Source organism: Paenibacillus allorhizoplanae, from assembly GCF_927798215.1.
GTDB classification, from domain to species: domain Bacteria; phylum Bacillota; class Bacilli; order Paenibacillales; family NBRC-103111; genus Paenibacillus_E; species Paenibacillus_E allorhizoplanae.
The window spans coordinates 63,704-121,374 of record NZ_CAKMMW010000017.1 but is presented as its reverse complement, the minus strand read 5'-3'; the positions used below and the strand labels follow the sequence as shown (position 1 = coordinate 121,374).

The window sequence follows — 57,671 nt, the reverse complement described above, 5'->3', positions numbered from 1 at the left end:
AAATCAAAGTTCCTGAAAAACCATAAGCGTCGAACTGACGTTTACTTGGTAAGAACGATAGGTTTGCTTCTGTACAAACAAGGCTAGTTATACTAACTAGCCTTGTTCTTTAGTTTTAATGGGAAACAAAGAACAAAAAATTGATCATTAGGGTGATCTTATGAGTGAAGCAGTCCCAGTTGTTGAACTACGCAACATTACGAAACGTTTTCCAGGCATTGTTGCTAATGATGCTATTAGCCTGAAGTTGAGAAAAGGCGAAATTCATGCCTTGCTTGGTGAGAATGGTGCAGGAAAATCAACACTGATGAACATTGTTTTCGGTTTATATCAGCCGGACGAAGGTAGTATTCATGTACAAGGCAACGAGGTTTTTATCGACAGTCCGAATCGAGCGATTGAGCTTGGCATCGGGATGGTGCATCAACATTTCAAGTTGGTACAACCGTTTACAGTAACTGAAAATATCATTTTGGGGATGGAACCCAAACGTGGTATGAATGTGGATATTCGAACAGCGCAAGATAAAGTGCGCAAGCTATCTGAGCAATATGGTTTACGTGTGGATCCAAAAGCCAAAATTGAAGATATTTCAGTCGGTATGCAGCAGCGTGTCGAAATATTGAAAACGCTGTATCGTGGCGCCGATATTTTAATTTTTGATGAGCCTACAGCTGTACTAACGCCGCAAGAGATTAGTGAATTGATGGTCATAATGCGTAACCTTGTAAAAGAGGGCAAGTCCATTATTCTCATTACACATAAGTTGAAAGAAATTATGGAGATCGCCGATACAGTGACGATTATTCGTCGTGGTAAAGTGATTGATACCTTGGCATGCGCACAAGCGAATCCGCAAATACTGGCCGAGAAAATGGTTGGACGCGATGTCTCTTTTAAAGTGAACAAGGAAGCCGTAAAACTTGGGGAGCCTGTTCTCCAGGTGCAAGATTTAATGGTGCGTAATCAACAAGGATTAGCCTCGCTCAAAGGGCTTAATTTTGAAGTGAAGGCTGGGGAAATTCTTGGTATCGCGGGTGTAGATGGCAACGGTCAGAGTGAATTGATCGAAGCATTGACGGGCTTGCGTACCGTAGATGGCGGGAAAGTGCTGCTCATGGGCAGCGATATTACGAACCAGACGCCGAGAGAAATTTCGGAGGCTGGATTGTCACATATTCCTGAAGATCGGCATAAACACGGGTTGGTGCTTGATTTTACAATGAGTGAAAATATGGTGCTCGAAACATATTTCCACCCTGCGTATAACAAAGGCGGCTTCTTGAATTATGACGTCATCGATAAGCATGCGGAGGCGTTGATTAAGCAGTTCGATGTGCGCACACCGAGTATTTACAACAAGGCACGCTCCTTATCTGGGGGTAATCAGCAAAAGGCGATTATTGCAAGAGAGATACATAAGAATCCCAATTTGTTGATTGCGGCGCAGCCGACGCGTGGTTTGGATGTTGGTGCGATTGAATTCGTTCATCGGATGCTGATTGAGCAGCGGAACAAAGGGAAAGCCGTTCTGTTGATTTCTTTTGAGTTGGATGAAATTATGAATGTTTCCGATCGGATTGCCGTTATCTACGAAGGACAGATTGTGGGCGAAGTGATGCCGCAGGATACGAACGATCAGGAGATCGGTCTGCTGATGGCGGGCAGTAAGCGTACGGAGAAAGGAGCCCTTCATGAATAAAATTGTTCGCGTTTTTACAAGTGAATCAGCAGTCAATCCTCTTGTAGCGATCGTGCTGGGGCTGCTATTCGGAGCGCTTGTCATGCTGGCTGGCGGTTACAATCCGATTGCTGCGTATGGGTCACTGTTCTCTCGGATTTTGGGAAGTCCGTACGATATCGGGGAGTCGATTCGGGCGATTACGCCACTTATTTTAACCGGATTATCGGTTGCCTTCGCTTTCCGTACAGGGTTGTTCAATATTGGTGCGGAAGGGCAGTTCGTGATGGGGATGACGGGGGCTACCTTTATTGGTGTCAAAATCCATGGTCTGCCATGGATCATCCATGCTCCCCTTGCGGTAATTGTCGGCGCGTTGATCGGTGGACTATGGGGAGCTATTGCAGGTTATTTAAAAGCAAAGCGCGGTGTGAACGAGGTCATTACCACGATCATGTTGAACTGGATTTCCTTGTTCCTGTCCAACTATATCGTGAACACGTTCTTACTTGAGCCAAAGCAGCAGCGTTCTTATATGATTCAAGATTCAGCATCACTCAGTATAGGTTGGTTGTCAGATGCGATGAATCATGCGAGGCTTCACTGGGGAACCTTAATTGCCATTCTGGCCGCGGTCGTCTTCTACTTGATTCTTTGGAAAACGAAGCAAGGCTACGAACTGCGTGCCGTAGGACATAATATCGATGCCGCTAAGTATGCGGGCATGAACGTGAATAAGAACATCATCAAGGCGATGTTTATCTCTGGAGTATTTGCTGGACTTGCTGGCGTATTCGAGGTTCTCGGTGTATTCCATTATCAGGTCGTTGCGGCAGGCACGCCGGGGTATGGGTTTGACGGTATCGCGGTATCCTTGCTTGGGGCCAACAATCCGATAGGCGTTGTGCTGGGCGCTGTCCTTTTCGGCGGCTTATCTTATGGATCTGCGGGGATGAGCTTTGGTGCAGATGTACCACCAGAAATTATCCGTATTGTCATCGGATCGGTGATTTTCTTCGTTGCTACCCAAGGTATTGTCAAATGGGTACTGATCCCGTTCTACGGCAAACGCAAGAAAGAGAGGGCTTCGTAATATGGACCTGCTCAGTATGCTTAACGCGTTCTTCACGAAATTCAGTGAACTTATTAATACAACGCTGGTGTATTCCACAGCGCTAATCTTCGGGGCTTTAGGCGGTATTTACTCGGAGCGTTCCGGTATCGTCAATATCGGTATCGAGGGTCTAATGGTATCCGGCGCATTCGCTTCCGCGGTTGGCGCTTACTATGCGGAAGAGGCGAACATGGGCGTCTGGTCCCCGTGGATTGGACTCTTGTGCGCGCTGCTATTCGCTCTGATCTTCGCCTTGATTCATGCGGTTGCGACGATTTCGTTCAAAGCTAATCAAGTTATCAGTGGTGTTGTGATCAACTTCTTGGCAGCGGGCGTAACGTTGTACTTGGTGAAAGTATTGTTCAATGGCGCGGGTCAAACCGAAACCCTGAATGATGTATTCTCCAAATGGGAAATTCCGCTTCTCTCCAAGATTCCTTATATCGGGTATGCACTCTTTACAGCTTATCCGACAACGTATATTGCGTTAATTCTAGTTTTCGTGACGTGGTATGTGTTGTTCAAAACACCGTTCGGCCTACGCCTGCGTGCCGTGGGTGAGCATCCGAGTGCCGCGGATACGGTTGGGATTAAAGTAAAACGTATCCGTTATCTCGCTGTACTGATCAGCGGTCTGCTCGGCGGTCTCGGCGGGGCAACGATCACGCTAACGACAACGAGTGCGTTCTCGCATAACACGATCTCGGGTCAAGGCTTTATTGCGATGGCCGCGATGATTTTCGGCAAATGGCATCCATTTGGCGCATTGGGCGCCGCGGTATTCTTCGGAATGGCGCAAGCGCTCAACAATTTCATGCGGTTGTTCGATTTCTCCAAAAACATTCCGCAGGAATTCCTCTACATGCTGCCATACGTACTGACAATCCTGGTATTGGCAGGAGCCGTGGGCCGCGCGAAAGCACCGTCCGCACTGGGTGAGCCGTACGATCCAGGTAAGAGATAGATTGATGAAGAAGCACCATCATGGGAGTAATCCTGCGATGGTGCTTTTTTTTGCCAATTAAGTAGGTCGAGGAACCAGAACCAGAACCTCGTACAACCCGAATAGAATAACTGGATTTCATACAGCTAATTTATCGCTAATGCTCAATTTATTTCGATTAACTGTAAATAATACAGTTATTTCGGAGCTGAATTGTCAATTGGGGCGTTTCTGTAAGAATTAACTACCTATTTTCCATTTAGATTGAATTTGGGGCGATAAAAAGGAAATACAGATGGAGTTTTTCCAGTTATTTGGTAGGTAGAGCCTTAAAATTGTAGTGATAGCTGGATACGAAAAGTTAGGGAGAAGCAGTCAACCTGTTAATGTCGTATTTTGAAGGAAAATGTCGAAGGGAGTCTGAATTTCTTAAATACCAGTTTTTGATGGGGACAAATTTGGTGTGACCAAATAAAGAGAAGCAATTAGCACATAGGAGGAGTAAGAGAAAATGAATACGCAACGAGGAATAAATGTACAAGGGTGGGTGAAGGCAGTCTCCTTTACTTCGTTCAGAGCAAGAATGACGATTATGTTTCTAGTTATTGCGTTGGTACCGATGTTATTTAGTACCGTTTTTTCATCCTACTATTTAAAAAATGTGGTGAATGATGAAGTTCACTCCAAGGAAGAGAGTATTCTGAAAGCGAATGTTACAGCCATTGACTACTCCATTCAGCGTCAAATCTCCATTCTGAAAGAAATGCTGAAGTATGAGGAGATCAAAAGTGGGAATGAGAAGGAAATCATCAAAACACTCCTCAAATTCGAACAAGTCAACAAAGACGTCGAACAGTACGTTTATGTGAATAAAGATGAAATGGCGCTAACGTCAGCAGGACAGAAAATTTCTGTATCCGACCGTGATTACATCAAGCAAGCCAAACAAACGAAGCAGCCGGTGAGTACGGATCTCCTCGTCAGTAAGACAAGTGGGAATAACATCATTGTTTTATTTGTCCCGATGCTCGATGATAAGCAGAATTTTATTGGCGGGATTTTCACTCCTCTTACGACGAGTAACCTCAATGTATACACCGATACGATTCAGTTAGGCGAAACTGGCTATGGATATTTAATGTCCCCTAGTGGTGGACTGTTGACGTATCCGAGCAAAGAACTAGCTGGAAAAAATATAGCGGATGTGCTTCCGAAGTCGGAAGCAGCGAAATTACAAGAAACAGTTTTGAAAGAAAAAAGCGGGACGATCAATTTTACAGGTGATGATGGTGTGGCGAGAGAAATCAGCTTCGATACGATTCCATCAACTGGCTGGCGCTTAATTACAAATGTGGTGGACGATGAAGTATTCGGAGCCGTAACAACGGCAACGCATGTATCCATATGGCTGGCCGTGATCACGACGATTGTTGTAGCTGCTATTGCGCTGCTGGTATCCACGGCGACAACGAAACCAGTGCTGGCGATTACGGAAGCTGTGAAGAAGATGGCGGCGGGGGACTTGACCCCACGACTTACGATCAATCGCAGTGATGAACTTGGACAACTAGCTGAGAATATGAATCTGATGTTAGATTCCTTCTCGGATATCGTCAGTAAAGCCAGTTTTACCGCAGAGCAGCTAGGTGCATCATCGGAGGAGCTAACGGCTGCGGCGACGGAATCTGTTGGCATTTCCAATCGCATCGTCGAGTCTATGCAAGAGGTATTCAATGCGAGTGAGGGTCAACTGATGGGGGCCGAGCAAACGTCGATTGCGATGGGTGAAATGGCAGTAGGCGTTCAGCGGATTGCCGAATCTTCCTCAGTTGTGACGGAAGCCTCCCATACGTCGATGATGGAAGTGCAGCAAGGCCGTGTTGCTATCACGCAAGCCGTTGAACAGATGAAGTTCATTAATGAATCGGTTGGCAAATCGGCCGAAGATATGAGAGCACTTGAAGCCTATTCGCAAAAGATTGGGGAAATCGTTTCGGTCATTACCGAAATTACGAACCAAACCCAACTGCTATCGTTGAATGCCTCGATTGAGGCGGCGCGTGCAGGTGAGCAAGGTCGCGGTTTCGCGGTAGTAGCAAATGAAGTGAAGAAGCTTGCTGAGCAGTCTTCCTCGTCGGCGAAGGATATTTCTGAGCTGATTCGTGAGGTGCAGTCATCGACGTCGAGAGCGGTACAAGCGATGAACAATGGTGTGAAGGACGTGGAGAAAGGATCCGAGCTCATTGATGCAGCAGGTCAGGTCTTTAATCGCGTGACGGTTGCGTTCGAGGAAATTTCGGACCAAATCCAAGAGGTGTCCGCAGCTTCGCAGGAAATGTCGGCAGGAACAGAAGAAGTATCGGCATCCATGAGTGAAATTGTCTATATGACGAAAGCGTCTCATGAGCATGGTCAAGGCATCTCGAAAGGCTCTGAGAAGCAACTCGCGGCTATGGAAGAAATATCTGCCTCTGCGGAGGATTTAAGCCAAATGGCGCAAGAATTGCAAGAATCGCTTTCTAGATTTAAAACTCGCTAATTGTAGGTCTAATCAGATGAATTCACATAAATTGCTAGGTATTTAGGAGGTCAATCAGGGGATTCTGATTGGCCTTTTTCACTAGAAACATGGACATTATGTTATAATCGGCTAAGAGGGGTGGATACAAAATGAAAGCGATTACTTTGATGAAGTCAATGTGGACTTTTATCATCATCATTGCTTTATTAATAGCAGTTATTGGAACGAACTTCTATCAGATGTTTGCTCTGAAGGGGACCCTTGACCATGTCAAAACGAATTGGATGCCTAGTATTGCTAGAATTGTAGAGATGCAAGAGCTCATTACACAGGAAAGAGTTCTTTTGCATAAAATGTTGCTCGAAACGGATAAGAATGCTCTTCTTACCGTAATTACCTCTTATCAGAACATCCGTGGACAGTTTGATGAGAAGTATCACAGCTATGAATCTTTCATTAACTCGGAGAGTGAAAAACAGATTTATTTGGACGTGTCGGATAAAACCATAGCTTACTTGCAGAAGGGCCAGCTTATCATCGATGCCGTCCAATCTGGTGATTATATCAGGGGGAAGAGCTTGTTGGACATGCTCACACCGAGTCGAGAGCAAGCTGATGCAAGCTTACAGAAGTGGATTGATTACAATTTGATGGGGACCCAAAGGGATGTAGATCGCACATCCAATCAGCGTGAGTTAGTACTTTGGATGGCGAGCATTTTCACCATCGTGGCGATTGCCATTGGGGTTGCTCTTGCCTTGCAGACTCGATCCGTGCGGAGGAAAGGCGAACAGAAGTTGATGAAGGAGAAAGAGAAGGCCCAGAGCTATCTCGATCTCATTGATGTCATGATTGTCGTTTTGGACCGAGATGGCAGAATTGACATGTTGAACCGTAAGGGTTACTCAGTGCTAGGTTATGAGGAAAAGGATGCCTTAGGTAAGGATTGGTTTGAAGTATGTGGGCCTAAGCATCTTTTTGAAATGCGGAAAGAGCGCTACCAAGAATTCATGGATGGCGAAGCTTTGTCGGACTATTTTGAATCGCTCATCGTAGATAAATTAGGTGAAGAGCGCCTTTACGGGTGGAGCAATAACTTGATTTGGACAGAAACCGGCGAAGTGGGCGGCGTTATCTTTGCAGGTGTCGATATTACCGAACGTAAGCAGGCCGAAGAGACGCTGAATCAGTACAAAGACCATCTTGAAGTTTTGGTGGAGGAACGTACATCTGAGCTGGAAAACAAGAATCTGCTTCTTGCTGACGCTAAAGAGTCCGCTGAATCCGCTAACCGGGCAAAGAGTGAATTTCTGGCGAATATGAGCCATGAAATCCGCACACCGATGAATGCTATCCTCGGATTGAATTATTTGCTGCAGCAAACGGATCTCACGGAGCGGCAGAAGGATTACGTCGGGAAGACGGTTCTTTCGGCCAAAAGCTTGCTGACGATCATCAGTGACATTCTCGATTTCTCGAAAATTGAAGCAAAGAAGATTGTGCTGGAGTGTATCGATTTTGATTTGTATGAAATTATGAGCAATATATCGAATATCATTGGATTTTCACTGTATGAGAAGGGGTTAAAGCTGCATTTCTCCATCCACCATGAAGTTCCTCAAGTCTTGAATGGTGATCCGTTCCGATTGAATCAAGTTTTACTTAATTTGGTGAATAACGCTTTGAAATTTACGGATGCAGGTGAAATTACGATTGCGGTAAATGTTTCTTCACAAGATGACAGTGGGGTTTCACTTCGCTTCGAAGTAAGAGATACAGGCATTGGGATGACACCTGCGCAGCAAGCATTATTGTTCCACGGATTCACACAAGCTGATATGTCAACGACCCGCAAATATGGGGGAACAGGTCTTGGTCTAGTGATCAGCAAGAGTATCGTAGAGTTGATGCAAGGGGAGATTCATGTCGAGAGCGAGCTGGGGAGGGGGAGTTCCTTCATCTTCACCGTAAGGTTCGAAGTAGGCTCTGAGCACTTATTCAGTGCACCAGTAGCTTCCTATTTAAAATTCCTGCGTGTGCTTCTCATTTGCGATGACGAAGAAATGCGCCTTGTTCTGAAGAGTCAACTGGAACAGTTCCAATTCATTGTTAATGACGTAGATTCCGCTCAAAGCGCATTGGAACAAATTAGTTCCAGCGGCCGATATGATCTGGTTATGATTGATTGGAAGCTTCAGGGTGAGAAGGCGCACGCCTTGGCGGAGAAAATAAAGCTGGAATATGCGACACCTGTGCAAGTGATCGTACTGATCAGTTCGTATCATGAATCGGAGCTTCAGTTGAAATCCCAGTCGGCGTCCGTGAAGAAAGTGCTCTACTATCCAATGAGCCAGTCTCAATTATATAACCAAATAACGAACTTGTTCCAAGAGCAGCTACAGATGAAGATTACATCACCACAGGGTGAGAGTGAAATCAAGAAATTGCACATGCTCCGTAACACGGAGGTCTTGCTAGTGGAAGACAATGAAATTAACCAACAGGTGGCGCAGGCCATTCTTCAGGAGATGGACATTCATGTAGACGTAGCGGAGAATGGCATCGAAGCGTTGAAACGGGTAGCGACTAAGCGGTATGATGCCATTTTGATGGATTTGCAGATGCCGCTCATGGACGGCTTTGAGGCGACGAGAAATATTAGGGATTTTGATCAAGAGACGCCGATTATCGCGATGACTGCTGATGCTATGCAGGGAGTCAAGGAGCAGGTCGTAGAAGCGGGCATGGATGCGTATATTTCCAAGCCGTTTGAACCTATTCAGCTATTTAGCGTCTTACAACGAACCATTCAGAGCTCACGTGGGAGAGGGTATGCTGAAGTCGCAGCAGCGAAGCAAATCGAGGCGCTGCCTGCCTTGAACGCGGCGGAGGCACTAGGGCGCTTGGGACAAAATGCGAACCTCTACGAGCGGATTTTGCACAAGTTTACAGCGAATCACGCGAACGCCATAGATGAGATACGAGAGGCGATCATGAACATAGACTATCCCGAAGCGCTGATGCTTGCTCATACGCTGAAAGGCGTGGCTTCCAACATTGGAGCAACGCCGCTCAGTCATACGGCTGATGAGCTTCAAACAGCGATCCATCAAGGTTCAGTTGGGTTGCTAGAGACGCTTTTGGAAACTGCCGAGAGCAGGTTGGCGCAGGTTAATCAAGCTATTATCACGTATTTGGCAGCAAATGCTCAAGAGAAATAAAGTGGGTTAGATGAACATAATCAAAGAAACAGCGGCGCCATGGACGAGAAAATAGAGTCCGTGGCGCCGCTGTTTTATTATTTTTCATGAGACAGCAACCACTTTTTGCGCGTTAATCCGCCGCCATAACCGCCCAACTCGCCATTGGAGTTAATCACACGGTGACAGGGAATCACAATGGCCAATTGATTGGCACCATTAGCCTTGGCTACTGCGCGATAGGCCGTTGGTTTACCTAGTGAAATGGCAATGTCGGCATAGGAACGGGTTTCCCCGGAAGGTATTTGTATTAATTGCTCCCAAACGCTTTTCTGAAAAGGTGATCCCATTAAAAAGAGTGGGGTCTTAAACTCAGTTAGGGTACCTTCGAAATATTGTGTCAGTTCCTTTTCGATCGACTGAATTGGCTCTGTGAGACCAGGGATTATAGCTGATTTCGTTCTTTTTCTAAGCCGTTCGACTTCCAGTTCGAGTCCTCTGCGATCAACAAATTCTAACAGATAGAGCTTGCTCTCATCTCCGATGGCAATCATGGGGCCAAGCCGAGTATCCAGCCAAGCTGCTTTCAATACTTTGCTATCTTCTAACAAGGTAGGTGAAGCACCCATGATGCGCGAGAAGGCATCTCTAAAGCCGCTGCTAGAATCATAACCGGATGCTAACTGTGTATCAATAATCTTTTCGCCTGATCGAATGTTCTTCAAGGCCAGTCCCATGCGACGTGCACGTGCATACTCAACAAAGGTCATTCCGAATCGTTTTTTGAATTGACGGCGTGCCGTGGATTCATCTACAGAGAGAGCTTTGAAGTCTTGCTCTTTCCATCGCTTTTCAGGGTTATTCTCAACGGCTTCAACAAGCTGCGTTACAAGCTCTGAGACTTGATTCGGATGCGAGAGTGGACGACATCGTTGACAGGGCCGAAAGGAGGCCAAAAGCGCCTCTTTCGATGTTGCATAAAACTCACAGTTTTCATACTTTGGTTTTCTCGCTGGACAAGTCGGACGGCAAAATACGCCGGTTGTTTTAACCCCTACGTAGAATACACCTTCATACTCTGACTTTTTGTCCACTAGCGCTCTATAATATTCTTGCTTATGTTCATCATCACGTATCATATGCACACCCTGTTTCATCATTTATATCTAAATTATATAATGTCCTATCAGAGGGCATAGCCGAAAATCAGGCATCTATTTTTGTTTAGAAAGAAATTTATTCATTCCTATCAGAGAGATTTGATCTGACTCCGATACTCGCTCGGCGAGACGCCATACCAACGCCTGAACTGCTTAGAGAAGTACAGCGGGTCATAGAAGCCTACGGATGCTGCGATCTGCTCAATCGTGAGCTCTAGTCGCTCCCGCAGCAGCAGCCGTGCTTTGTCCACGCGCAGCTTGAGCAGGAACGTTACCGGCGTCACCTTGGTGTGCCGCTTGAACATACGCGATAGATAGGCGCGATTATAGCCCAGGCTCTCAGCCATCATTTCAATCGTAATGGGCTCCGCATATTGCGTGGACAAGTAGTGAATCGCCTGCTGCACGATGCGGTCGCTCTCGTCTTCGGTGACCAGTCCTGTGGCCACAGGGGCAGACATGGCTTCACAGTACTCGCCGAGCAACAAGTTAAGGTAGCCCGTCGCTTTGAGCTGCGCGTTGGATTTCTTGGATTTGAGCGCGAGCTGGATCTGGCGAAAAAGCACAGGCATATGCCGGTTGCGTGCAATATGGATGATGGGGTTCGCGGGCGTGAGGCCCGCCTCACCAACGAGCTTCGCTGCCTGAGCGCCTGTAAAGGCGATCCAACAATAATGCCACGGATCCAACTCATCAGAGACGTAGCTGATTAGTTGTTCCGGCTCAATGACGAAGCTGTCGCCAGCGCCAATGGCATACTCTTCTCCATGTGAGGAGAATACGCCACGACCCGATATGACATAATGAATTAAGTAGTAGTCATATACTTTCGGTCCAAGTCGATGCTCAGGTTTGGTTTGGCTTTCTCCTGCGAATAACACCGTGAAATCGCTCTCCCCAGCAGGAAGGGGGTTCGATACGACATAATAGCTCTCTGGCTTATACATGGCGTTTTCTCATCTCCGTTCGAAGTCCATTCGTTCCTTCCACTGTATCATACATCTAACACGAAACGGAATCGGTAAATCACATTTTTCCATGTTGAAATAACATGCCTCCATAGCCAATCCATGGCATATCTCTTATACTTAAGCTACAAACTTACACATAACACATTTCGAACAACAACCAAGCAAACATACTAATACAACTAAAGGCGGTGCCACACATGGCAGATTTGCAAGCTCTTAAAGACACGTTTATTGAAATTTACGGAGAAACAGCTGCGAAAATATCAGCATTTCACGCTCCTGGTCGAGTGAATTTGATCGGCGAGCATACGGATTACAACGGCGGTTATGTATTCCCGGCAGCTTTGACATTCGGAACGACCTTGATCATTCGTCCAAGACAAGATCGCGTGATCGGCTTTGCATCTACGAATTTGGCACTTCGCAAACAAATTTCCATAGACAACTTGTCCTACCAAGAAGAGGATGATTGGATCAATTATCCGAAAGGCATCTTCGTTCACTTAGCGAAAGCAGGATTCCCAGTGACGAAAGGTTATGATCTTTTGTTCCACGGTGAAATTCCAAATGGTGCAGGGCTTTCTTCCTCAGCTTCGATCGAGGTCGTTACAGCTTTTAGCTTACTGACACTAGAAAAATACCCAATCGATACCGTCAAAATCGCGCTGCTCGCACAAGAAACAGAAAACCAATTCGTTGGCGTAAATTGCGGCATCATGGACCAATTCGCTGTAGCGAATGGCAAGAAAGACAACGCAATCCTCTTGATGTGCGATACGCTGGAGTATCGTCATGTTCCTTTTCAAAGCGGCAGCTATAAGCTTGTGATCGGCAACACGAACAAACGCAGAGGTCTCGTCGACTCCGCTTACAATGAGAGAAGAAGCCAATGTGAGCAGGCGGTTACCTACTTGCAAAAGCAATTCCTAGACATCACACTGCTTGGTCAACTGAACCTTGAGCAGTTTAACGAATATAAACACCTGATCCCAGACGAAACGGTTCGCCGCAGAGCGGAGCATGTTGTGGAAGAGATTGATCGTGTTTTGAAATCCATCGAAGTACTTGAGAAGAATGACCTGGAGTCCTTCGGTAAGCTGATGATCGGTTCCCACGATTCCCTTCGCGATTTGTATGAAGTAACAGGCTTGGAGCTTGATACCATGGTTGCAGCGGCGTTGAAGGTGCCGGGTGTACTCGGTGCTCGGATGACGGGCGCAGGCTTCGGTGGTTGTACGGTTTCCTTGGTGCATGAAGACAGTGTTCAGACGTTCATCGACCAAGTAGGCGCAGAGTATACGGGCATTACAGGGCTTACACCAAGCTTCTATGTTTGCGATATTGGCAATGGTGTAGAGCAACTTGAGGAGGCGTTGTAAAATGGCAATTCTAGTTACAGGTGGAGCAGGATATATTGGATCACATGCGGTAGCAGAGCTTCTGGCCAAAGGTGAAGAAGTCGTTATCGTCGACAATTTGCAACAAGGTCACAAAGATGCGGTGCTTGGCGGTAAGCTTTACGTTGGCGATCTGCGCGACGGCGAGTTCATGGATACAGTTTTTACAGAAAATAATATCGATGCCATTATTCATTTTGCAGCGAATTCCCTCGTTGGTGAGAGCATGACCAATCCGGCGAAATATTACCATAATAACGTGTATGGAACCCTTTGCTTACTTGAAAAAATGACGCAATACGGCGTGAAACGCATCGTATTCTCCTCGACGGCTGCCACGTATGGCGAGCCTGAGAACATCCCGATCCTTGAAAGCGATCGTACCTTGCCAACGAATACGTACGGCGAGACGAAGCTGGCGATGGAAAAAATGATGAAGTGGTTCGATACTGCGCATGGTATCAAATATGTGTCGCTGCGCTACTTCAATGCAGCTGGCGCCCATGCTGGCGGTAAAATCGGTGAAGACCACAGCCCGGAAACGCATCTGATTCCGATTATTTTGCAGGTAGCGTTGGGTCAACGAGCGCACATCTCGATTTTCGGCGAGGATTATGCGACAGAAGACGGCACTTGTGTTCGTGACTACATTCACGTTAGCGATCTAGCGAGCGCGCACGTGCTTGCGGTAGAGAAGCTGCGCGGTGGTGCGGACAGCAACATCTACAACCTAGGCAACGGCACGGGCTTCTCCGTGAAGCAAGTAATCGACATCGCGCGCAAAGTAACAGGCCATGCAATCCCTGCGGTTGTTGAGCCTCGTAGAGCGGGCGACCCGGCGACGCTGATTGCCTCCTCGGAGCGCGCAAGAGCGGAGCTCGGCTGGAAGCCAGCTTTGGATTCCTTGGAAGCGATCATTGATAGCGCGTGGAACTGGCACCAGAAGCACCCGAAGGGGTACGCGGCTGAAGTGAACGTTTAAGCAAACCAACCAACGATACGAACTCGCCTTATAAGTCTTCTTCATTGGATAAATACAGTAGAATCTACGTTTGAAAGCTAAAATACAAACATCCTATTGGATTTATCCATTCAAGAGGCTGGAAAAGGGGCCGAAAAGCCTGGTTTTAGCGACTTTGAGTGGATTTGTCCAATCCAATCACTTTTTGGTGTGTTTTAGGAACGATACACTGGACTTATCCAATGGTTGGTACTTGAGTAGCGTTTTGGAAAATATGAGTTGGGGTCGTTGTGTTAGACAAGAAAGGGAAGTGGCAGACATGGAACGCACATTACAAACGCCGCAATCTGCAGCGTTAACGATAGAAAGACTTCTGCAATTCGCTACCCAGAATGGGTTGATCGAACAGCTGGACGTCTATACGTCACGCAATGCTTTGCTGGATTTGTTCGGACTGGCGGAGCCTTTCCAAGGGGAAGTACCTGCGGAGAAATTGAACAGCCCGGTTGGTCTGCTGGAAGAGCTGCTGGATGCAGCTTGGGAAGCGGGACTACTGGAAGAGAACACGATGACATACCGCGATTTGTTGGACGCACGCATTATGGGACTCATGATGCCTCGTCCTTCCGAGGTGGTAAGTGAATTCTGGAAGATCGCGAAAACGCAGAGTGTGGAAGCGGCGACGGCTTATTTCTACAAGCAATCCATTGATTCTAACTATATTCGTATGGATCGTATTGCGAAGAATGCTTACTGGCTTGCGGAAACAGCTTACGGGGATTTGGAAATTACAATCAACCTCTCTAAACCGGAGAAGGATCCGAAGGAAATTGCGCTGCTCAAAACGCTGCCACAAAGCAGCTACCCCCTATGTCTTCTTTGCGTAGACAATCTAGGCTATGCAGGCCGCGTGAATCACCCGGCTAGACAGAATCTGCGCGTCATCCCGCTTGAGTTGGATAGTGAGAAGTGGTACCTACAGTACTCACCTTACGTGTATTATAACGAGCACAGCATCATCTTCCATGAGAAACATATCCCGATGAAAACTACAGCAAATACGTTCTACCGTTTGCTGGACTTCATCGAACAGTTCCCACATTACTTCATCGGGTCGAATGCGGATCTGCCGATCGTTGGGGGATCGATTCTGAACCACGATCACTTCCAAGGGGGACGTCACAAGTTCCCGATGGAAAAAGCGCCAAGTGAGAAAGCATTCTCACATGCGGATTTTGCCGGTGTGAAGGCCGCTATCGTGAAGTGGCCGATGTCGGTGCTGCGCCTAAGCGGGCACAACAAGCAGCAGCTGTACAAGCTGGCGAGCAAGCTGCTCGACGACTGGCGTGCTTACAGTGATGCGGAAGCGGAGGTCCTCGCGTTCAGCGAGAAGGACGGACAGCGGATCCCGCATAACACGATCACCCCGATCGCCCGCAACAATGCGCGCGGCGAGTACGAGCTTGATCTGGTGCTGCGGAACAATCGCACCAGCGCTGAGCATCCGGATGGGATTTTCCATCCGCATCAGCACTTGCACCACATCAAGAAGGAGAACATCGGCTTGATCGAGGTTATGGGGCTGGCGGTGCTGCCAGGCCGCCTGCAAGAGGAACTGGCGGCTATCGCCAAGCTGCTCACCGGCGAAGCCGAGATCGGCCGCGAGACGAGCGATCCTAGCCATCCGCTGCATAAGCATGCGGATTGGATCGCGGCGCTGCTCGCGAAGCACGGCGCGTCGCTGACGGCTGACGCGGCGAATGCGGTGCTGCAGACCGAGGTCGGCAGCAAGTTCATGGACGTCCTGCTCGACGCAGGCGTCTTCAAGAGAGACGAAGCCGGGCAAGCGGCGTTCGGACGGTTTTTGGCTGCGGTGGGCTTCGCGCAGCAGTAGGTTAGAGCGGAATCCCTGGTCGGTGGACCAGGGATTTTTTGTTGCGCGCGCCGCGAAGTGGTCGCGCGGGTCTAGGGATCCTGCCAGTTGTGCTGGACTAACTGGATAAACTACAGCTAATTTCGTGGAAAACACTCGAAATTGTAGATTAGATGGAAATAATACAGCTAATTTCCCTGAATGCTCCCGTTGGGCGCTAAACAGGCGAAATTACATGTAGGAAATCCAGCTAATCTGAAATTTGAGGAGAAAATGATGAGTTTAGATGGAGATTTTCCATCTAAGTGATAACTGGGCTACTGTAAGTTCCGGACCCAACCCAGCCTCTGCAATAGACTCACCAACCCCAGCAACCATCGCACTAAAAACTAAAAACAAGCTAATCACTCCCCGACCCACTCCCACCATCAGACGCACCATTCCCCAACAAGCCTCTCGCATCCGAAACAATCCAATCACTCCCTAACTCGCCAGCATCTACAGAAGTGCCATCACCACAAAGCTTTCCGCACCCGAAACAAACTAATTACTCCCTAACTCACCCCCACAACAGACGCGGAACGCCCACCAATCCGTCCTCACAAAAAAAATCAATACTCCAATCCACCCCACCAGCAACATCAGGCCCCTCCATACACATTTCTTCACCAGCCCCTGATCATCCGGTCCTTCCTATCACGATCCCCTCACACGTGCAAATGGAAAAAATCGTATTGACAGGACAACCATCGCTACCTAAAATATTAATTAGCTGACTAACTAAAAAAGGAGCTACTCCATTGTCCCGTCACCATAAACCTGATTCTCTGACACATATGATGTCTCATTTGCTAAAAATGCACCGCCGCAACATCGATCAAATCATTCATAAGTATGATGTTTATCCTGGACAGCCACCGCTGCTGCTAGCTTTGTTTGTCGAAGATGGTCTCAGCCAAAGCGAGCTTGCTGACCGCATCCACAACAAACGGGCGACCCTGTCCGTCATGGTGGACCGTATGGAAAAGACAGGACTCGTCGAACGTCGTCCTGACGAGAACGATCAACGGGTTACGCGTGTCTACCTGACCGATAAGGGCAGAGAAGTCACCGTTCATGTAAAAGAAGCGATTAAGGAGACCGATGAGCTGACATTTTCGCATTTTTTGCCTGAAGAATTGCTCTTGTTTCGACGTCTGCTACTCCAAATGAAAGATAATCTCCGCTCTACTGATATCGAAAATTAGTTAGCTGACAAACAAAAGAAAGGACATCATGCCATGTGGAAGCTACGATCGTTTGTTAAACCGTATTGGTTCATAACACTGCTCGCTCCTTTGTTGATGGTGATGGAGGTATGTATGGATTTGTCCCAGCCTCGCCTCATGGCGACCATTGTAAATCACGGTGTTGCTGAGGGGAATCTCGCCTTGATCTGGTCGACAGGCATACATATGTTAGGCGTCGCCATCATTGGTCTCATAGGCGGTGTGGGCTGTACATTTTTTACAGTGAAAGCGGCCCAAAGCTTCGGTGCTGACCTGCGATTAAGCGTATTCGAGAAGGTCCAATCCTTGTCGTTCCGACAATTGGATACATTCTCGACCGGATCACTGATCACTCGCTTGACCAGCGATGTGATGCAAATGCTGAACATCCTACAAATTTTACTGCGCCAATTTACGCGTGAAGCGTCGCTGCTTATCGGCAGTTTGATCATGGCCGTGGTCATTTCACCACGTCTTTCCTTGATCCTGTTAGCCGTTGTTCCGATTCAATTCGTCATTCTGTATCTGTTGATGAAACGATCTACACCGCTTTTTCGTCAGATGCAGACGAAGATCGATCGCGTAAACACCGTTATGCAAGAGAGCACGACAGGCATTCGTGTGATCAAAGCATTTGTTCGCGCTGCCTTCGAGCGGAACCGCTTTGGCAAAGCGAACACGGACCTGCTGAATGCCAGTCTTAGCTCCGCGCGCGCCTTGGCTACAAGCGGGCCGTTGATGACGTTGATTTTGAACATAAGTATCGTTGCCGTACTCTGGTTCGGGGGAGCCCAAACATGGAGCGGTTCGATGGCTATCGGTGATTTGGCCGCATTCATCATCTACATTAGCCAAGTGCTGTTTTCGCTCGTTTCCATTACGAATACACTGATGAATATTTCTCGCGCGCAGGTTTCCGCAGAACGGATTCGAGAGGTGCTCGATACGAAGGTGGATCCGAATGAGCCTGCTCAGGAACAAGATAAACCAGAGTTACTTGAACCAGTGCAATCTTCATCGACATCATCCCCTGTAGTAGGTTGCGAATTGGAATTTGAGCGAGTTTCATTCGTGTATGAAGCAGCTCCCGATCAGCCAGTTCTCAAGGATATTTCGTTTAAAGTACTGCCAGGTCAAACCATTGGCATACTTGGGGCAACAGGTTCAGGTAAATCCACACTGGTTAGCTTGATCCCGCGACTCTATGATACGTCCAGCGGACATATTCGCCTAAATGGTGTTGATGTGAGAGAACTTCCTGTAGAGCAGCTGCGGAGTCAGGTGGGAATCGTGCTGCAGCAGTCTATTTTGTTTAGCGGGACGATTCGCGACAATATTCTTTTCGGCAAGCCAGGGGCATCGGAAGATGAGATGGTGGCAGTCGCTCAAGCAGCGGAGGCCGATAGCTTCATCTCCAAACTGCCTGAGGGCTATGAAGCCAGATTGGGGCAACGAGGCGTGAACCTATCCGGGGGTCAAAAGCAGCGAATAGCGATAGCACGAGCTTTGCTTCTGCGATCTCCATTACTAGTGCTGGATGACAGCACGAGTGCTATTGATCTAGGTACGGAGAAACGCATCCAGCGTTCTCTGCAAGCGTTGATGGCAGGCAGTACGCGCATTATTATCGCGCAGCGCGTCTCTTCCGTCCTGCAGGCCGATCAAATTCTAGTCCTAGATGAGGGACGCATCGCTGCACGAGGAACGCATGAGGAACTGCTGGCGGCAAGCGCACTGTACCAAGATATTTACAACTCCCAGCAAGGGAAGGAGGCTGCTCTGCATGGCTAACAAGCAACCTCGCAAACCACGCGCGAAAAACATCGGTGCAACCCTCCTTCGCATGTGGGGGTATCTGAGGCTTCAACGTACCGGGCTGCTCACCGTTGCCATCTTGACGGTCCTGGGCAGTGGGCTCGCCTTGCTCGGACCTTATTTAATTGGGAGAGCAATTGATGATTACATCATCCCGAGAGATCGGAATGGATTGCTGTCACTCTGTCTCCTGCTACTGGGCTGTTACGTAGTCAGTGGAGCTGCATCTTGGATCCAATCCTATCTGATTGCTGGGGTATCCCAGCGGACCGTGTGGCAAATGAGACAAGATCTTTTTCGCCACCTGCACAAGCTGCCTATTAGCTATTTTGACAAGACCTCACATGGGGAACTCATGAGCCGCACGACCAATGATGTCGATAACGTTGCGACTACGCTCAGTCAAAATTTAACGCAGATTATGACCAGCATCATTATGATTGTCGGGTCTTTGATCATGATGATTACGTTGAATATTTGGCTTACGCTCATCGCCTTAATCACGGTTCCTATCGTACTTTTCACAACCAAGCAAATCACGAAACATACACAACGCTTGTTCAAAGAGCAGCAGCAGCGGCTCGGTGAGCTGAATGGCTTAATAGAGGAGACGATCTCTGGGCAAAAAGTTGTGAAAACATTCCAGCGAGAAGCCGCAGCAGTCGATCAACTCGCTGCAATTAACAAACAGCTTCGAATTGCTGGTACTGGCGCGCAGCAGCTTTCGGGTATGATGGGGCCGAGCATGAATATGATCAATCATTTTAGCTTCATTTTATTGGCTGCTATCGGCGGTTGGATGGTGCTAAGGGGATGGACGATGGTTGGCGTTATTATCAGCTTTTTGAACTATTCGAAGCAATTCAGCCGTCCGATTAACGATCTCGCTAACCAGTATAATATGATTCAGTCGGGTATTGCGGGCGCGGAGCGAGTTTTTGAAGTGATGGATAAGGAGACGGAGTACGAATCGAACAAAGAGGGTATCCAGCTAACGGATGTCAAAGGGGAAGTCGTGTTTCAAAACGTTTCCTTCAGCTACACGGACGAAGTGCCCACGCTGCATGAGGTTTCATTCACTGCAGAGCCTGGTGATCTGATTGCTCTAGTTGGTCCCACGGGTGCAGGTAAAACGACGATCATCAATTTGTTGACTCGCTTCTACGATATAAATGAGGGTTGTATTACGATAGATGGGCAAGACATTCGTGATATGGAAAAAGATAGCCTGCGCAGCCAGCTCGGTCTCGTGCTGCAGGATGTTTATCTGTTCTCGGGGACGATCCGAGAAAATATCCGCTTCGGCCGTTTGGACGCGACGGACGAAGAAGTGGAGGCCGCCGCGCAGCTTGCCAACGCGGACGGGTTCATTCGCAAGCTGCCGAGCGGCTATGACGCCAAGTTGACCGCCGGAGGCGGCAACCTGAGTCAAGGCCAGCGGCAGCTGCTCACGATCGCGCGGGCGATTCTCGCCGATCCCGCGATTCTTGTGCTCGATGAGGCGACGAGCTCCGTCGACACGCGGACAGAGCAGCACATCCAGCAGGCGATGGGTGTGCTCATGAAGGGGCGAACAAGCTTCGTGATCGCCCACCGGCTCAGCACAATCCGCGAAGCGAGTGCTATTCTGGTCATCCACGGCGGCGAGATCGTGGAGCGCGGCACGCACGAAGAGCTGCTGGCTCTTCGCGGGCATTACTATGACTTGTACGCGAGCCAATTCAGCGAAGCTAGTTCGCTTTGACGGACGGACGTGGAGTCCGGCAAGAAATAGAAAGGGAGTTCCCGCAGTGGGGAACTCCCTTTTGCTATTTGGTACAGCACGTATTCATCCGTCGCCAACCCCGCCAACCCCGCCAACCCCGCCAACTCCGTCACATCCGTCATCCGAGCTCCGTCAGTCCCCACCAGTGCTCTGCCAACCCCGCCACCAGCCAATTAACTGGATTTCCTACAGCTAATTTAGGCCATTTTCGCCGAAATGCTTGCATATGACAGAATTAGCTGTAGTTTTTCCATCTAAACTCAGGAATCGCCGAGTTAAGCTAATTTTAGCTGTAGTTTATACAGTTCATGCTCACCGCGAGGTGCTGAACGTTGCTTCCACAGGTCCGTCATAGACTTGGACCTGATTTCGTCCCGCCCGTTTGGCCTGATACAAGGCCATATCAGCATGCTTCAAAAGCATCTCCAAAGACTCTCCTCGATGGCTTGCCTGCGTTAAGCCGAAGCTAGCAGTTACGGCAATTGTTCCAAAGCTGCCGCTCATCGGCTCTGCTGCGAGCTGTGCACGAACCCGTTCAGCCAGCAAGATCGCCTCATCCAGCGAGCAAGCAGGTAAGGCCATGACAAACTCCTCGCCACCATACCTGGCAATCATCACGCTAGGCATGTCTGCCTCAAGTCGCTTCTCCACCCTCACCACGTGCTGAATTGCCAGATCGCCAACATCGTGACCGTAGGTATCATTGATACTCTTGAAATGATCAATATCGAAGAGCAGGATGCACGTCGATTTCTCGCCAATCAGATCTTGTTCCAGAATCATCTTGCTCCGACGCAGGAACTCCGTTCGATTCAGCAGCTTCGTCAAACCATCATAATAGGCTAGCCGTTCTAATTGATCTTGGAGCAGTTTCTGCTCCGTGACGTCGATCAGCATCAGTAGACTCCCGATTGGCTCCCCATTGCGTCCTCGTACAACGGAGGAGCGGGTCTGATAATAGAATTCCTTGCCATCAGCGGCACGCCAACTAAATTCTTCCTGTGCACCGTCTTGTGATCGCAGCACGGGAAACGGCCTTCCCGACAACCGAATCCAAGCTTCATCGAGCGTTAGTCCAAGCGTGTCAGTTGTTAATCCTGGAAACATCGAGTTAATTACACCGTTGAAGTCCACCAGTCGGTCGGCGAAGTCCAGCACAATAGCACCTTCCCGCATACTTTCAAAAATACGATCCTTCGCAATCGGAATAATCGTCAACATCCGTGTAGACACAATCGCCCAGATGTACATGGCAGAAGTGATACAAAGAATCATGGGCACGGGGTCAATGCCATACGGTGTTATGCCCATCAGATAGATGAATGCACCGGTCATTGGCATGAATTGTCCCATGATTAGGGTTACGAGCTGTAAACGGTAGGCTTTTTTAGTTTGACGCCATCTGCGCAGAAGCAAGACGACCGCTGCCAGCATACATCCGAATATATAAGCGCCGTGGACGATGTAATATTGCCCGATGACGATATCCGTAGTAGGGAAGGGTACATTTTCACGAAAATACATGTCTTTATAAAATAAGTAGTGATATTCATTGGTGCTCACCATAAAGAAGGTGATGGCTGGAATGACGAAGAGTGCTGCTATCTTACTACGACTCAAGTTCAAGCCAACGTACTGCATGACAATCAGTAGACCAATGGCAGGCGCAGCCCCGATGCCGATATATTCGAGAATCGTCCATCGTTTTACTTCGGCTAACGTACTGCTGGCCATTTCAAAAGCATGGGCAAAAATATAAATAGCTTCTGTAGCCGTATAGATGACGAATGTATATGCACCGGGGATTTCTTTGCGTTTAATGTAGGCGTACATGCACAAGAAGACGGTGAAAACTCCCGAGGTTGCGATAAGTGAAATGAACATGGTTAGTTTAGGATCCATGGGTCGCACTCCAGTATTTGTAGAATGATAAGTGAACCTGTCGATTTAATGGTATCACATCCTAGCGTGTGGTCATAGGGAATGCTTGGAAAATGTGATTGGAGGTATAGGGATACAAGAATGGAAAGGAGATACAAAATTTAGTAAACTATTAGAATCAAGTGAAGCGATAAGAAATAGCTTGGAGGCGCCGAATATGGATAGCTTTAACGCAATAGTGGTAGAGCGAATACAGGATCAGTTTTCTTGCAAAATAGAAGAACTGCGCATAGAGAATCTACCCGCTGGGGAAGTGACGATCCGCGTCGCTTACTCCGGTATTAATTATAAAGATGCGATGGCTTGCAGCCCATCGGGGCGAGTCGTGCGCCAGTACCCTATGGTACCTGGCATCGATTTGGCGGGTACGGTCGTGGCCTCGTCTGATCCCCGCTATCGCGAGGGCGATGAAGTGCTCGTGACCAGCTACGAGCTGGGCACAGGGCATTTCGGCGGATTCAGCGCGTATGCGCGCGTGCCCGCCGATTGGGTCGTGCCACTCCCGCAGGGACTGACGCATCGCGAAGCGATGATCCTTGGCACGGCGGGATTTACAGCAGCCCTGTCCATTCACCGAATGGAACAGAATGGGCTGCGCAAGGAGCAGGGGCCCGTGCTCGTGCGCGGGGCAACGGGTGGTGTTGGCAGCAGCAGCGTCTCGATGCTCGCCGCCCTCGGTTATGAAGTGGAGGCAAGCACAGGGAAGTCCGCTGACCACGCGTATTTGCTTGAGCTTGGTGCGACGCGGGTACTATCTCGGGAGGAGCTTTCGCCTGCCGAAAGTAAGACGATCAGCAAGGAGTACTGGGCTGGGGCAGTTGATCCTGTGGGAGGCTCGGCACTCGCGCATGTACTCAGTCGGATGAAATACGGCGCCTCCGTGGCGCTGAGTGGATTGACGGGCGGCGCGGATTTTGCGGCGACGGTGTATCCTTTTATCCTGCGAGGCGTGAATGTACTCGGAATTGATTCGGTCTATTGTCCGTCAGCAGTGAGGAAGACGCTCTGGGAGCGGATGGCAACGGAGTTGAAGCCACGGCTGCTTGAGCAGACGGTGTATAAGGAAGCCCGGCTGGATGAGGTTGCTGAGGCTGCGCAGCTAGTGTTGGAAGGCAAGGTCAGAGGCAGGGTGCTGGTTCGGTTGTAACGGGACCGTTAGAATAATAAGGTGGGGGAGTGTTGGAATCATGAAGATGCGGGTATCCGCTGTTCAATATCATTTGCATACGATAAGCAGCGTTGAAGAGTTTGCTGCACAGGTGGAGCATTATGTGAAGGTGGCGCAGGAGTTTGAGGCGGATTTCGTCCTGTTTCCGGAGTTGTTCACCACACAGCTGATGTCCATTGGCGATGAGAACGGCAAGGCATTGCCGATAGAAGCTCTCCCTTCTTTTACGGAGAAATATCGCGACTTATTTCAAGGACTTGCTCAGCAAACGGGCATGCATTTGATTGGCGGCACGCACATTACGGCTGAGGGAGACAAGCTGTTCAACACGGCGTTCTTGTTCTATCCAGATGGTCGTATTGGTGAGCAAAAGAAGCTGCATATTACTCCTACTGAAGTAAAAGAATGGGGAATGGGTGCGGGGGATTCGCTGCAGGTTTTTGATACGGACAAAGGGCGGATTGCCATTCTCGTCTGTTACGATGTGGAATTCCCTGAAATTGTACGGATGGCCAGGGCTCGTGGGGCAGATGTGCTGTTCGCTCCTTCGTGTACGGATGATCGACATGGATTCCATCGGGTTCGATATACGTGTCATGCCCGGACGATTGAGAATCAAATCTATGTGGTAACGACGGGGACTGTTGGCGCTCTACCAACGGTTGATTTCATGAGAGCGAACTTCGGGCAAGCCGCTGTCATTACGCCCAATGATGTGCCGTTCCCGCCCAAAGGCGTTCTCGTCGAAGGGGAAATTAATGGCGATATGGTTGTGACCGCCGATCTTGACCTCTCGCTGTTGGCAGTCGTTCGGGAGCGGGGCTCCGTCACTACCTGGCGTGACCGCCGAACGGATTTGTATACGGATTGGTCATGATGTTATGAGAAAACATCTCTATGTTTTCGATGGTGATACCCCCGTGGAGGCGATCATTCGCACTTATGGCGTGGCAGATTTCGATGCGCTGATTGCTGTTCAGCAGGCGAGTTTTCCACCTCCCTTTCCCTCTGAGCTTTGGTGGACGAAAGAACAATTGACGGAGCATGTGACTCGGTTTCCCGAGGGCGCGTTGTGTGTGGAAGTGGCGGGTCAGGTTGTAGGTTCAATTACGGGACTGCGTGTGGACAGTGAGGATATGGCGGCTAGCGCTGATCATAGTTGGTCAACCGTAACGGATAGTGGATCCATCCGCACACATCGTCCAGACGGGGACACACTCTACATTGTGGATGTTTGCATTATGCCAGCGTATCGCAAGCTTGGGTTAGGCAAGTGGCTTATGCAGTCCATGTATGAAGTCGTCGTTCAGTTAGGGTTGGTAAGGTTGCTTGGAGGCGGGCGGATGCCTGGTTACCACAAGGTAGCTGAAGCGATGAGTGCAGATAGCTATGTGTCAGCCGTGATGGCGGGGACGATGAAGGACCCGGTGATCACTTTTTTGCTAAGATGTGGCCGGACGCCAGTGGGCGTGGTTACGGGGTATTTGGAAGATGAGGAATCGCTGAATCATGCGCTGTTGATGGAGTGGCGGAATCCTTTTACATATTACAAAGAGGAGTGAGTTGACCTTATGGAATTCATACGTATAACAAGCATTGAGGATCCGTTGTTCCGATCGATGCACGATTTAATGAAAGAGGTATTTCCGCCGGAGGAAGTGCTGGATTATCCCTTGTGGAAAGAGCCGTTAGAAGACCCGGGCATTCGCGTTTTTGTTGCTGTGCATGAAGGTAAAGTGGTCGGTACGACGGAGTACCGCTATTACGAGGATTGGCAAGTGGCAATGACGGATTTCACCATTATCGGTGGGGCGGGGCTTGGGATTGGACGGTTTCTAGCGAGAAAACGCTGGCAGGACCTTGAGCGACTTGCGGCAGAATCGGGTAAACCGATGGTAGGGATGTTCGCTGAGATTTACGATCCGTATCGGATTGAGGGACATGCTTTTGGCGGCGTGAAGCCGATGGACCCTTACGTTCGACGTGAGGTGCTGTCGCATCTTGGCTATAAGCGGATTGATTTCCCCTATGTACACCCATCCTGGGAGAACAATGGGGAAGCTGTCGAGGAGCTGGATCTTTGTTTCCTGCCAACGGATGAAGATCAGGTGGAGATTAGTGCGGCGTTGGTGGCGAAATTCTTGCGGCGGTATTATGCGGTACTTGCGAATAAGCCACATGCGTGGGAAGCGATGGTTGATGGTTTGGAAGGTAAGGAGAAGCTGGCACTGATGCCATTGTAATTGGTGTTGAGCTATGCAAAAAGGAGTCCAGATGGACTCCTGTATTTCTTTCTAGGTTACAAGTCTACCAACCGAAATCTAGCGTTTTACCCGTCTCGGCTAGTGTCTTGATATTGCTGAGAATCATCCACCAGCTGGCCTTAGTAGACTCAAAGCTAGGGTGGTCTGGTGTCCATTGATCGTTCACAAGCGTCAATTTCGTACAGTTTCCAACCGTGTCTAGGGTAATTGTCATACGTGATTCAAACTCTGCGTGGTTCTCCCGATAGGAAGGACCTGCATGCTCGGTACAGCTAAGTAATTTCTCAGGCTCATAGGCCAAAATTTTGCCATACACATGAACCGTCTCATCGCCATCTTGACCAGGGCCAATATAGGAATAGTCCGAGCCAATTTCAAAGGTTGAATGCAGCACGCTGCCAAATAAAATTTGCCGAGTACCCTCTGGTGTGATGAGAATATCCCAAACTTGCTTTGTACTTGCACCAATATAAAATTCATACTTTAGCTCCATAACCGCTCGACTCCTTCGCTTCTGTAATCCTACCTATCATACGGCAACTGTTGTTCCCATGTATTGTAAAAACGCGACAAGGAGTGTTCGATATGCCTACGAATCCGAATCCAAATCCGAGTACGAGTCTAGGGACGAAAGCGACGCCAGCTTCAAGCCCCCCGTTACCTAGCTTGGGTATCATCAATTTTCAGCAAGGTGGGCACAAATTTCAACTTTGTCGGTATGCACCTGCTGAGGATGTAGCCTTTTTCGTTCGGCATTATTGGGTTGTCAGATGGGACCTAGTCGGAAAAGAACCCTATACACAGCATGTTATTCCCAATCCTTGCGTGAATCTCGTTGTGGAGCCAGATCGCACGGCCATTTTCGGACCTGGCAAAGAGAAATACGGACATCACCTGGAAGGTCAGGGGAGTGTGTTCGGCGTGAAGTTTAAGCCGGGCGGCTTCTACCCTTTTGTCAAAGAAAACGTATCTAGCATGCTAGACAATCCGTTAAGTATTAGGGATGTTTTTGACACTGACCCTCGTTCTTTAGAAGCTCAGGTGTTTAACCATAGTGACGATAGGCGGAACATTCGTCTGGTTGAAAGCATGATTCGTTCGAAGCTTCCAGCGCAGGATGAACAGGTTCTAGTAGTTAACCAAATCGTAGATTATATTTATGGGCAACCCGACATTACCAAGGTTGATGCGATATGCGAACATTTTCAGATGAATATCCGCACGCTGCAACGCCTCTTCGACCAGTATGTTGGTGTCAGCCCGAAATGGGTTATCAAAATCGCCCGCATCCAAAACGCAGCGGAAACCACTGATGGAAACGACACGCACAACTGGGCTAAGCTTTCGATGGACCTTGGCTATCACGATCAGTCGCATTTTATTAAGGATTTCAAGTCGATCCTAGGGCAGACTCCGGAGGAGTATGTGCTAGGGAAGCGGGTAAAGTGATGGGAGGAGTGGTGGCGGGCGAGTGCAAGGAAGGGGCAGATTCTTCGCAGGCACTTTACCGCCTATGCGATTGCGCAACTGCGGGATTGGATACTCGGCAGCTGCGCGTCACCCGATATCTCTGGCACTTCGTACCTCAACCGAAAGGATAACTGGAAAACCTCCATCTATTTTGCCGCTTTTCCCTGAAGTCTCTAAACAGGGTGGATTACCGGGAGGAAATCCAGTTATTTCAAGGAATGAGCTCTTATCGGGGAATTTAGCTGGAGAAAATCCATCTAATCGCTTTGGAGCAGATTTAACGCAGATGTAGAACACCTGGCAAAACACGGATGCCGCCATCATTTCCTACATAGCCTGTTGCTTCGCACTTGCTTGCTTTTTCTTAAGAAGCGGGCCAAGCAACACGACCCCCGCGAACAGTAAACACCCACTCAAAACATAGACGGTAAATAACGATGTCGAATCCTTCAAATAACCGGATAAAGCCATGCCTATCAGCATCATCCCCATAAAAATCGGCGTAATCGCTCCGCCAACTCGCCCCATGAACGGCCCCTCAGTGTTCCGCATAATCAGGGTTTGAATACCGACATGGATACAGGGATAGAACAAGCCACTTACGATCTGTAGGATCAGCGTCACGGATACGAGAGTAGAGGCTCCAACACCAATTGTGCAGAGGGCACTGACGAGTAAACCAGTGGCAAGCAAAAACTGTGGTTTAACCTTCTTCGCAATCCCCATAATAACAATCCCGCCGATGAGCATAGCGGCCCCATTGGCCATCATAAACCATTGGAGAGACTCTTTGCTTAATCCTAATTTCTCAATAGCAATGAATATCGCGAGTGGTTGAACTAGACCCGCCGCTAAACCCGTGACACCGAAGGTGAGGCTTAGTGTTCGAAGTGCACGATTGGATTGCACATATCGCAGGCCAGACGTGAGCTCCTTCAAGAAGTTGCTGCTCCCCGAGGAGACTTCTTCTTCGTCGTCTTTCGGGAGGGAAGTAAGCACAAGTGATGAACCTAAGAACAGCACACCCGTGAGGATGAGCGAAGCCTCAATGCCATATTTCAGATAGATAAATGTACCGATGGCGGGTCCCAAGACCATGAAAATAGCTACAAGGGATTGCGACATTGCCATGACACCTTGGAGCCCATCCGCGGGTACATTCTTTTTGTAGAGCTTCATGGCAGACGGTTGAGAGAACTGCGATAAACTCGCGGAAATAAACGTCCCCACCAGCAAAGCGTACCAAGAGCCGGAGCGTACAGCAAGCAGCACGATGAACACGGTAATGGCGGATATGAAATCACACCAAACCATGGTTAGCTTCGGACGCCAACGATCCGCGAATGTACCGCCAATGAAGGCGAAGATGAAAATAGGCGCTGTCTCTACAACGGAAATCAAGGATACATACTGCGGATTATTATGGGTAATATCCGAGATATAGAGGAGGATAGCGAAATTTCGTATCCAAATACCGAGCTGTAGGAGCACACGGGACAGGAGAATGGTACGTACATAACGATTGGTTAACAATGATGTTTTCAGTCCTTTCGAGTAGTATTTACTAAATTACTAATTTACTAAGTTAGTAAAATAACAACCAAATCATAGCTCACTCGACCAAAGGAAGTCAATATGGATGTTGAATTGGAAATAAAAAACGGCTGCCCTGGAAGGCAACCGTAACGGTAATACGTCATTCATTTCCGGTGAATCTTACGCACCGCGAACAGATAAACAATCGTGGGAACCGGGGCTTGAACAATGCCCCAAATGCCCCAAAACCAAGGGTGGCGAGCGCCACGCCTGCGGGAGTCAATGTACAGCCATGTGCTTTGTACGAGTAAAATCAATGCGATACCGATCCATGCCCAAAGGGGCAGTTGATCGAATTTAGATTCAGTTGGTGTCATGAGAGTCCACCTGCTTTCTTAGGATTAGCCAAGCTAACGGAACCAATATGGCCGCGGCTTGGATGGAGAGGAAGGCAACCGGCTGAGCTGTTACCGTAAGATATAACACATAAAACGAAAGCATCGCGCTGATCCATAGGATCACTAGATCGCGCATCAGTTTGGATTTCCGTTGGAGCTTCGCGGCGGCAATTTGCTGATCAAACCATGCGGCGCTCGGCGTTGGCACGTGGACTGCAGCCTCAATCAGATCCAGCCCTTCACGCAGCTTGCGAGAGGTTATTTCATCGGCCAGCTCCTCGCTCGTCTGCTCTCCGTCGTCCTGCTTCGCCGCCTCTCCTCCAAGCATCTCTGCTTGCCGCCGCTTGTGCAACTCATCAGCCATCTACTTCAGCTCCTTCCGTAGTTGTTTTAATGCATGGTGCACCCGAGATTTCACGGTGCCCTCCGCGATGGCGAGCATGCCGCCAATTTCTTCATAGGTGTAACCGTAGTAATGCTTGAGAATGAGCGGAATACGACTCTCACGCGGCATGTCGGCCAAGGCATCTAACACTTCCGGCCAAGCGTCATCGGTGTGATATGCTGTCTGCCATTGCAGTTGGCGTAAGGATTGCTGCTGCTCTTTCTCCTGCCACTTGCGCTCCCAGAGTCGACGTCTGCCCTGATCGATCATCAATCGTGTGGCGATGGTGATTAACCAGGACGAGAACTTTGAAGTCCCGTTGTAGAGCTTTATTTTTTCGATACATCGGACCATCGTTTCTTGCGTAAGATCCTCAGCTTGGGAGGGATTCAGCGTGATTTTGACCACATATTTATACACAAATGCATAATGCTTCTGCAGAAGCTGAGACAGAGCTGCGGTGTCGCCTAACATGGCTCGACGAATGAATTCATTCTCATCCAAGTGATTGAACACCCTCTCTGTCTGATATCATAGATAGTACGAATAGCTACTGCATACCGTTCACAGCTGCACGAAAAAATATGTAGAATGATTTATTAGCTTACCACGGCAGCGCTCAGACATGTATAATGACAGCAGGTAAGTCCATATGAATGAGATGACTAATGGAGGACAACATATGAAACAAGGCATATATGCAAGAGCAGGATTATCTCCTGAAGAGTTAGAGGAAGTTCGAGCGCTATGGGAGTTATGTAACAAGCATGAAGGCATTGACATTAAATTAAACTGGAGCACCTTATCCAGCCGCCCTGCTGGCGTGACGAACGATTTCGTTTATTATGAAAATGACCGGATAGTTGGTTTTCTAGCTATTTACAGCTTCTTATCTACCGAAGTGGAAATCAGCGGCATGGTGCATCCAGAGGCGCGGCGCCGAGGAATTTTCAGGCAGCTTGTTCAAAGGGCTAGGGAAGTGTGCAGCCAGAGAGAGGTTCCTAAGCTTATTTTCATTAATGAGCGTGGCTCGGAAAGCGGGAAGGCTTTTCTGACCAAGTTGGGCGCGGAGTATTCATTTTCGGAGTATGTGATGGAGCTGAAAGAGCAGGTCATCCCACCTGCCTCCACGCCAACAGAGTTGAGCATTCGCTTAGCAGATAGTTCCGATACGGAGCTGTTAGTTAAGCTGAATATGTCAGGCTTCGACATGTCGGAAGCTGATACACGTGAGTATGTTATGCAGACCATTACGGGTGACAAGGAACGGACGTGGATCGCAGAACTAGGTGAAAACAAAGAGCCGATTGGAAAGCTTGGTGCCATGGTGGAGCCGGGTGTTAGTGGATTTATTTATGGTTTTTGCGTGTTGCCTGGAACCAGGGGTAAGGGGTATGGTCGTCAGATTTTGAGTCAAACGATTACCGCATTGAAAGAGCAAGATCAAGCGGAGCATATCAAGCTGGAAGTGTCGGTAGAGAATGAGAAAGCGCTCGGCCTCTATGAATCCTGTGGATTTGCAACGAAGAACGCGAATGACTATTACGTGCTTCTACGCGCTTAAAAACAAAAGGATAGAACAGCGGATCTTTCTGCTGTCTATCCTTTTTTGCAATGAAAGGAGGCTTGCTTCATACCTGTCACGAGAACCGAGAGCGCCAGCGACCGGAAAGTTGCGATTATGCGTTGGTGCAACGGTGCAATAGTCCATGGGTCGACGGAGCTATGGAGGAGGTTAAGCAAAATGATCAATGATAAATGAGTTCAGATGACGCGCTAATAATCGTCCCCGTATTCAGCCCCGCACAGATGTCCTTCATTGAGCCAGGCTTGTCGAAATTGAACACATGAATCGGCACATGGTAGTCCCGCGCTAGAATGAAAGCAGATTGATCCATCACCTTCAAATTGTGCTGAATCACATCGTTGTAATGGAGAGATTTGTACTGGAGCGCCTCCTGATGGTGCTTCGGATCTTTGTCGAAAACACCGTCCACGCCCTGTTTGGCCACGAGAATGGCATCGCAATTGACTTCGATTGCACGCTGCACGGACGGATAATCCGTCGTAACGAAAGGCTGCCCATTTCCGCCGGCGAAAATGACGATGTACCCTTTTTCCAAGTGATGAATGGCTCGTAAACGAATGAAGGGCTCTGCCACAGATGCGATCGGAATGGCTGTCATAACACGCACCTCAGCATCCGTCTTCGCTTTCAACACCCCGCGCAGCATCAAGCTGTTAATCACCGTCGCGAGCGTGCCGATATTATCAGCCTCTGCTTTCTCGATGCCCCAGCTTTCGCCCATATTGCCGCGGAAAATATTACCTCCACCAATTACAAGACACACTTCAACGCCTAAATTCACGACGGTCATAATTTCATTGGCGATATGATCGAGCTGTGTAGGGTCAAATCCGAAGGAGCTATCACCTGCTACAGCACCGCCACTCAGTTTAATGAGGACTCTTTTGTACCGTAAAGTCATTACCATATCCCCTCTCTCTGATGAACGCTTGTACGATAGATTGTGTCTGACTAGGAAGTGTAGTGCGGCAACCAACGGAAGCTTACAAAAAAACACTAAAGCCTTAAATGCTCTAGTGTTTGCTGTGTCTGATCCCTCATGTTAGAAATAATTGTACATGAATTAAGCGGGATTTTGCAATTTTTGCGGAACTCGCATGTGGACGGTAAGCCCGATGATGACTAGGACCAGTAAGGAGCCAAGTGCGACTCGACTCGCTAAGTTGCCAGTAGAGGCCATTGCCCATGTGATGGAGCCGTAGAGTAGAGGTCCGACAATGGAGGACACCTTCCCTGAGAAGGCGAATAGACCGAAGAATTGGCCGCGTTTTTCTTCCGGTGTTAACTGCACGATCAATGTACGAGAGGTCACCCACATCGCCCCCATAGAGACGCCGTACAAGCTGCCTGCTACCCAAAAGATGCTTTGGCTTGTTGCTAAGGAAGCGAGGGAGATGGCCACGATGAGGATTATAGCGACAATGGTTACGGCTTTCTTAGGACCAATACTGCGCGTCACATAACCAAATAGGAAGGACCCGATCACGCTAGACACCGTAGATACAAGATAAAGTAGAATGAATTGCCCCGTCGAGAAGCCCATGACGGTATTCGCGTATATGGCCATAACAGCAATGGCTGTAGCAATGGCATCGTTGAAGAAGAAATAGGCGATCATGAACGTGAAAGCTGCTTGGTATTTTCGAGCTTCTTTGAATGTCGTCCAGATCTCGCGATAGCCGCTAAGCAACGATTTGTGGCTAGCCACTGGCTTTTGCCGCTTCTCTTTATACAAGAACATGATCGGCAGTGAAAAGATGAGGAACATGACCGCACTCGGGATGAATGTACTTTCGAAGTGATTATCATGCACGAATAGGAATGCAATAAGTCCCACGAGCGTACCTACATAACCGACGGCTACACCCAATCCGGAGATCAAAGGAATCTCGCGTTCATTGCCCAGATCAGAAATCATGGAGTCATAGAACACTAAGCTGGAGTTATAGAAAAATTTGGCGACCATGAAAAATAAAATAACACCGAGAATCGATGTATTGAGGCCGAGCCACTCTTTATTGGTATCCCATACGGCCGATGCCCCCATTAGAAATGTTGCGATGATCGCAACCAGTGTGAAGGGGACGAGATAGGCTTTCTTTTTGCCCGTGCGATCAATCCAAACACCGAATAAGGGAGATAGGAGCACTAAGAAGAAACTGGATAACGCATTGGAGTATGTGATGAACGTACTTGCAATCTGGTTCATTTCCTCGCTGCTGCCCAAGGTTTCTTTTAAGTAAAAGGGATAGAACACAGTTACGATATTGGAAGAAAAAATGGTATTTGCAAAATCGTACATCGCCCATGCGAAAATAGGCAGGGAGAAAAATAACGCCCAAACACTTCGGCCTTGCATTGGTTTGGAAGCGGATTCAAGCTTTGCCATAAGGGCACACCCTTTCTCTTCACTTACCTCTATTTCTCTATTATATTGGCGATTCTGTAGGGAAATCCCTCTTCTTTACAATAATAATAAAAATCTCCCCCACCTAAAATAGGTGGGAGAGATCAATAAACGGTTACTTGTCCGACGGAGGCCGAATGAGATCAACCTCAATCATGTCCTGATTCTCTTGCATTTTGAGCACGTTAATGCCGTTGCGTTCTAGGGTGGTGGAGAGGGTTTCTTTGTTTTGAGCTGGGAAAACGTAGGCTAGGCTGCTTTTATTGTCGAGCAGGCGTTTCGCTACCTGCACGAGTCGTTCCATCGTGAATGGCTTCTTCAGATATTTCTCGATCTCTTTCTCATGATAATCATGAGGCGGATCGAGCGCTGTTGAAACAATGACCGGCGTTTGTGCATGCACAGGATGCTTGTACAAGTCTGCGATGAAATCCCAGCCTGTTTTCTCGCCTTCTAGATGGATGTCTACGATAAACAGAACAGGACCTTCACCCTCACAGCGACGCAATGCGATCATGCCTTCCTCAGCGGAACGCAGTTGGATGGAAGGTAGACTCAGCTTATTTAAAGCGACTTGAATTAATTTGGCCAAGTTATCATCGTCTTCGAAAATAACAATTTTTCCGTCTAGGCCGGAAATTTCATATTGGTCCAGTTCAATACGGAACGTGGTGCCATGCCCCATTTCAGACGTATAGGAGATGTTCCCGCCATGGCCCTCGACGATTTCTTTCACAATGGCGAGTCCGAGGCCTGTGCCGCCAATCTGACGACGGTCGGAGTTGTCGACACGGAAAAATTTCGAGAACATATGCTCATTTGCTTCCAAAGGTATACCAAGCCCATAATCTTGAATGGCAATGGTAACTTTACCGTCATGTGTCAACAAGTGAATGTCGATGTGATCGGCTGCCGGTGAGTATTTAATAGCATTGCTAATGAGGTTATCAAAGACTTGGCGAATACGATCAACATCTGCCCGTACCCAAAGCTCGGGCTCTTGCTGGTGAATGACGATCTGATGCAGCTGCTTATCTTGCCATTGCTCTGCAATCTCTGTGACGAGAGACTGCAAATGAATCGGGGCGAAGTTGTACGATTGACGACCGGACTCCATCCGCTGTAAATCTAAGAAGTCATTGATTAAATTCGACAGGCGCTGAGCTTCGTTATAAATGGTTTCCATGTAACGTTTCTGCTTCTCTTGCGGCAGGTCGCGATGCAGTAAAATTTCGATAAATCCAAGCACACTGGCCAGCGGAGTCCGCAGCTCATGTGAAACAATGGAGATGAATTCATTCTTCATTTCATCCACGCGTTCTTCTTCCGTACGGTCACGGAAAACGAAGAGGTAGCCTTGCTGCTCAGTGCCTTCGCTAACAACGGTAGCATAGAGCTCTGCGTGTTGGAGCTGTTCGTCCTGCTGGAAGCTGAAGCGCTGCGTTAAATGAGACAGCGAGCGATCTATCAAGGCTTCGATGGAAGCTGCTACCCCATGGAAACTAGCCGATTTGGCCCCAATCTCATAGCTGCAGCTAACAAGGTTCTGGCCAATCCGTTCATTTAGCCCGAAATATTGATTCATCCGATGATTGGCAAAGAGAATCGTACCCTCTGAATCACACATCATCATACCCTCGTGGGCCGACTCTAGAATATTTTGAATAAGGTCATGCTGACCTTCTAAAAGCAATTTCTCTGCCGTGAGTTGATCGTTCAGCAAGGCTAGGCTTTCCGCCTGTTGCAGCTTCTCATCATTCACGACCTGTGCATAGAACGCGAGTCCGAATTGACGAACTAAACCTTTGGTTAGACGTTGATTATCTTCTAGATAGAGCGAGCTTTGGTAACTCGTCAATAATAGAAAACCAATGACTTCTTGCTTGTCATCCGTGAGCGGAATGTAATGATCGATGGCTCGTGTCATACCATTATGGACACCTTGCTCATTGCCTGTCACGTCACGAGTATGTGTGATCGAAACACCCTCATCGAATACACGTCTGGCTGGGCCGAAGAGCTCGCTGCGAGAAGCTTGAATATGTCCCTTGGGATACCCGATGGAATGAATAACCTCGTAGGAACTAGCCCCATTCTCTGAACGATCCTCAAGGACAACCAAGGCAGCATCCTGCGCAAGCGAATTTAATAAGGCAGGCAGCGTATGTTTCAAGAAATCGGTTAATTTCACATAGCCAGTGAGCTTCTCTTGGTACGAGGAGATGAGTTCCAAATCCCGTTCGCGCTCAGACAACTTAGCCAACGTAATCTGCTGCTCCTCTTGTTGGGCAATAATTTCCTCGTTCTGGGATTCCAGACTCTCGGCCATATAGCGGTAAGTTTCCTCGCTCTTGCGCAGTTCTTTCTCCGCTTGGTAGGAGCGTAAGGAGATGATAATGGACATAGCTCCTGCAAGAAGAGCGATTAGGAAGCCGACAATGGTGATCAAACGGGAGGTTTGGCCCGCTCGCTGAGAAGCCTCATAGGCTGTAGACGTGATCTGCCCAATATTTTTCTCAATACTCGTATGAATGACACGATAGCGATCCATTAGCGTTTTGCCGCCAGTGACACGGGCTTTCGCTTCTTCAATTTTACCAGCACGGAATAATTCTAACGTCGTATCATAGTACTTTTGCAAATTGGTAATGGCTGGTATCGCCTGGGTATCAATAATAAGTTGTAGGGTTGGATATTTCTTGTCGTAGGTCGAAAGCGTGTTTAAATCCATGGCGACCTGCTCTCTTCCCGTGGTAAAAGGTTCAAGAAATTGTTCATTTCCACCACCTAGTTGGTAACCGCGTAGCCCCGTCTCCTGATTGATTAAGCTGGTCAATAAACTATTGGCCGTCGTTAGAATCGGAATCGCCTGATTTACAATCGCATTGTTTTCTCTCTCCATATTTCGAGAAGCCATGTAGTTGGATACACTGACGAATGCTAGTAAAAGGACTATTAAAATAACATATAGCATGGAGATCCGCGATCTCGTGAAGGTTTTCATTCCAATCGGTCACCTAACTTCTAATAGAATAAAAGATCACTTAGAAATTCGACAAACATCAACAAATTCCTCTAATATCTAATAATGTCATGTTTTCTTCCATGTAAGATTGCGGAAAAGGGCGATGTCGTTTAAAATATGAGTCAACAACGATATGGATGTTAAGTCATGTGACATGGAAAATTTTCTGAGAAGGAGGCGCACTGTGCAGGTGAAAAACATCAAGATTCCGCCGCGTCACGAAGTACGTCCCTATTTTCAACCGATTATCTCTTTGCAGAGTCAACGAATAATAGGGTATGAAACACTAGGTAGATGGGTTCGTGAGAGTGGTGTGGAGAGCTTAGGCCCCTTTTTCAAAGACCCTGATATGTCTGAGGACATGCAGCTTATGATTGATCGCCATTTAAGAGAGCAGGCCATAGAACGAATAGCTGCTGCATTGGACGAGAGCGAACTGTTTATTAACCTAAAGCCCTCTTGGATTTATAGAACCTACAAACGAACAGGAATCTTACCAACGATTGAATTGTTAAAAAAATACAAGATTAATCCCTCGCGGATCGTCATTGAAATCACCGAGGAGGAATTTACGGGCAAGCTCCAGGAACTGACGTGGATTGTTGAATTATATCGTGAATTCGGATGTACGATCGCTATTGATGATGTGGGAAGCGGGTTTAGTAATTTCGATCGAATTGCGAGCTTGCAGCCGAAGATCTTGAAGGTTGACCTGAATATTTTGAAAAAGAGCATCGTCCACGACGGCTATAAGGCAGTTATGCAGTCCTTCTCCATTGTATCTGCTCAGATTGGTGCTTCCCTACTCGTTGAAGGCGTCGAAACGAAGCAGGAGTTGCGCAGCGCTTTACAGGTTGGGGCTAGATATGTGCAAGGCTTTCTATTCTCAAAAGCAGAGCCAGACCTGCAGCGTCCAGATGCCTACAAAGCCATGCTGGAAGAGGAAATTAAATCGTTCGGACAGGATGAATTTAGACGATACCATCACCTGCTGAGTGTACATCAAAGGCTGGATGCGTTAATCAACGCCTCTGTTCACATCTCGAATGCAGAGGAGGCTGATGCGGTAATCGAGCAAACCATCGGTAACGTTACGGACAATTGCATCCGTATGTACATCTGTCAGGGGGATGGCTACCAGATTTCCTCTAACTACACACGTTCCGAAGATGGGTGGGGCAAAGACGAGAGCTATCGTCAAGCGAACTGGACGTGGCGGCCCTATTTCATCTCTAACATTCTGATGATGAATTTGCAAAAGCAAGGTATTCTCTCCCAAGCCTATACCGACTTGGATACCTCGCGTCAGATTCAGACGTACTCATTTGCGATGGGTGAGGGGTATTATTTGTTTTTGGATTTGTTGATCTGAGCAACACGCCTTTGCATTCGCGATAGATGGAGTGTATAGATAGAAGGTAAATAGTGAAAGGTGACTCGTAGTGGGAGGACGTGTAAGAAGAGTAGCTGAGATCGTGCAGTAGGTTGCTAGAGAGATAGAGCGGGACGGAACGACGGATACGCATGGAGCACAAAAGAGGTTATCCCAGGTGAACCTTGGGATAACCTCTTTTGTGTTTAAATCTAGTATCTTGTAGTACTACTTTGGAAGAGCCAGATTTCATCCCAACTTCAAGTAGTGCTGTGCCTTAACGTTATCTATAACTCGAAATGAGGGTGGTTCTAAACTAAAAAGAGGCAGCCAAAGACTTTACAACGTCTCAGGCCGCCTCTATTAGCTGCTACGCCTCTACCCACTCGCGGCGGAGCGAGAACAAATCGCGCAGCTCGTCGGTCGACAGCTCGGTGATCCAGTTCTCGCCGGAGCCCACGATCTGCTGGCTGAGGCCGAGCTTGCGCTCGATCATCTCGTCGATGCGCTCCTCCAGCGTGCCAAGCGTCACGAACTTGTGCACCTGCACGTGTCGCGTCTGGCCGATCCGGAAGGCGCGATCCGTCGCCTGATTCTCGACGGCGGGGTTCCACCAGCGATCGTAGTGGAACACATGATTTGCCGCCGTTAGGTTGAGCCCGATGCCGCCGGCCTTCAGCGAAAGAATGAACACATTTCGCTGCTCGTCGACCGGCAGGTCATCATTGTCTTGAAAGTGCGCGATCATCTCATCGCGCCCATTCTTGGATGTTCCGCCGTGCAGGAACAGCACTTTTTCGCCGAGCTCCTGCTGAAGCACATGCTGCAGCAGGTTGCCGGTTTCGACAAATTGCGTGAAGATCAAGCATTTGTCGCCCTCTTGGCGCAGCTCCTGCACCATCTCGAGCAAGCGCTCTAGCTTGTTGGAGCGTCCGCTCCACGGGGCGCCGAGCCCTTCCTTGAGCAGCAAAGCAGGGTGGTTACACACCTGCTTGAGCTTCGTCAACGCAGCGAGGATGAGGCCGCGCCGCTCCATCGCAGAAAGCTTATCCAGGCGATCGAACATATCCTGGATGTAATTCTCGTACAACGAGCCTTGCTCCGCTGTGAGCGAGATGAACGTTTTGGACTCGTTCTTCTCTGGCAGATCCAGCTGAATAGCTGGATCCTTCTTCTCGCGCCGCAACAGGAACGGGCGAATCAGCTTCTGAACTTTGCCAATCGTCGCCTCGTCGCGCGTCTTCTCGATGGCATTCACATAGCGAGTCGTGAACTCGCGCACCGTACCGAGGTAGCCAGGATTCGCGAAGTCGAAGATCGACCATAGCTCGGTTAGACGATTCTCGATCGGCGTTCCCGTTAAAGCGATGCGATGGAACCCATTCAAGCGGCGAATTGCCGTAGCTTGCTTGGTATAAGCGTTCTTGATATTTTGAGCTTCGTCCAGACAGATCGAGTTCCAAGCAATAGCGCCCAGCTCACTCTCATCCAAATGGGAAAGCGTGTAAGACGTTAAGACGAGATCGTATTTGCCAACGATTTTCTCTCCAAAGGCAGGACCTTTTAACCGCTGTGGTCCATAGTGAAGATGGACGCGCAAGGAAGGTGCGAATCGTTTCAGCTCCATCTGCCAGTTGCCCAGCACCGAGGTCGGACAAACGAGTAACGATGGTGTATCAGGCTGCTCGGTCTCTTTGACTGTGAGCAAGTACGTAATCCATTGGATCGTTTTCCCGAGACCCATGTCATCGGCTAAGCAGCCGCCAAGGCCGAATCTACGTAAGAACAACAGCCAAGAGATGCCGTCCACTTGATAGTGGCGAAGTGAGCCATGAAAGCTAGGTGGCGGCTCAATTGTCGGAATCGCCGAGGTTTGCGTCAGCTGGTCAATCATGTGGCGCAGCTGTTCATTCAGCTCAACCTCCATGTCGAGATAGCGCATCGCGTCAGGATCATCCTCAGCCGGCAGCAAGCCGCCTGCGTCACCGGCGAAATGCAGCTCCAGCACATCGCGGAACGAAAGCCCCTGCTTCTTGTGCACCTGCTTCATAATCTGCTCGACCTGTGCCATGAATTTGGGGTCGAGCTGAATCCAGTTGCCGCGAATCTGGATCAGCTTGCGCTTCTCCTCTAACAACAGACGGAATTCCTCTTCCGTCAGCTCCAAATCCCCAACAGCCAGCTTCCAGTCGAACTGCATCAGCTGGGTCAGCCCGAACATCGTCTCCCGTCCAGAACCGACGGAAGACTTGATCTTCGCGCGCAGCTTCGGTCGCATCTTGCGGATGCGATCCCACCACGCCGGCAGGAACACGCTTGTTCCTGACTCAACAAGCCTTACGCTTCCCTCTGCCAGGAAGCGCCAAGCCTCCTCCTCCGTCACCGTCTGACGGAGGACGCCTTCGCCCGCATCCAGCCATGGCAGGATGCGCACCCACTTCGCCGTGTCGCGCTCGACACGGCCCAGCTCAGGTAGCCACGCCTCGGGCAGTGGCTGTTCCCCTGCGACCGGCTCGCCGACGGTCGTCACGGTGCGCAGCACCTCTGGCGCCAGCCGGTCCTGCAGCAGCACGCGCAGCTGCCAGCCTGCGCCGTGCGCCAGGTCGGGCTCCACGAGCTGCAGGCACGTGCGCATTGGCGTCCGGTCCTGACGCCAGCCAATGCTGACGAGCCAGTCTTCCTCGTCCAGCCACACCTCGGCGCTGACATCGCCACGCCGCATTAACGGATACGCAGCTTCCAGCTTGCGTAAATTGTCTTTCATGATCCCGTCGGCATCGACCCATTCCGGGATCAGGGCATGAATCCAGCGTGAGATCGCTGGCGTCTCTAACAATTGCAGCTCTTCCGGCAGCTGCAGCTTCCAGCCGATTTCCCCGGACTTCCATTTCTCGTAGTCCGGCATGAAGCGGCCTGTCGCCAGCGACTCGCGAATAGAAGGAGCTAGCGCAATCACATCAGCGCTAGAAGCATGCCACTTCAATTGTAAGTGCTGAACAGGCTGCGGTTCGCTGAAATAATCAAGCGCTTCAAGCGGTTGCAATTCGATGCCTTCCCGGTTCTGCCATTCACTCGGTTCCATGAAGGTGCCGAAGAAAGAGGCGCGATGCCAGGCGAATAGCATATGTTTTAAGTCAAGAGCATCCCAAATACCGCCGTTTTCACGGGAACCCCATAGAAATAATGACCCGTTAGGTAAGGAACTAACGTGAACGGTCAGCGCGCTGGTTTCGATCATCGAATCCATTTTCCTTTCTTGAGCTCTTCTTGGAAAGCACGCAAACGCGAGAACTTATCCGCTAAGCGGTAAATATAGTGCTCCCAGCGGTCATCCTGGCCGATGTGTTTATAAATGCTGTGCAGCTTCTTCAACAGGCGGACTGCCGTCTTGTAAGAAGCCCTGTTTTTCTCCAGAACAGCCCGTTCGGCTGCTTGATGATAGAGCGGAAGGAGCAGCGCGGAGTCGTGCTCTTCGATCGCTTTGAGCTCCATTCCATATAAATTCAAGGGTGAAATCCGATTCGCCAACTGCAAATCTACCCATTGACGGTACCGTTTCGTTTGCAGCAAATATGCGGTGTAATAGTAATACGAACGTGGGAGCAAGGACTCCATCACTTGTACCCATTCGCTATCGTTTGCCAGATGCTTCGTCGTATCTAACCAATATTGGCAGAACGTGCGGAAATCATCGTGATTCGCATTCGTTATCGAGGGGAACAGCCAACGCAGCCAGACCAGCATGTGGTCCCACTGTCCATCGCTTGCGAATTTATTTAAATAGAGGAAGAAATCCTTCGCATGTGGATGAGCAAGCTGACCAAGCCGTTCGAAGGCTTGCTCGGTATGCCCCTGCATAATATCAAAATGCGCTCTAGCCGCAAGTAACGTATCCTTTTTCTTCGGAAGCAGTTCCTTCTTGGCCAAAAGACCATCGAGACGTGCGATTTCCTCTTTCTGTGCACTAGGTTGATCGGTCAGCTTCCACCAGATGAAACGATACACGAACAGCCAATCAACTGGACTGTCTTTGCCTTGCAGGGCGGATTCTCCAACCATTTTCATTGAAGATAACCATATCTTAGGCTCAGCTACGAAAGAGCGGTTCACATCGATCCGATCGACGTATTCAACAAGCTTATCTTCACAGTTTTTGGCGGAAATTTTGCATCCATTTTCATGGTAGTAGCTTAGGTAAGAGCTCTTCGTTTCTTGATAAAACTGTTCGATCTTCCGCATCATGAACAGCACAATGTGGAACATATAGAGTTCACGTGTGGTATCGCGCCAATTGGCTGCATAAGGCGGCAACGACTCCAAGGCGGACTCATAGAAGGTTTCTATGGAATGTTGATGCGAGATGGAGAAGCCATGAAACTTACCTTCAAAAAAACGATGCCAATCACTAGGCATACTCTCTTCCAAAGGCACATTCGCCTGTGCGGCGGCTTTGCGTTCTTGTATAACGGAAGCTGCAGCACTTCGGGCTGGCTTCTTCCGTGTATGGATTTGCTGCTTTAGCTGCTGTAGGACAAGCTCTGCACGACCATAAGCGGCGTAAAGGCTAAAAAAGGTAGCACCAATATGCTGACAGAAGCCCTCAAAGGAGCACGTGCAGGTACTCGCAGCGAAATTTTCTAAATGAACTTCTACCTTATGGACTTGTTTGCTTGTGACGGTGGCCAGAACACTAAGCCCTTTGAGATCAACCTCGGTCACGCGGCCTTTATGATAATACTCCCAGCCTTGCTCCAGACGGATGGCGTCGAAGTGAAGCGGGATTTGCTTAATGAGGTAGTTCATTCGATTTTTGGGAATTTGAAGTTTCAACATGTGATCGTTCCTACCCTCCGAGCGGCGCATTCCTTCTTCCATAGTAACAGATTTTTTCCGAAATTGCCCATTTCCACAGTTTATGCCAAAGGTGATATTTTTAATCCGTGCCGAAAGGGGTTAACCCTGCATTCTTACCTAGAATATGATAAAGTGAAGCTAGATGAAATGCTTCTTGAAGGGAGACTGCGCGAGTGGGTATTAAATTTGGTCGTGAATATAAGGATATTGTTACTGATTTTGTACGAGGGATCGAAATGGTGAATGGTTTCTACGAGCTGCTGGAGATGAATGCGGAAGACTGGCAGGAGCTGGATGAAAGCGAACAAGAAGAATGCCTGCGTACGCTGGCTGACGATATATTCTACGGACTAGGCAGTACACCTGTGATGCAGGTTGGAGCAGGCTCAGTTAGGCATGATGCGGGTAATCACGTGCTCAAGGTGCATGATGGTGAGAAGTTGGTATCCGTTATTTATTTGGTCTAAAACAGGCAGAACTGTATGATAGAAAGGTGTAAACAAGCTATGTTGGATGGCGCAAGAAAGGTTCTACAACAGGTTTACGGGTATCCGGAGTTCCGGGAAGGCCAGAAAAATATTATTACGAACCTTCTTGAAGGGAAAGATACGCTGGGGATTATGCCAACAGGCGGCGGGAAATCGATCTGCTATCAAGTGCCAGCCTTGTTGATGGAGGGAGTGACATTAGTCATTTCCCCTCTTATCTCTTTGATGAAGGATCAGGTGGATGCGCTTGGCGCTCTTGGTGTTCCTGCCACGTTCATTAATAGTACGTTGGAAGCTAGAGAAGTGGAACAGCGCATGCAGGGGGCTATGCAGGGCAAATATAAGTTGCTTTATATTGCACCTGAGCGTCTAGAGTCGGAACGGTTTCGTGCCCGGATGGCCGCATTGAATCTGCCCCTGGTAGCGATTGATGAGGCACACTGTGTCTCGCAGTGGGGACATGATTTCCGTCCGAGCTACGTCTCGATTGCACCGTTTATTCGTCAGCTGCCGAATCGGCCGATTGTGGCTGCTTTCACAGCAACGGCTACTGCTGAGGTCACTGCGGACATCGCACGATTACTAGACCTGGATTCCGCAGGGATTTTCATCAACGGCTTCTCGCGTGACAATTTGGAGCTAACCATTCTTCGCGGAGAGAAGAAGCGGGATTACATACAGAACTATGTGAAGGAACATACCCATCAGCCAGGCATAATTTACGCTGCGACGCGTAAGGATGTTGAAGATTTGTATGAGACGTTGCGCAAAAAAGGCTTTGCCGCAGGCAAGTATCATGCTGGTATGTCCGATGATGAGCGCTCCTACATGCAGGAGGCGTTTCTCTACGATGATATTCGCGTGATGATCGCGACGAATGCTTTCGGGATGGGGATCGATAAATCCAACGTCCGTTACGTGATTCACTACAATATGCCGAAAAATATGGAAGCTTATTACCAGGAAGCCGGCCGTGCGGGGCGTGATGGTGAGCCGAGCGAGTGTATTCTGCTGTTCAGTGCGCAGGATATTATGACGCAGAAGTTCCTGATCGAGCAGAACCAGCTCTCGCCTGAGCGCAAAGCGAACGAATACAAGAAGCTCCAAACGATGATCGACTACTGTTATTCGCCGCGCTGTTTGCGGAATGCTATTTTACATTATTTTGATGAGCAAAATATTAAGGACACCTGCGGGAACTGCAGCTCCTGCAAGGACGATCGAGACACCGTCGACATTACGGTGGAGGCGCAAAAGATCTTCTCCTGTATTCGTCGCATGAACGAGCGCTTCGGGATTTCGATGGTTGCTTCGGTGCTTAAAGGCTCTAAGGCGAAGAAGATCATGGACTATCGATTTGATCGCTTGCCGACACACGGGATTATGAGCAATTTGCCCGAAAAAGAGATCGCTGAATTGATCAATGTGCTCATTTCGGAAGGTTTCTTGCAACTGTCCGAGGGTCAATATCCGGTTGTTCGGTTGATGCAGCCTGCTGCGGAAGTGCTTCAGGGCAAGCTGCCCGTGAATCAAAAAGTGCGCAAACAACCCGTCCGCGCTGTCGCCGCGATGGACAATACGTTGTTCGAGCAGCTGAGATTGCTGCGTCGTGAAATGGCTGCGCGTGAGAAGGTGCCGCCTTATATTATTTTCGCCGACAGTACGCTGCGTGAGATGAGTGAGAGTTGTCCGACTACGGAAGCCGCGATGCTGCGCATCAAAGGGGTCGGTGAGGTGAAATACCGCAACTACGGGAAGCCATTCCTAGAGCTCCTTCGAACGTATGCGGGTGAGAGTGATATGGGCGTGGTTGCCTATGATTACGAGTGAGGGGCCCATCATTACATGCGGCGATCCAATCACAATCTCCAGTAGGCCTTGTTGAACGAGAGCAGGCAGTGAGAAGGCGGAAGGTGTTGGTGAGAATGATGCTAGAGAGAGTAACAGTGGATGAGCGGTTGTCCACGTTGGGAACGTGGAGCTTTGAAGCTGAGGAAAGCAAGTGGATCGTACGGAAGTATCGGTTTACTTCTTTTCTGCAGGGAATCGCATTCGTAAATGACGTTGCCAGAATTTCCGAGGCTGTTAACCACCATCCCATGATCGCCATTGATTATAAAATGGTGACGTTACGCCTGACCTCGTGGAGTGCTGGTGGTTTGACCGAACTGGATTTCTCGACTGCTGCGAAGTTTGATCAGGCGTTTGTGGAGTTAACGCGCTAAGAGGATAGTCGGACCTGTATAGACCATACAGTGGAAGTCAGCTGTTCCGGTTGGCGTCCACTTCTCGTATGTATCCGTGATCGTGAAGCCAGCACGCTGGTAGGCGCGAATAGCTCGCTCGTTCCAGACGAGTACCTCGAGGTCGATTTCTTGCTCGGGGGCTCTTTGTTGGGCTTCTGCCACAAGGAGTTGAACGAATTGCGTGCCGAGTCCGCTGCTGCTAGCCCGGCTTTTACCACAAAGGTCAGGACGAAGCCCTAGGCCTAGCCGGGTAACGCCAACGATTGGGAAATACTGAACAAACCCTTGTAAGGCATCCGATTCATCCACAACACCGCGATATTGTTCATCCCTAATTTGTGGATCAGCGAATTCGGCTTGGTTGTCGAGCATCGTGGCCCAGGACGGCCAGTTGTATATGTCGTAGGGAGCCGGATAGCTCCACGTGCACAGCTCCTGACAAGCCGATTCCGTTAGCGGAACCACACGCCAAGGTAAAGTTAAGGTAATAGGTTCAGGCATATTGTGGGCAACCTTTCTATAGGCAGTATTTGGCCATTGTTCTATTTTAGACTAACAATACCCCTTATTTTACCCAATGACCTAGAGATACGGAACGTCGTTCCGCAAATTTTTAACATGCGATGCTGAACGCACGTTTTCATTATATCAATTACAATAAGGAGGGCACCCGTGATGACACAAGTGACCATTCGTGAAGCTGTCATGTCCGATATCCCCCAGCTCAAAACTTTAATGCTCGCTTATATTGTGGATTTCTATCAGTACCGACAACCGGAGGATGAGAAGCTGAACGCTTTGATTCATGAATTGCTCGAACAGAAAATTGGCATTCAATTTGTTGCTGAAACGGAGGAGGGGGCGTTAGTCGGCTTTGCGACGTTATATTTCACCTTTAGCACGCTGCGTGCCTCCAAAATTGCGGTGATGAACGATTTGTACGTTGTTGAAGCTGAGCGTGGACAGGGTGCGGCGGCAAAGCTTTTCGCTGCTTGCAAAGGGTACTCAGCCAGACACGGTTATGCAAATTTAACGTGGACAACTGCGCCAGATAACTTACGCGCGCAAGCTTTTTACGATAAAATGGGTGGAGATCGAAGTAATTGGCAATCGTACTCCGCTAATCCCACAAGTGGGATGGGAGATTAACTGTAGGTAGGGGAAGGTGGCAGAAACCGTGGAAAATATCGTAAGTCAGTCGTGGTTGCTTGGGCAATTGGGGGATGCGAATATCGTCATCGCGGATTGTCGTTTTGCACTTGGTAAGCCTGAATCAGGCCGTGAACAGTATGAGCAGGATCATATTGAGGGAGCGGTGTATGTCGACTTGGAGAAGGATCTATCCGGTGCCCTTATGGCACACGGCGGACGCCATCCGCTTCCGGATCTTGGTGCATTCTCGATCCTCGTCGGCAGTCTCGGCATTGACGGCACGAAGACCGTCGTTGCTTACGACGATCAAGGCGGAGCTATGGCATCCCGTTTGTGGTGGATGCTGAAATTCCTCGGCCACTCCGAGGTATACGTATTGGATCAAGGGTACACCGTATGGAAATCCGCGGGGTACCCGGTCACGGCTGAAGTGCCTGCGGTATTCCCGCGCACCTTCTCACCGAAGGTGCTCCGCTCCATGCTGGCGAGCATGGATGAAGTGAAGGACAAGCTCGGCCGCCCAGGCACCGTGCTGGTTGATTCGCGCGAGGAGCGCCGCTACCTCGGCTTGGAAGAGCCGATCGATGCGGTGGCTGGCCACATCCCAGGCGCGCGCAACTTCTTCTGGAAAGGCGTTCTCGGCGAGAACGGCGCTTGGTTGTCAGCCGCGGAGCAGGAACAGCACTTCGCCGCGCTGCGTGATGCTGATGAAATCATCGTCTATTGCGGCTCGGGCGTGACAGCGTGCCCGAACGTGCTGGGACTTAGTGAAGCGGGCTTCGACAACGTGAAGCTCTACAGCGGAAGCTGGAGCGACTGGATTTCGTGGGCAGATAACCCGATTGCCACGGGTGAAGAGGAATAGCACGAAAAGACCGCGCGGGACGGGAGATTGGCGTACAGTGTGATATCACTGTACGCCTTTTTGCGATGCTTCGGAGGTAGTGCAACGTAGATAATCATTCACAGGGGTATGTTCCTATGAGACAATACGATTGAAACAAGTTTTTTGCATATTTTTTGTGATGGGGGTACATACTGTGAAGCTGGAAAGACTCTTATCCATAATTATTCTGCTTCTGAACCGCCGATTGGTGCAAGCCAAGGAGCTCGCGGAGCGGTTCGAGGTATCCGTACGAACGATATATCGAGATATTGAAGTCATTAATGGGGCTGGCATCCCCATCGTCACCTATCAGGGAACGAATGGTGGCATTGGATTGATGGAAGGTTACCGCTTGGATCATAATGTACTTACCAACGATGAGCTGGCAGACATCGTTACCGCGCTACGCAGCATCTCAACCTCATACGGCAACGAGCATCAACTGCGGTTATTGGAGAAAATCCATAGCGTTGTCCCGCCCGCATACTCCGAAGATTTCCAACATAAGACGAACAGTGTGTTGATTGACTACTCGCCTTGGGACGGCAATGAAAGGCTGCGACCTAAACTTCAGCTACTAAAGGAAGCCGTAGATAAGTGTCTAATAGCTAGATTTATCTATTCCAATGCCGAAGGTGAAATAACATATCGTACTGTAGAGCCATACATACTCATCTTAAAAGGGAGACAGTGGTACCTGCAAGCCTACTGCCTGGAGAAAGAGCAGTTTCGGCTGTTCAAGCTAAAGAGAATGAAGGAGCTGGAGATAGACCTGGGAAGAATATTCATTCGCCGAGAGCTTCCGATACAAGAACGTGACACAGGCCAAAACCCATGCGAGCCGTCCCAGGTAACAGAGATCGTCTTGCGTTTCCATGCTGACTCTCGTCATTTGGCGGAGGAATGGTTTGGGATTGAAGGGCTTGTGCCGGCTGAAGATGGCAGTTGGCAAGTAAAGAAGGCATACCCGGAAGATGATTGGTTGTATAGATTCATTCTCGGCTTGGGTCACCATGCAGAGGTACTTGAGCCACCCCATCTGCGGGATATTATCGCTAGTCGTGCAGAGCAAGTTGCGAAAATATATAGCAGAGCTATATCAACTTGACAGAAAGATGTCAGGTTTGTTGTTTTATACTAAACTCATTCCAATTAAAGGAGAATGATTAGTGATGAAACAAGACCAATCTGGATTGAAACACTCGCTGTCGATAGATCCAGCTACCCGCAAACCAATTGAGCCTGCACGTATAGAGGAACTTCCCTCTTTCACGCTAGCCGGAATTAGTGTTGTCACAACAAATGAAGCCGAATTCAGCGATAAAGGCAAAATCGGCAAGCTCTTTGAACAATACTACTTAGACGATATTGGCGGTCAACTGGCCGCGTATGTTAAGCAACATGGTCAATATAGCTGTTATTTCAACTACGAACAGGGCGATGCCGGACGGTATGAATTAATGGTTGGCGGAAACGTTCGGGAAGAATTGCAAGATCAATATCCAGAATCCGTTTCGACGTTCACAGTTCCTGCTGCGAAATACGCCGTATTCGTTACAGAGCGGGGACCGATTATAGAGATGGTGCAGCGAGCTTGGGGCGATATTTGGCAATGGTCGCGACAATCCGGCAATGATCGAGCTTTCACAGGTGATTTTGAGTATTATAGCCAACATATCGATCCGAACGACGGGCAAGCTGAAATTTATATTGCGATACGCCAATAGCCTGTTACCGTCACTCGAAAAAATATGAAGTGAAACGGATATTCCAGCTTGCAACGACAAAGCCTTCGAACTAACATAAGCTTGGATTCGGAGGCTTTACAAATAAGGAAAGGAGTGATCAATATGGGAGCGATTGAAAACACGAAGGTAGCAGCTGTATTCGAGCATTACCCCGAACATATTCAGCAACAAATGTGGTTTCTTCGCGAATTAATTCTGGATACTGCAACGGAGACAGAAGGCGTTGATACCGTGGAAGAGACACTAAAATGGGGTGAGCCTAGTTACCTAGCAAAAAATGGAAGCACAATCAGAATAGACTGGAAAAAATCTAGCCCGCATCAGTATGCTATGTATTTTAACTGTAATACCATGTTGGTCGACACATTCAAGGAACTTTTTAGAGATAAGTTCAAATTTGAAGGTAATCGGGCGATTGTGTTTGATGAAAACGATGAAATACCTGTCGACGAGTTAAAACAATGCATTTCATCGTCTCTCACTTACCATACTAGAAAGCATCTTCCAATGCTGGGAATATGATAAGGTCATTCGTCATCCATTTACGCTCTCCAGGATAAATGGAGAAACGGCAATAAGAATGATTTTATCGTGAGTTTTAGCCCGGCTTCGGATGGCTGGGGACTTGAGATGTCTCTTTGGCATTTTACATGTACAAGTGCATCAAATCCTTCCTCCATCGTCGACGGAAGATGACATTATATTCATAAGTGAAAAGCGTTCTCCCGCCGGATGGTGAGAGAGCGCTTTTTATCATACCTAGCCAACTTCGGTGGTGCTCTAGAAGCGGTGCTTGATGGAGTGACAGGAGTTCTTGTAGATCCGAATTCACATGCCGAAATTGTAGAAAGTGTTCTCCAGTTGGCAAGGGATGAGGCGTTTAGAGAAAGGCTTGTACAGCGTGGTTATAGACGTGTGAAGTCCAGTTTCCAATATGATGAGCTGGCAGAAAAGTTCGATCAGTATGTGGAAAGCCTTTGTGCGACCTATCCTCCACGTAAAAAGTTTATTAGAAGTCGATTCGATATGAAATCATGAGAGTTGATAAGACCTTAGGTCCTTGTTATATTTCAAGTAGAGGAATGCTCCTAGTAGACTCATGGAGGTGAGACTTATGGAAATGACGTACTTGAGGACATTCCGCGAAGTGGCGAAATGGGGAAGTTTCACGCGGGCCGCAGAAACGCTAGGCTATGCCCAATCAAGCATTACAGCCCAAATTCAGAAGCTTGAGGAATCCTACGGGGCTGTTCTCTTGGAACGTTTTGGACGGAGTATGAAATTGACGATGGCTGGAGAAGCACTCCTGCAATATGCGAATGAGATTAATAGGTTGCATGAAGAGTCTAAGGAAGTCGTATCCCAGCAATCCAAGGGGACACTCACGATTGGGACGATCGAGACGTTAGCAGCTTTCTACCTGCCCCCGTATCTACAGGCGTATCGCCGCGATTTCCCTGACGTCAACATTGTCATTCAACCAGGGAATGAACCCTTCATTATTGAAGCGGTGAAAGAAGGCGCTCTGGACATCGGGATCATTCTGGACCCGCCATTTACGGATCCAGAGCTGGAGAGCCTTATTTTGAGAGAAGAACCACTTGTCATCATTGCTAGTCCTGATCATAAATTAGCTGGGCAAAGTGAAGTTCACGTCGAAGATCTGCAGAATGAATCTCTGATTCTGACCGAGGATGGCTGTACGTACAGAGCGATGTTGCTTAAGGTGTTAAAAGGAAATCAAGTGAGCTACAAGTTATCTTACGAATTCGGTAATCTGGAAGCGATCAAGCAGTGCGTAACCTATGGACTAGGCATTGCGCTGTTGCCCCGAATTACGGTTGCTGAGGAAATCCGCAAAGGCCAGATCGTCGCGATCCCCTTCGTTGATCCAGCGTGTAAGTTCTACACACAATTGATTATCGCTAAGAAAAAATGGAAATCGAAAGCCTATCTAGGTTTTCTAGAGCTGCTCGGCGGCGCCAACTATCGAAATGATTGAAGTATAGGTTCAATAACTATCGATAACTCCAGTGTTTGGGGCTGTGTTACAGTAACATTAAGAAATCGACAACCACACTGGAGGTAACCCAAATGACCATTCAAACAACCAAATCGCTCGTTCTTGAGACGCCTGCCCCATCACCGGAGCATACGCACCAGCATTTTATGAATAAGCTTTCGGTAGAAACAGACGTTGCGGATGTACGTTACGACATGCAGCATGGCTGCAATGACTTCCTGCTCATCGATGTTCGCAGCGCAAAAGCCTACGGAGAATGCCATGTTCCCGGTGCGATTAACCTGCCTTCCAACCAGATCAGCGTCGAAACGACGGCTTCTTTTTCCAAAGAGCAAACGATCGTCGTCTATTGCTGGGGACCAGCTTGCAATGGGGGTACCAAAGGGGCCGCTCGTCTCTCAGGTCTAGGGTTCAAGGTGAAAGAGATGCTCGGTGGTATTGAGTACTGGCGGAAGGAAGGGAATGCGGTAGAGGGAACACTTGGTCTAGAAGCGCCTTTAATCGGGTAAATAGTAAATGGGAAAGCATCCAAGGTGTTGGATGCTTTTTATGTGCGTAGATCAGCGTTCTTAGGTGCCGGCATCTCCCTATGTTTATTGATGAAATGATCAAAGTAATTTGACATAGCCAATAACGCCAGACACAGGTATGATAATGGCAAAAGGCGTTTTGTTGCAGGGGAGGAGGATTAGGAATGGCTGAAGGAAGCGAATGGATTCAAACATATAAGCATTCTCCAGAAAAACAACAGCAGCTTTACCGCAAGACGTTGATGACCGTCATCATCGCTCAATTATTCGGCGGAGCAGGGCTTGCCGCAGGTGTGACGGTCGGAGCGCTACTCGCACAAGATATGCTAGGGACTGATAGCTTGGCTGGTATCCCTTCGGCCTTGTTGACGCTAGGTGCTGCTTCGTCTGCCTGGATAGTTGGACGACTGTCGGGGCGTTATGGTCGGAGGGCAGGCTTAACAACCGGTTTCCTCGCAGGAGGAGTAGGGGCCATGGGAGTCGTATTCGCTGCTATTGCAAATAGCCTACCACTTCTGTTCCTCTCGATGCTGATTTACGGCGCAGGAACATCGACGAATCTCCAAACAAGGTATGCTGGAACAGACTTAGCAGGGCCTAAGCAGCGGGCGAGAGCGATTAGCTTAGCCATGGTCTTCACGACGTTTGGTGCAGTCGCAGGGCCGAACTTAGTCGGAGTGATGGGGCAATTCGCGACATCCGTCGGCGCACCAGCGCTGGCTGGGCCATTCATGCTAGCATCTACGGCTTTTGTGTTGGCGGGCTTGGTGTTGTGGATTTGGCTTCGACCAGATCCTTATATTGTGGCTAAAGCGATAGCCGAAGCGCAGGCAACGAATCCAACGCAAGGAGGAGTTACCGCGAAACCTTCAGCACCAGCTGGACGTGACCGAGGAGTTCTCATCGGGACCACGGTGATGGTGTTGACGCAGATAGTCATGGTCGCAATCATGACGATGACGCCGATCCATATGAAGCATCATGGACACGGCTTGGATGCAGTCGGCATGGTAATTGGCATTCATGTCGCAGCAATGTTCTTGCCTTCCTTGGTGACGGGAATACTTGTGGACAAACTTGGGCGCATCTTCATGTCCTGTGCCTCGGGAGTTACGCTGTTATTGGCCGGATTGCTTGCCGCGTGGGCGCCAGCGGATTCAATGTTCTGGCTCATTATTGCGCTGGCCTTGCTCGGTCTTGGCTGGAACTTCGGTCTTATCAGCGGTACTGCGCAGCTTATTGATGCGACAACACCTGCAACACGTGCGAGGACGCAAGGAACTGTTGATGTCTTAGTCTCGTTGGCGGGAGCGTCTGGTGGGGCTTTGTCAGGCATGGTTGTTGCTCATTCAAGTTTTGCTTGGTTGTCTTTGGCGGGGGGATTCCTGTCTTTGTTGCTGATCCCTGTTGTTATTTGGTCGCGTAGAGGGAGTGCGAGTAGCCGCGAGGGTGTATTTAAATCCTTTAAGTAGTCATTTTCAAAAAAAAACAAATCACCGATTCATTCAAGAGATGGTTCATTGCCAAGAAGCTGGCGGTGAGTCGTCTTTTTTTGTATTAAATTAGGTAATTAGTTGTATGGATGTATTTTCCAATTAGTAGTATATTCCAATGTATCATTTAAATGGGAGTATCATCCAAATAAATAGATGAAATTACCAATTTTGCTGAAACTTTTTATTAACTAGCACCGTCTACTTTATCATACGGATAATTTGGAAATGAAAGGAAAAATAACCATATGACAAGCTGGTTTCGCAAAAGGAGCACATTGGAGGCTTTTTCTGTCGAAGAAGAACCTTTTTCTAACAGCACTTCCTCCCGCATCATTGGGCTCCAATCACCTTTGTTGACGGTACGTGATGTACATCGCTCCTTTCAAGTTGGGGGTCAGCAGCTAGATGTCCTGAAAGGGATTGAAATGGAGCTGAGGCCGCTGCAACTTGTCATGCTCAAAGGTCGATCAGGTTCGGGGAAAACAACGCTGCTTAATTTAATTGGGGGGCTGGATCTGCCAACGAAGGGGGAGATTTTGTTTCAAGAGCATGCCATTCACCATAGCAGTGATGATGAGAGGACGTTGATCCGTCGTAAGGAAATTGGTTTTATATTCCAATCCTATGCCTTAATGCCGTTGCTATCTGCTTGGGAAAATGTTGAGTTGGCGCTGCGCATGGCAGGGGTGCCACGCTCTCAGTGGAAAGAGCGGGTCAATCATTGCCTAGACCTTGTCGGTTTAAGCAAACGTATGCATCATCGTCCCTACGAGCTCTCCGGCGGGGAACAGCAGCGTGTCGCGATCGCCAAAGCTATTGCACATAGACCATCTCTCATATTAGCGGATGAACCAACGGCTGAACTGGATTCTCAGATGGGCGCCCAGATTATGTCTGTTTTTCGCAGCATTATCGCTACAGAGCAAGTCACGATTTGTATGACAACACATGACCCTACAATTTTGGAGGTTGCCGATCATGTTTATGAAATGGTGGACGGACGATTCGTCACGTAAGTGGGCGATGAGACCGCTAGCAGCACTATTATTAAGTTCCACACTCCTTCTTGCTTCGGGATGCTCCCTATTGCCCAAGGAACAGGATGAAGAAGCGCTTCCGTCGATTAATCCACCTAAGCTTTCGAAAAAACCTGAATATATGGTGAAAACAGAAACCCTTGAGACGAAAGTGAGAGGGAGCGGGCGATTAATGGCCTTACAAGAAGAGAAATTGTTCTTCTCCGAAGATATGTCTGCCAAACGGATAAGTGCCATACTTGTGAAGAATGGCGATTCCGTTGAACAGGGACAGCCGATTGCAGAACTCGACGTGTCGGATATAGAGAGCGATTTAAAACGGAAGAAGCTTCAGACACGTAAGGACGAACTGACGATGATCGAAACGCTTCGTAAGGCTGATGAAATGACGCCTGAACAAGTTGAGCAGGCGAAGATTGATTTCGAACTGAAACGCGAGGAGCTGACGAAGCTTGAATCACAAGTGAGTAAAGCGAAACTGCTCGCACCGTTCAGTGGAACAATTGTCACCGTGTCTGTTAAGAAAGGTGATACCGTGAAGTCTGGGGAATCCGTAGCAACACTCGCGGATTTGAAAGAACTAACTGTCGCTGCAAGCATTAGTGCTGATGATGCGAAGAAAGTGGCTATCGGCATGGAGGTTCAGGTGGACATCAACTCAGCTGGTCAGCACAAAGGGAAAGTAAAGCAGCTTCCTAACCCGCAAGCTGCGAACAACACGAATAATGGTGGGTTCTCTGGTCAGGGGCAACAAGGGGAGCAGGATACGATTGATAACTACTTGGTTGTTCAGTTGAATGAGTTTCCCAAAGGGTTGAATCGCGGTACGCCGCTAAGCGTGACGATTATTACCCAGAGGAAAGAAAACGCCACGACAATCCCGCTTGCAGCACTACGTTCCTATTCGGGCCGAAATTATGTGCAAGTCGTTGATACCCAAGGAAATAAGAAAGAAGTGGATGTAGAAATTGGTCAGCAGACGTCAACCGATGTGGAAATCATAAAGGGTCTCACAGCCGGACAGAAAGTAGTAGGTCGCTAATGTCCATGCCGATGCTGCGGTTTTTATTTCGGAAAATGTGGAATACCCGCTGGCTAACGCTCAGCACCCTGCTTGGTCTTGTCATGGCCGTGGCTTTCACCACGAGCATTCCCATGTATGCCGATGGGTCCCTGAAGCGAGTCGTCGCCAAGTCTTTAGAAGAAAAGAGCGAGGGACTTCCCGCAGGCTCACTACTTATAAGGTATCAAGCAGTAGGAACAGAACGTGCAGATTTGAATGATCTGGAGAACATCAAGACGTATATACAACAGGATGTTCCCAAAGATATTGCTTTTCCCATACATACATATGCAAGTAGTTATGCAATCAAAGGGGCTCCATTATCTCCCGCTGAGGGGACAAAAGCAGATCCAAGTAAACGTCGTCAAATGACGTTAACGTCACTAGGCGGGTTAAAGAATGAAGTCGATTGGTCAAATGGACAGATGCCTTCGGGGCAGCTACAAAATGGCCAAGTGGAAGCTGTCGTCCTAGAAGAAGCTCTTTTTCGTAATGATTTGCACGTAGGTGATGTGTTTAACTATTCCGTTGCAAGTGCCAGCGGCAGTCAACTGCTCAAGGTGAAGATCGTAGGTTCCTTCAAACCGAAAAACGAATCAAGTGCCTATTGGTTCCAAGGGTTAGAGGGGTTAGTCAATGCACTTATTATTAGTGATGATGTATTCATGAAGACGTTGCTAACGGAGAAGAAAATTCCGCTGCAACTTGCTAATTGGTATTATGCTTTCGATCTTCGAGACATTCAAACAAGTCAATTGTCACCGCTTGAGAGTCGTTTGGAACGACTAGATATTAACTTGTTCCAGAAACTTAAAAATACCAAGGTTGATGTATCCTTTAAGCCGATTTTAACTGAATTCAAAGCCCAGAGCTTACAGATGCAGATTTTATTATTCACATTGGCGGCGCCTATGATTGCTATGGTTTTCTATTACATTTTGATGAATGCCCGACAATCGCTGGATCGACAGCGCGGTGTGATTGCGATTTTGCGAAGCCGTGGGGGCAGCACGAATCAAATTGTAGGAATTTACTTCCTAGAAGGATTGTTACTAGGCGTGATTGCGCTATTGATAGGACCGTTTATGGGCTGGTTCATGGCGAAGAGCATTGGTTCTACCAGCGGATTCCTAACATTCGTGGATCGCAAATCAATCCCGATTAGCTTTACACCAGAAGCGATGCTTTACGGTGGGCTCGCTGTTCTCATTGCGATTCTTGCCAGCGTTATTCCAGCGGTGCTTTTCGCTAGATCTTCCATCGTCAATTATAAGCAGCAGCTCGCAAGATCAGACCGTTCGCCACTATGGCAGCGGTGGTTCCTCGATATTGTCCTGCTGGGAGTGGTTGGTTATGGGTTCTACTTATTTGACCAACGTCAAGTATTATCGGTGCAAACAGGCATGACAACTGATCAACTTCAGGTGCACCCGCTGCTGTTTTTCGTACCAGCACTTTCGATTTTCGCACTGGGACTGTTTTTTCTTCGCATCTTTCCGTGGCTGCTGCGATTGTTCGGTTGGTTTGGCCGAAAGTTTCTGCCTGTGCCGCTCTATTTAACGCTTGTTCAGCTGTCTCGTTCAGCCAAAGCGTATTATCCGCTAATGCTGCTGCTCATTCTTACGCTGGGTCTTGGCGTGTACAATTCCTCGGCTGCACGAACGATAGATTTGAATTCTTCGGAGCGAATCTTATACCAATATGGTACCGACGTTGTGATACAAACCGTGTGGGAAGGTGTCTCCGATGATTTGCCGCAGGATCCGAATGCCGGTGGTAAAGGTGGCGAAGCTCAAGGAGGTAATGGGGCAAATGGCGGGTCCGGTTCAGGCGGTGGCCAAAACCAGGGTCAGGGTCAAGGTGGCCCGAAGCCTGGTGAGGAAACCCCCACCAAAATACGTTATGTAGAGCCGCCATTTCAAGTA

Annotated in this window: 50 protein-coding genes (2 of these 50 running past the window's edge); 35 read left to right on the top strand and 15 right to left on the bottom strand. The window is 48.7% G+C overall.

The features are described from left to right. From L6I86_RS24030 to L6I86_RS24005, 6 genes are all read left to right on the top strand, one after another. Positions 1-26, top strand: the final stretch of a protein-coding gene (locus tag L6I86_RS24030; protein ID WP_236290951.1) for a BMP family lipoprotein. Its footprint begins 1,030 nt before the window's first position; only the last 26 of its 1,056 coding nucleotides appear in the window; its start codon lies off the left edge, out of view; the stop codon is at positions 24-26. A 134-nt stretch (positions 27-160) separates the two neighbouring features. Further along, entirely contained in the window at positions 161-1,702 is a 1,542-nt protein-coding gene (locus L6I86_RS24025) for an ABC transporter ATP-binding protein (protein WP_236290950.1), read from the top strand. Next, a complete protein-coding gene (locus L6I86_RS24020; protein ID WP_236290949.1) occupies positions 1,695-2,774 on the top strand; it encodes an ABC transporter permease in 1,080 nt (359 codons plus the stop codon). Before L6I86_RS24025 ends, L6I86_RS24020 begins: the two co-directional genes overlap by 8 nt. Before the next feature lies 1 nt (position 2,775). After that, entirely contained in the window at positions 2,776-3,759 is a 984-nt protein-coding gene (locus L6I86_RS24015) for an ABC transporter permease (protein ID WP_236290948.1), read from the top strand. 490 nt (positions 3,760-4,249) lie between these two features. After that, complete coding sequence (locus L6I86_RS24010; RefSeq protein ID WP_236290947.1) at positions 4,250-6,277, top strand: methyl-accepting chemotaxis protein; 2,028 nt, start codon at positions 4,250-4,252, stop codon at positions 6,275-6,277. 131 nt (positions 6,278-6,408) lie between these two features. Next, positions 6,409-9,480, top strand: a complete 3,072-nt coding sequence (locus L6I86_RS24005) for a response regulator (RefSeq protein ID WP_236290946.1) — start codon at positions 6,409-6,411, stop codon at positions 9,478-9,480. Positions 9,481-9,557: 77 nt separating this feature from the next. On the opposite strand, the gene L6I86_RS24000 is transcribed toward L6I86_RS24005, so the two are convergent. Then, positions 9,558-10,598: a bifunctional transcriptional activator/DNA repair enzyme AdaA gene (locus tag L6I86_RS24000; protein WP_236290945.1), complete on the bottom strand. Its 1,041-nt coding sequence runs from the start codon at positions 10,596-10,598 to the stop codon at positions 9,558-9,560. Positions 10,599-10,708: 110 nt separating this feature from the next. After that, positions 10,709-11,566: an AraC family transcriptional regulator gene (locus L6I86_RS23995; RefSeq protein ID WP_236290944.1), complete on the bottom strand. Its 858-nt coding sequence runs from the start codon at positions 11,564-11,566 to the stop codon at positions 10,709-10,711. Positions 11,567-11,787: 221 nt separating this feature from the next. On the opposite strand from L6I86_RS23995, the gene L6I86_RS23990 reads away from it, so the two are divergent. From L6I86_RS23990 to L6I86_RS23965, 6 genes are all read left to right on the top strand, one after another. Beyond that, positions 11,788-12,969, top strand: coding sequence for a galactokinase (locus L6I86_RS23990; RefSeq protein ID WP_236290943.1), 1,182 nt, complete (start codon positions 11,788-11,790; stop codon positions 12,967-12,969). Between the two features lies 1 nt (position 12,970). Continuing rightward, entirely contained in the window at positions 12,971-13,969 is a 999-nt protein-coding gene (galE, locus tag L6I86_RS23985) for a UDP-glucose 4-epimerase GalE (RefSeq protein ID WP_236290942.1), read from the top strand. 298 nt (positions 13,970-14,267) lie between these two features. Beyond that, positions 14,268-15,842: a UDP-glucose--hexose-1-phosphate uridylyltransferase gene (locus tag L6I86_RS23980; RefSeq protein WP_236291005.1), complete on the top strand. Its 1,575-nt coding sequence runs from the start codon at positions 14,268-14,270 to the stop codon at positions 15,840-15,842. A 779-nt stretch (positions 15,843-16,621) separates the two neighbouring features. Beyond that, complete coding sequence (locus L6I86_RS23975) at positions 16,622-17,068, top strand: MarR family winged helix-turn-helix transcriptional regulator (RefSeq protein WP_236290941.1); 447 nt, start codon at positions 16,622-16,624, stop codon at positions 17,066-17,068. A gap of 33 nt (positions 17,069-17,101) precedes the next feature. Beyond that, positions 17,102-18,880 (top strand): ABC transporter ATP-binding protein, encoded by a 1,779-nt coding sequence (locus tag L6I86_RS23970; RefSeq protein ID WP_236290940.1) that lies wholly within the window; start codon positions 17,102-17,104, stop codon positions 18,878-18,880. Then, complete coding sequence (locus tag L6I86_RS23965) at positions 18,873-20,648, top strand: ABC transporter ATP-binding protein (protein WP_236290939.1); 1,776 nt, start codon at positions 18,873-18,875, stop codon at positions 20,646-20,648. The genes L6I86_RS23970 and L6I86_RS23965 overlap by 8 nt, the downstream gene beginning before the upstream one ends. On the opposite strand, the gene L6I86_RS23960 is transcribed toward L6I86_RS23965, so the two are convergent. Together L6I86_RS23960 and L6I86_RS23955 are read right to left on the bottom strand one after the other, a co-directional pair. After that, positions 20,603-20,842 carry a hypothetical protein gene (locus tag L6I86_RS23960; RefSeq protein WP_236290938.1) on the bottom strand — a complete coding sequence of 80 codons (240 nt, stop codon included), beginning with the start codon at positions 20,840-20,842 and terminating at the stop codon, positions 20,603-20,605. The genes L6I86_RS23965 and L6I86_RS23960 overlap by 46 nt on opposite strands. Positions 20,843-20,981: 139 nt before the next feature. Next, entirely contained in the window at positions 20,982-22,571 is a 1,590-nt protein-coding gene (locus L6I86_RS23955; RefSeq protein ID WP_236290937.1) for a histidine kinase N-terminal 7TM domain-containing diguanylate cyclase, read from the bottom strand. 196 nt (positions 22,572-22,767) lie between these two features. On the opposite strand from L6I86_RS23955, the gene L6I86_RS23950 reads away from it, so the two are divergent. From L6I86_RS23950 to L6I86_RS23935, 4 genes are read left to right on the top strand one after another with little or no spacing between them, the layout of a single operon-like run. Then, the gene (locus L6I86_RS23950; RefSeq protein ID WP_236291004.1) at positions 22,768-23,757 is read left to right on the top strand and encodes an acrylyl-CoA reductase family protein; all 990 of its coding nucleotides are present in this window, start codon (positions 22,768-22,770) and stop codon (positions 23,755-23,757) included. Between the two features lie 40 nt (positions 23,758-23,797). Continuing rightward, positions 23,798-24,655 carry a carbon-nitrogen hydrolase family protein gene (locus L6I86_RS23945; RefSeq protein WP_236290936.1) on the top strand — a complete coding sequence of 286 codons (858 nt, stop codon included), beginning with the start codon at positions 23,798-23,800 and terminating at the stop codon, positions 24,653-24,655. Positions 24,656-24,659: 4 nt separating this feature from the next. Next, on the top strand, positions 24,660-25,340 hold the full coding sequence (locus L6I86_RS23940; RefSeq protein WP_236290935.1) for a GNAT family N-acetyltransferase: 681 nt from the start codon (positions 24,660-24,662) through the stop codon (positions 25,338-25,340). Between the two features lie 9 nt (positions 25,341-25,349). Continuing rightward, positions 25,350-26,021 carry a GNAT family N-acetyltransferase gene (locus L6I86_RS23935; protein ID WP_236290934.1) on the top strand — a complete coding sequence of 224 codons (672 nt, stop codon included), beginning with the start codon at positions 25,350-25,352 and terminating at the stop codon, positions 26,019-26,021. A gap of 64 nt (positions 26,022-26,085) precedes the next feature. Here L6I86_RS23935 and L6I86_RS23930 read toward each other — a convergent pair whose 3' ends face one another. Beyond that, positions 26,086-26,535, bottom strand: a complete 450-nt coding sequence (locus tag L6I86_RS23930; RefSeq protein ID WP_236290933.1) for an SRPBCC domain-containing protein — start codon at positions 26,533-26,535, stop codon at positions 26,086-26,088. 92 nt (positions 26,536-26,627) lie between these two features. Between L6I86_RS23930 and L6I86_RS23925 the strand changes: the two genes are divergently transcribed. Together L6I86_RS23925 and L6I86_RS23920 are read left to right on the top strand one after the other, a co-directional pair. After that, positions 26,628-27,491 carry a helix-turn-helix domain-containing protein gene (locus L6I86_RS23925; RefSeq protein WP_236290932.1) on the top strand — a complete coding sequence of 288 codons (864 nt, stop codon included), beginning with the start codon at positions 26,628-26,630 and terminating at the stop codon, positions 27,489-27,491. 22 nt (positions 27,492-27,513) lie between these two features. Next, positions 27,514-27,804: a hypothetical protein gene (locus tag L6I86_RS23920; protein WP_236290931.1), complete on the top strand. Its 291-nt coding sequence runs from the start codon at positions 27,514-27,516 to the stop codon at positions 27,802-27,804. Between the two features lie 35 nt (positions 27,805-27,839). Here L6I86_RS23920 and L6I86_RS23915 read toward each other — a convergent pair whose 3' ends face one another. The 4 genes from L6I86_RS23915 to sigY form a co-directional block, all read right to left on the bottom strand. Beyond that, complete coding sequence (locus L6I86_RS23915; protein ID WP_236290930.1) at positions 27,840-29,045, bottom strand: MFS transporter; 1,206 nt, start codon at positions 29,043-29,045, stop codon at positions 27,840-27,842. Positions 29,046-29,212: 167 nt separating this feature from the next. Further along, positions 29,213-29,425, bottom strand: a complete 213-nt coding sequence (locus tag L6I86_RS23910; RefSeq protein WP_236290929.1) for a sigmaY antisigma factor component — start codon at positions 29,423-29,425, stop codon at positions 29,213-29,215. Then, on the bottom strand, positions 29,412-29,798 hold the full coding sequence (locus L6I86_RS23905; protein ID WP_236290928.1) for a YxlC family protein: 387 nt from the start codon (positions 29,796-29,798) through the stop codon (positions 29,412-29,414). The genes L6I86_RS23910 and L6I86_RS23905 overlap by 14 nt, the downstream gene beginning before the upstream one ends. Positions 29,799-29,810: 12 nt before the next feature. Further along, on the bottom strand, positions 29,811-30,347 hold the full coding sequence (gene sigY, locus L6I86_RS23900) for an RNA polymerase sigma factor SigY (protein WP_338113439.1): 537 nt from the start codon (positions 30,345-30,347) through the stop codon (positions 29,811-29,813). Between the two features lie 166 nt (positions 30,348-30,513). Here sigY and L6I86_RS23895 point away from each other — a divergent pair, with 166 nt between their 5' ends. Next, a complete protein-coding gene (locus L6I86_RS23895) occupies positions 30,514-31,395 on the top strand; it encodes a GNAT family N-acetyltransferase (protein ID WP_236290926.1) in 882 nt (293 codons plus the stop codon). Positions 31,396-31,579: 184 nt separating this feature from the next. Here L6I86_RS23895 and pyrH read toward each other — a convergent pair whose 3' ends face one another. From pyrH to L6I86_RS23880, 3 genes are all read right to left on the bottom strand, one after another. Then, a complete protein-coding gene (gene pyrH, locus L6I86_RS23890) occupies positions 31,580-32,320 on the bottom strand; it encodes a UMP kinase (RefSeq protein ID WP_236290925.1) in 741 nt (246 codons plus the stop codon). Positions 32,321-32,482: 162 nt separating this feature from the next. Beyond that, positions 32,483-33,808, bottom strand: a complete 1,326-nt coding sequence (locus tag L6I86_RS23885) for an MFS transporter (protein ID WP_236290924.1) — start codon at positions 33,806-33,808, stop codon at positions 32,483-32,485. Between the two features lie 133 nt (positions 33,809-33,941). Further along, positions 33,942-36,830 carry an ATP-binding protein gene (locus L6I86_RS23880; protein WP_236290923.1) on the bottom strand — a complete coding sequence of 963 codons (2,889 nt, stop codon included), beginning with the start codon at positions 36,828-36,830 and terminating at the stop codon, positions 33,942-33,944. Positions 36,831-37,041: 211 nt separating this feature from the next. Here L6I86_RS23880 and L6I86_RS23875 point away from each other — a divergent pair, with 211 nt between their 5' ends. Beyond that, on the top strand, positions 37,042-38,223 hold the full coding sequence (locus tag L6I86_RS23875) for an EAL domain-containing protein (protein ID WP_236290922.1): 1,182 nt from the start codon (positions 37,042-37,044) through the stop codon (positions 38,221-38,223). A gap of 370 nt (positions 38,224-38,593) precedes the next feature. On the opposite strand, the gene L6I86_RS23870 is transcribed toward L6I86_RS23875, so the two are convergent. Together L6I86_RS23870 and L6I86_RS23865 are read right to left on the bottom strand one after the other, a co-directional pair. Next, positions 38,594-41,470: a DEAD/DEAH box helicase gene (locus tag L6I86_RS23870; protein WP_236290921.1), complete on the bottom strand. Its 2,877-nt coding sequence runs from the start codon at positions 41,468-41,470 to the stop codon at positions 38,594-38,596. Beyond that, positions 41,458-43,056, bottom strand: coding sequence for an SWIM zinc finger family protein (locus tag L6I86_RS23865; RefSeq protein WP_236290920.1), 1,599 nt, complete (start codon positions 43,054-43,056; stop codon positions 41,458-41,460). Before L6I86_RS23865 ends, L6I86_RS23870 begins: the two co-directional genes overlap by 13 nt. A gap of 194 nt (positions 43,057-43,250) precedes the next feature. Here L6I86_RS23865 and L6I86_RS23860 point away from each other — a divergent pair, with 194 nt between their 5' ends. The 3 genes from L6I86_RS23860 to L6I86_RS23850 all read left to right on the top strand — a co-directional run bounded on the left by L6I86_RS23860 (position 43,251) and on the right by L6I86_RS23850 (position 45,790). Next, positions 43,251-43,544: a hypothetical protein gene (locus L6I86_RS23860; RefSeq protein ID WP_236290919.1), complete on the top strand. Its 294-nt coding sequence runs from the start codon at positions 43,251-43,253 to the stop codon at positions 43,542-43,544. 39 nt (positions 43,545-43,583) lie between these two features. Continuing rightward, positions 43,584-45,395, top strand: a complete 1,812-nt coding sequence (recQ, locus tag L6I86_RS23855; RefSeq protein ID WP_236290918.1) for a DNA helicase RecQ — start codon at positions 43,584-43,586, stop codon at positions 45,393-45,395. Positions 45,396-45,490: 95 nt separating this feature from the next. Next, positions 45,491-45,790 carry a 4a-hydroxytetrahydrobiopterin dehydratase gene (locus L6I86_RS23850; protein ID WP_420851921.1) on the top strand — a complete coding sequence of 100 codons (300 nt, stop codon included), beginning with the start codon at positions 45,491-45,493 and terminating at the stop codon, positions 45,788-45,790. On the opposite strand, the gene L6I86_RS23845 is transcribed toward L6I86_RS23850, so the two are convergent. Next, a complete protein-coding gene (locus L6I86_RS23845; RefSeq protein ID WP_236290917.1) occupies positions 45,779-46,312 on the bottom strand; it encodes a GNAT family N-acetyltransferase in 534 nt (177 codons plus the stop codon). The two genes, L6I86_RS23850 and L6I86_RS23845, sit on opposite strands and share 12 nt — an antisense overlap. A 174-nt stretch (positions 46,313-46,486) precedes the next feature. On the opposite strand from L6I86_RS23845, the gene L6I86_RS23840 reads away from it, so the two are divergent. The 12 genes from L6I86_RS23840 to L6I86_RS23785 form a co-directional block, all read left to right on the top strand. Beyond that, the gene (locus L6I86_RS23840; protein ID WP_056622098.1) at positions 46,487-46,960 is read left to right on the top strand and encodes a GNAT family N-acetyltransferase; all 474 of its coding nucleotides are present in this window, start codon (positions 46,487-46,489) and stop codon (positions 46,958-46,960) included. A 28-nt stretch (positions 46,961-46,988) separates the two neighbouring features. Next, positions 46,989-47,828: a sulfurtransferase gene (locus tag L6I86_RS23835; RefSeq protein WP_236290916.1), complete on the top strand. Its 840-nt coding sequence runs from the start codon at positions 46,989-46,991 to the stop codon at positions 47,826-47,828. A 175-nt stretch (positions 47,829-48,003) separates the two neighbouring features. Beyond that, a complete protein-coding gene (locus L6I86_RS23830; protein ID WP_236290915.1) occupies positions 48,004-48,957 on the top strand; it encodes a helix-turn-helix transcriptional regulator in 954 nt (317 codons plus the stop codon). 64 nt (positions 48,958-49,021) lie between these two features. Continuing rightward, the gene (locus tag L6I86_RS23825; RefSeq protein ID WP_236290914.1) at positions 49,022-49,576 is read left to right on the top strand and encodes a GyrI-like domain-containing protein; all 555 of its coding nucleotides are present in this window, start codon (positions 49,022-49,024) and stop codon (positions 49,574-49,576) included. 123 nt (positions 49,577-49,699) lie between these two features. After that, positions 49,700-50,119 (top strand): DUF1801 domain-containing protein, encoded by a 420-nt coding sequence (locus L6I86_RS23820; protein ID WP_236290913.1) that lies wholly within the window; start codon positions 49,700-49,702, stop codon positions 50,117-50,119. Positions 50,120-50,332: 213 nt separating this feature from the next. Beyond that, positions 50,333-50,635, top strand: coding sequence for a glycosyltransferase (locus tag L6I86_RS23815; protein WP_236290912.1), 303 nt, complete (start codon positions 50,333-50,335; stop codon positions 50,633-50,635). A gap of 76 nt (positions 50,636-50,711) precedes the next feature. Continuing rightward, a complete protein-coding gene (locus tag L6I86_RS23810; RefSeq protein ID WP_236290911.1) occupies positions 50,712-51,599 on the top strand; it encodes a LysR family transcriptional regulator in 888 nt (295 codons plus the stop codon). A 92-nt stretch (positions 51,600-51,691) separates the two neighbouring features. After that, the gene (locus L6I86_RS23805; protein ID WP_236290910.1) at positions 51,692-52,129 is read left to right on the top strand and encodes a rhodanese-like domain-containing protein; all 438 of its coding nucleotides are present in this window, start codon (positions 51,692-51,694) and stop codon (positions 52,127-52,129) included. 185 nt (positions 52,130-52,314) lie between these two features. Continuing rightward, the gene (locus L6I86_RS23800) at positions 52,315-53,622 is read left to right on the top strand and encodes an MFS transporter (protein WP_236290909.1); all 1,308 of its coding nucleotides are present in this window, start codon (positions 52,315-52,317) and stop codon (positions 53,620-53,622) included. A 269-nt stretch (positions 53,623-53,891) separates the two neighbouring features. Beyond that, positions 53,892-54,662, top strand: coding sequence for an ABC transporter ATP-binding protein (locus L6I86_RS23795; RefSeq protein ID WP_236290908.1), 771 nt, complete (start codon positions 53,892-53,894; stop codon positions 54,660-54,662). Beyond that, positions 54,625-55,725, top strand: a complete 1,101-nt coding sequence (locus L6I86_RS23790; protein WP_236290907.1) for an efflux RND transporter periplasmic adaptor subunit — start codon at positions 54,625-54,627, stop codon at positions 55,723-55,725. The genes L6I86_RS23795 and L6I86_RS23790 overlap by 38 nt, the downstream gene beginning before the upstream one ends. A 5-nt stretch (positions 55,726-55,730) precedes the next feature. Beyond that, positions 55,731-57,671: the 5' portion of an ABC transporter permease gene (locus tag L6I86_RS23785; RefSeq protein WP_236291002.1), read on the top strand. The gene runs 969 nt beyond the window's last position; only the first 1,941 of its 2,910 coding nucleotides appear in the window; its start codon is at positions 55,731-55,733; the stop codon falls past the right edge of the window.

Coding starts and splice junctions, on each gene's coding strand:
- L6I86_RS24025 (WP_236290950.1), top strand. CDS start 161: ATGAGTGAAGCAGTCCCAGTTGTTGAACTACGCAACATTACGAAACGT.
- L6I86_RS24020 (WP_236290949.1), top strand. CDS start 1,695: ATGAATAAAATTGTTCGCGTTTTTACAAGTGAATCAGCAGTCAATCCT.
- L6I86_RS24015 (WP_236290948.1), top strand. CDS start 2,776: ATGGACCTGCTCAGTATGCTTAACGCGTTCTTCACGAAATTCAGTGAA.
- L6I86_RS24010 (WP_236290947.1), top strand. CDS start 4,250: ATGAATACGCAACGAGGAATAAATGTACAAGGGTGGGTGAAGGCAGTC.
- L6I86_RS24005 (WP_236290946.1), top strand. CDS start 6,409: ATGAAAGCGATTACTTTGATGAAGTCAATGTGGACTTTTATCATCATC.
- L6I86_RS24000 (WP_236290945.1), bottom strand. CDS start 10,598: ATGATACGTGATGATGAACATAAGCAAGAATATTATAGAGCGCTAGTG.
- L6I86_RS23995 (WP_236290944.1), bottom strand. CDS start 11,566: ATGTATAAGCCAGAGAGCTATTATGTCGTATCGAACCCCCTTCCTGCT.
- L6I86_RS23990 (WP_236290943.1), top strand. CDS start 11,788: ATGGCAGATTTGCAAGCTCTTAAAGACACGTTTATTGAAATTTACGGA.
- galE (WP_236290942.1), top strand. CDS start 12,971: ATGGCAATTCTAGTTACAGGTGGAGCAGGATATATTGGATCACATGCG.
- L6I86_RS23980 (WP_236291005.1), top strand. CDS start 14,268: ATGGAACGCACATTACAAACGCCGCAATCTGCAGCGTTAACGATAGAA.
- L6I86_RS23970 (WP_236290940.1), top strand. CDS start 17,102: ATGTGGAAGCTACGATCGTTTGTTAAACCGTATTGGTTCATAACACTG.
- L6I86_RS23965 (WP_236290939.1), top strand. CDS start 18,873: ATGGCTAACAAGCAACCTCGCAAACCACGCGCGAAAAACATCGGTGCA.
- L6I86_RS23955 (WP_236290937.1), bottom strand. CDS start 22,571: ATGGATCCTAAACTAACCATGTTCATTTCACTTATCGCAACCTCGGGA.
- L6I86_RS23950 (WP_236291004.1), top strand. CDS start 22,768: ATGGATAGCTTTAACGCAATAGTGGTAGAGCGAATACAGGATCAGTTT.
- L6I86_RS23945 (WP_236290936.1), top strand. CDS start 23,798: ATGAAGATGCGGGTATCCGCTGTTCAATATCATTTGCATACGATAAGC.
- L6I86_RS23940 (WP_236290935.1), top strand. CDS start 24,660: ATGAGAAAACATCTCTATGTTTTCGATGGTGATACCCCCGTGGAGGCG.
- L6I86_RS23935 (WP_236290934.1), top strand. CDS start 25,350: ATGGAATTCATACGTATAACAAGCATTGAGGATCCGTTGTTCCGATCG.
- L6I86_RS23930 (WP_236290933.1), bottom strand. CDS start 26,535: ATGGAGCTAAAGTATGAATTTTATATTGGTGCAAGTACAAAGCAAGTT.
- L6I86_RS23925 (WP_236290932.1), top strand. CDS start 26,628: ATGCCTACGAATCCGAATCCAAATCCGAGTACGAGTCTAGGGACGAAA.
- L6I86_RS23910 (WP_236290929.1), bottom strand. CDS start 29,425: ATGACACCAACTGAATCTAAATTCGATCAACTGCCCCTTTGGGCATGG.
- L6I86_RS23895 (WP_236290926.1), top strand. CDS start 30,514: ATGAAACAAGGCATATATGCAAGAGCAGGATTATCTCCTGAAGAGTTA.
- pyrH (WP_236290925.1), bottom strand. CDS start 32,320: ATGACTTTACGGTACAAAAGAGTCCTCATTAAACTGAGTGGCGGTGCT.
- L6I86_RS23885 (WP_236290924.1), bottom strand. CDS start 33,808: ATGGCAAAGCTTGAATCCGCTTCCAAACCAATGCAAGGCCGAAGTGTT.
- L6I86_RS23880 (WP_236290923.1), bottom strand. CDS start 36,830: ATGAAAACCTTCACGAGATCGCGGATCTCCATGCTATATGTTATTTTA.
- L6I86_RS23870 (WP_236290921.1), bottom strand. CDS start 41,470: ATGGATTCGATGATCGAAACCAGCGCGCTGACCGTTCACGTTAGTTCC.
- L6I86_RS23865 (WP_236290920.1), bottom strand. CDS start 43,056: ATGTTGAAACTTCAAATTCCCAAAAATCGAATGAACTACCTCATTAAG.
- recQ (WP_236290918.1), top strand. CDS start 43,584: ATGTTGGATGGCGCAAGAAAGGTTCTACAACAGGTTTACGGGTATCCG.
- L6I86_RS23850 (WP_420851921.1), top strand. CDS start 45,491: ATGATGCTAGAGAGAGTAACAGTGGATGAGCGGTTGTCCACGTTGGGA.
- L6I86_RS23845 (WP_236290917.1), bottom strand. CDS start 46,312: ATGCCTGAACCTATTACCTTAACTTTACCTTGGCGTGTGGTTCCGCTA.
- L6I86_RS23840 (WP_056622098.1), top strand. CDS start 46,487: ATGACACAAGTGACCATTCGTGAAGCTGTCATGTCCGATATCCCCCAG.
- L6I86_RS23825 (WP_236290914.1), top strand. CDS start 49,022: ATGAAACAAGACCAATCTGGATTGAAACACTCGCTGTCGATAGATCCA.
- L6I86_RS23820 (WP_236290913.1), top strand. CDS start 49,700: ATGGGAGCGATTGAAAACACGAAGGTAGCAGCTGTATTCGAGCATTAC.
- L6I86_RS23810 (WP_236290911.1), top strand. CDS start 50,712: ATGGAAATGACGTACTTGAGGACATTCCGCGAAGTGGCGAAATGGGGA.
- L6I86_RS23805 (WP_236290910.1), top strand. CDS start 51,692: ATGACCATTCAAACAACCAAATCGCTCGTTCTTGAGACGCCTGCCCCA.
- L6I86_RS23800 (WP_236290909.1), top strand. CDS start 52,315: ATGGCTGAAGGAAGCGAATGGATTCAAACATATAAGCATTCTCCAGAA.
- L6I86_RS23795 (WP_236290908.1), top strand. CDS start 53,892: ATGACAAGCTGGTTTCGCAAAAGGAGCACATTGGAGGCTTTTTCTGTC.
- L6I86_RS23790 (WP_236290907.1), top strand. CDS start 54,625: ATGTTTATGAAATGGTGGACGGACGATTCGTCACGTAAGTGGGCGATG.